The 57671-nt window shown below is 50.8% G+C and carries 47 protein-coding genes, 1 riboswitch and 1 other annotated feature (2 of these 49 cut by a window edge); of the genes, 8 read left to right on the plus strand and 39 right to left on the minus strand.

Annotation, left to right across the window (positions count from 1 at the left end):
- Together R70331_RS26875 and R70331_RS26880 are read right to left on the minus strand one after the other, a co-directional pair.
- Positions 1-1456, minus strand: partial view of a glutamine--tRNA ligase/YqeY domain fusion protein gene (locus tag R70331_RS26875; RefSeq protein WP_042180950.1) — the 5' portion only. Its footprint begins 257 nt before the window's first position; only the first 1456 of its 1713 coding nucleotides appear in the window; its start codon is at positions 1454-1456; its stop codon lies beyond the left edge, outside the window.
- 88 nt (positions 1457-1544) lie between these two features.
- Positions 1545-1815, minus strand: a binding site (T-box leader).
- A gap of 47 nt (positions 1816-1862) precedes the next feature.
- Positions 1863-3419, minus strand: a complete 1557-nt coding sequence (locus R70331_RS26880) for a tetratricopeptide repeat protein (protein WP_042180952.1) — start codon at positions 3417-3419, stop codon at positions 1863-1865.
- A gap of 197 nt (positions 3420-3616) precedes the next feature.
- On the opposite strand from R70331_RS26880, the gene R70331_RS26885 reads away from it, so the two are divergent.
- On the plus strand, positions 3617-4822 hold the full coding sequence (locus R70331_RS26885) for an oxalate decarboxylase family bicupin (RefSeq protein ID WP_042180954.1): 1206 nt from the start codon (positions 3617-3619) through the stop codon (positions 4820-4822).
- 83 nt (positions 4823-4905) lie between these two features.
- On the opposite strand, the gene R70331_RS26890 is transcribed toward R70331_RS26885, so the two are convergent.
- Positions 4906-6198: an arsenic transporter gene (locus R70331_RS26890; RefSeq protein ID WP_442950595.1), complete on the minus strand. Its 1293-nt coding sequence runs from the start codon at positions 6196-6198 to the stop codon at positions 4906-4908.
- A gap of 268 nt (positions 6199-6466) precedes the next feature.
- Here R70331_RS26890 and R70331_RS32390 point away from each other — a divergent pair, with 268 nt between their 5' ends.
- Positions 6467-6595 carry a hypothetical protein gene (locus R70331_RS32390; RefSeq protein ID WP_269322238.1) on the plus strand — a complete coding sequence of 43 codons (129 nt, stop codon included), beginning with the start codon at positions 6467-6469 and terminating at the stop codon, positions 6593-6595.
- 465 nt (positions 6596-7060) lie between these two features.
- Here R70331_RS32390 and R70331_RS26895 read toward each other — a convergent pair whose 3' ends face one another.
- Entirely contained in the window at positions 7061-8764 is a 1704-nt protein-coding gene (locus tag R70331_RS26895; RefSeq protein ID WP_052419237.1) for a peptidase G2 autoproteolytic cleavage domain-containing protein, read from the minus strand.
- 206 nt (positions 8765-8970) lie between these two features.
- Between R70331_RS26895 and R70331_RS26900 the strand changes: the two genes are divergently transcribed.
- On the plus strand, positions 8971-10011 hold the full coding sequence (locus R70331_RS26900; protein WP_042180959.1) for an LLM class flavin-dependent oxidoreductase: 1041 nt from the start codon (positions 8971-8973) through the stop codon (positions 10009-10011).
- 89 nt (positions 10012-10100) lie between these two features.
- Here R70331_RS26900 and R70331_RS26905 read toward each other — a convergent pair whose 3' ends face one another.
- On the minus strand, positions 10101-10541 hold the full coding sequence (locus tag R70331_RS26905) for a hypothetical protein (RefSeq protein WP_042180961.1): 441 nt from the start codon (positions 10539-10541) through the stop codon (positions 10101-10103).
- Positions 10542-10568: 27 nt separating this feature from the next.
- Positions 10569-11705: a copper amine oxidase N-terminal domain-containing protein gene (locus R70331_RS26910; protein WP_042180963.1), complete on the minus strand. Its 1137-nt coding sequence runs from the start codon at positions 11703-11705 to the stop codon at positions 10569-10571.
- Positions 11706-11863: 158 nt separating this feature from the next.
- On the opposite strand from R70331_RS26910, the gene R70331_RS26915 reads away from it, so the two are divergent.
- The gene (locus R70331_RS26915) at positions 11864-12970 is read left to right on the plus strand and encodes a hypothetical protein (protein WP_052419238.1); all 1107 of its coding nucleotides are present in this window, start codon (positions 11864-11866) and stop codon (positions 12968-12970) included.
- A 96-nt stretch (positions 12971-13066) separates the two neighbouring features.
- Here R70331_RS26915 and R70331_RS26920 read toward each other — a convergent pair whose 3' ends face one another.
- From R70331_RS26920 to R70331_RS26930, 3 genes are all read right to left on the minus strand, one after another.
- Positions 13067-13558: a cysteine hydrolase family protein gene (locus R70331_RS26920; protein WP_042180965.1), complete on the minus strand. Its 492-nt coding sequence runs from the start codon at positions 13556-13558 to the stop codon at positions 13067-13069.
- Positions 13559-13658: 100 nt separating this feature from the next.
- On the minus strand, positions 13659-14873 hold the full coding sequence (locus tag R70331_RS26925; RefSeq protein ID WP_081947763.1) for a mannitol-1-phosphate 5-dehydrogenase: 1215 nt from the start codon (positions 14871-14873) through the stop codon (positions 13659-13661).
- A 36-nt stretch (positions 14874-14909) separates the two neighbouring features.
- On the minus strand, positions 14910-15593 hold the full coding sequence (locus R70331_RS26930; protein ID WP_042180967.1) for an HAD family hydrolase: 684 nt from the start codon (positions 15591-15593) through the stop codon (positions 14910-14912).
- 411 nt (positions 15594-16004) lie between these two features.
- Positions 16005-16149, plus strand: a riboswitch (cyclic di-AMP (ydaO/yuaA leader).
- A gap of 144 nt (positions 16150-16293) precedes the next feature.
- Here R70331_RS26930 and R70331_RS26935 point away from each other — a divergent pair.
- Entirely contained in the window at positions 16294-17457 is a 1164-nt protein-coding gene (locus R70331_RS26935) for a KamA family radical SAM protein (protein ID WP_042180969.1), read from the plus strand.
- Positions 17458-17533: 76 nt separating this feature from the next.
- Here the strand turns inward: R70331_RS26935 and R70331_RS26940 are convergent, their stop codons facing one another.
- The 9 genes from R70331_RS26940 to R70331_RS26980 all read right to left on the minus strand — a co-directional run bounded on the left by R70331_RS26940 (position 17534) and on the right by R70331_RS26980 (position 30654).
- A complete protein-coding gene (locus R70331_RS26940) occupies positions 17534-18448 on the minus strand; it encodes a DUF6612 family protein (protein ID WP_042180971.1) in 915 nt (304 codons plus the stop codon).
- 221 nt (positions 18449-18669) lie between these two features.
- Positions 18670-21723, minus strand: coding sequence for a beta-galactosidase, LacZ type (locus R70331_RS26945; RefSeq protein WP_042180973.1), 3054 nt, complete (start codon positions 21721-21723; stop codon positions 18670-18672).
- Between the two features lie 33 nt (positions 21724-21756).
- Positions 21757-22581: a carbohydrate ABC transporter permease gene (locus R70331_RS26950; RefSeq protein WP_039877315.1), complete on the minus strand. Its 825-nt coding sequence runs from the start codon at positions 22579-22581 to the stop codon at positions 21757-21759.
- Entirely contained in the window at positions 22581-23468 is an 888-nt protein-coding gene (locus R70331_RS26955; RefSeq protein ID WP_042183316.1) for a carbohydrate ABC transporter permease, read from the minus strand. The genes R70331_RS26950 and R70331_RS26955 overlap by 1 nt, the downstream gene beginning before the upstream one ends.
- A 118-nt stretch (positions 23469-23586) precedes the next feature.
- Positions 23587-24897, minus strand: coding sequence for an ABC transporter substrate-binding protein (locus R70331_RS26960; protein ID WP_042180975.1), 1311 nt, complete (start codon positions 24895-24897; stop codon positions 23587-23589).
- Positions 24898-25174: 277 nt separating this feature from the next.
- Positions 25175-26932, minus strand: a complete 1758-nt coding sequence (locus tag R70331_RS26965) for a sensor histidine kinase (protein ID WP_156131273.1) — start codon at positions 26930-26932, stop codon at positions 25175-25177.
- A gap of 33 nt (positions 26933-26965) precedes the next feature.
- Positions 26966-28507: a response regulator transcription factor gene (locus R70331_RS26970; RefSeq protein WP_042180979.1), complete on the minus strand. Its 1542-nt coding sequence runs from the start codon at positions 28505-28507 to the stop codon at positions 26966-26968.
- A gap of 218 nt (positions 28508-28725) precedes the next feature.
- A complete protein-coding gene (locus R70331_RS26975; RefSeq protein WP_042180981.1) occupies positions 28726-29340 on the minus strand; it encodes a sugar O-acetyltransferase in 615 nt (204 codons plus the stop codon).
- A gap of 12 nt (positions 29341-29352) precedes the next feature.
- Positions 29353-30654 (minus strand): alpha-glucosidase/alpha-galactosidase, encoded by a 1302-nt coding sequence (locus tag R70331_RS26980; protein ID WP_042180984.1) that lies wholly within the window; start codon positions 30652-30654, stop codon positions 29353-29355.
- A 164-nt stretch (positions 30655-30818) separates the two neighbouring features.
- Here R70331_RS26980 and R70331_RS26985 point away from each other — a divergent pair, with 164 nt between their 5' ends.
- The gene (locus R70331_RS26985; protein WP_042180986.1) at positions 30819-31703 is read left to right on the plus strand and encodes an AraC family transcriptional regulator; all 885 of its coding nucleotides are present in this window, start codon (positions 30819-30821) and stop codon (positions 31701-31703) included.
- 82 nt (positions 31704-31785) lie between these two features.
- Here R70331_RS26985 and R70331_RS26990 read toward each other — a convergent pair whose 3' ends face one another.
- The 4 genes from R70331_RS26990 to R70331_RS27005 form a co-directional block, all read right to left on the minus strand.
- A complete protein-coding gene (locus R70331_RS26990) occupies positions 31786-32355 on the minus strand; it encodes a histidine phosphatase family protein (protein WP_042180987.1) in 570 nt (189 codons plus the stop codon).
- A gap of 306 nt (positions 32356-32661) precedes the next feature.
- Positions 32662-33726 carry a suppressor of fused domain protein gene (locus R70331_RS26995; protein WP_042180990.1) on the minus strand — a complete coding sequence of 355 codons (1065 nt, stop codon included), beginning with the start codon at positions 33724-33726 and terminating at the stop codon, positions 32662-32664.
- Between the two features lie 109 nt (positions 33727-33835).
- Positions 33836-34189: a hypothetical protein gene (locus R70331_RS27000; RefSeq protein ID WP_042180992.1), complete on the minus strand. Its 354-nt coding sequence runs from the start codon at positions 34187-34189 to the stop codon at positions 33836-33838.
- Entirely contained in the window at positions 34186-34695 is a 510-nt protein-coding gene (locus R70331_RS27005) for a DUF1572 family protein (RefSeq protein ID WP_042180995.1), read from the minus strand. The genes R70331_RS27000 and R70331_RS27005 overlap by 4 nt, the downstream gene beginning before the upstream one ends.
- A 102-nt stretch (positions 34696-34797) precedes the next feature.
- Here R70331_RS27005 and R70331_RS27010 point away from each other — a divergent pair, with 102 nt between their 5' ends.
- Entirely contained in the window at positions 34798-35622 is an 825-nt protein-coding gene (locus tag R70331_RS27010) for a DUF2785 domain-containing protein (protein ID WP_042180997.1), read from the plus strand.
- A 47-nt stretch (positions 35623-35669) separates the two neighbouring features.
- Here the strand turns inward: R70331_RS27010 and R70331_RS27015 are convergent, their stop codons facing one another.
- The 10 genes from R70331_RS27015 to R70331_RS27055 all read right to left on the minus strand — a co-directional run bounded on the left by R70331_RS27015 (position 35670) and on the right by R70331_RS27055 (position 45869).
- Positions 35670-38009, minus strand: a complete 2340-nt coding sequence (locus R70331_RS27015; protein WP_042180999.1) for a histidine kinase — start codon at positions 38007-38009, stop codon at positions 35670-35672.
- 4 nt (positions 38010-38013) lie between these two features.
- A complete protein-coding gene (gene kdpC, locus R70331_RS27020; protein WP_081947766.1) occupies positions 38014-38652 on the minus strand; it encodes a potassium-transporting ATPase subunit KdpC in 639 nt (212 codons plus the stop codon).
- A gap of 27 nt (positions 38653-38679) precedes the next feature.
- Entirely contained in the window at positions 38680-40713 is a 2034-nt protein-coding gene (kdpB, locus tag R70331_RS27025; protein WP_042181001.1) for a potassium-transporting ATPase subunit KdpB, read from the minus strand.
- A gap of 15 nt (positions 40714-40728) precedes the next feature.
- Entirely contained in the window at positions 40729-42405 is a 1677-nt protein-coding gene (gene kdpA, locus R70331_RS27030) for a potassium-transporting ATPase subunit KdpA (RefSeq protein WP_042181003.1), read from the minus strand.
- A 39-nt stretch (positions 42406-42444) separates the two neighbouring features.
- Entirely contained in the window at positions 42445-42522 is a 78-nt protein-coding gene (gene kdpF, locus R70331_RS32560) for a K(+)-transporting ATPase subunit F (RefSeq protein ID WP_081947897.1), read from the minus strand.
- A 298-nt stretch (positions 42523-42820) separates the two neighbouring features.
- Positions 42821-43135 (minus strand): DUF1048 domain-containing protein, encoded by a 315-nt coding sequence (locus R70331_RS27035; protein ID WP_042181004.1) that lies wholly within the window; start codon positions 43133-43135, stop codon positions 42821-42823.
- Between the two features lie 9 nt (positions 43136-43144).
- Complete coding sequence (locus R70331_RS27040) at positions 43145-43492, minus strand: DUF1048 domain-containing protein (protein WP_042181006.1); 348 nt, start codon at positions 43490-43492, stop codon at positions 43145-43147.
- The gene (locus R70331_RS27045) at positions 43489-43797 is read right to left on the minus strand and encodes a PadR family transcriptional regulator (protein ID WP_269322361.1); all 309 of its coding nucleotides are present in this window, start codon (positions 43795-43797) and stop codon (positions 43489-43491) included. Before R70331_RS27045 ends, R70331_RS27040 begins: the two co-directional genes overlap by 4 nt.
- A gap of 163 nt (positions 43798-43960) precedes the next feature.
- Positions 43961-44587 carry a lysozyme inhibitor LprI family protein gene (locus R70331_RS27050; RefSeq protein WP_042181008.1) on the minus strand — a complete coding sequence of 209 codons (627 nt, stop codon included), beginning with the start codon at positions 44585-44587 and terminating at the stop codon, positions 43961-43963.
- 127 nt (positions 44588-44714) lie between these two features.
- Positions 44715-45869 (minus strand): YARHG domain-containing protein, encoded by a 1155-nt coding sequence (locus R70331_RS27055; protein ID WP_231576365.1) that lies wholly within the window; start codon positions 45867-45869, stop codon positions 44715-44717.
- 170 nt (positions 45870-46039) lie between these two features.
- On the opposite strand from R70331_RS27055, the gene R70331_RS27060 reads away from it, so the two are divergent.
- Positions 46040-46492 (plus strand): AAA family ATPase, encoded by a 453-nt coding sequence (locus R70331_RS27060; RefSeq protein ID WP_197071371.1) that lies wholly within the window; start codon positions 46040-46042, stop codon positions 46490-46492.
- A gap of 299 nt (positions 46493-46791) precedes the next feature.
- On the opposite strand, the gene glmS is transcribed toward R70331_RS27060, so the two are convergent.
- From glmS to ppc, 7 genes are all read right to left on the minus strand, one after another.
- Positions 46792-48624 carry a glutamine--fructose-6-phosphate transaminase (isomerizing) gene (gene glmS / locus R70331_RS27065; RefSeq protein WP_042181011.1) on the minus strand — a complete coding sequence of 611 codons (1833 nt, stop codon included), beginning with the start codon at positions 48622-48624 and terminating at the stop codon, positions 46792-46794.
- Between the two features lie 607 nt (positions 48625-49231).
- Positions 49232-50572, minus strand: a complete 1341-nt coding sequence (gene glmM, locus R70331_RS27075) for a phosphoglucosamine mutase (protein ID WP_042181015.1) — start codon at positions 50570-50572, stop codon at positions 49232-49234.
- Positions 50573-50741: 169 nt separating this feature from the next.
- Positions 50742-52190: a CdaR family protein gene (locus R70331_RS27080; protein WP_042181017.1), complete on the minus strand. Its 1449-nt coding sequence runs from the start codon at positions 52188-52190 to the stop codon at positions 50742-50744.
- Positions 52183-53013: a diadenylate cyclase CdaA gene (gene cdaA, locus R70331_RS27085; protein WP_042181019.1), complete on the minus strand. Its 831-nt coding sequence runs from the start codon at positions 53011-53013 to the stop codon at positions 52183-52185. The genes R70331_RS27080 and cdaA overlap by 8 nt, the downstream gene beginning before the upstream one ends.
- A gap of 209 nt (positions 53014-53222) precedes the next feature.
- Complete coding sequence (locus tag R70331_RS27090; RefSeq protein WP_042181021.1) at positions 53223-53837, minus strand: zf-HC2 domain-containing protein; 615 nt, start codon at positions 53835-53837, stop codon at positions 53223-53225.
- Between the two features lie 120 nt (positions 53838-53957).
- Complete coding sequence (gene sigW, locus R70331_RS27095; protein ID WP_042181023.1) at positions 53958-54524, minus strand: RNA polymerase sigma factor SigW; 567 nt, start codon at positions 54522-54524, stop codon at positions 53958-53960.
- 695 nt (positions 54525-55219) lie between these two features.
- Positions 55220-57671: the 3' portion of a phosphoenolpyruvate carboxylase gene (ppc, locus tag R70331_RS27100; RefSeq protein WP_042181025.1), read on the minus strand. 341 nt of this gene lie beyond the right edge of the window; only the last 2452 of its 2793 coding nucleotides appear in the window; its start codon lies beyond the right edge, outside the window — the gene reads right to left on this strand; it ends in the stop codon at positions 55220-55222.

Consider the following 57671-nt stretch of genomic DNA (forward strand, 5'->3'; position numbering starts at 1 on the left):
AGTTCACTTCAGCAGGCACCGCATGGCTCGCGGATACCCAGTGGATCGTTCCTTTGACCTTCCGGCCGCTCATCGCGCTGCCGCTCCTCGTCTCCGGATCACAGGTGCAGCGCAGCTCGCTGATCTCCCCGGTTACCGGGTCCTTGATCACTTCATTGCATTTGATGATGTACGCACCCTTCAGGCGTACTTCACCGCCAGGAACCAGCCGCCTGAAGCCCGGTACCGGCTGCTCCATAAAGTCAGTGCGTTCAATGTAGAGAATGCTGCTGAAGGGAACCTCTCTTGTTCCCAGCTCTGTATTCTCACTATTGTTATCCAGACTCAGCAGCTCAGTCTCAGGTCCGGTATAGTTGGTGATCACTACCTTGAGCGGTTCAAGCACAGCCATCACGGCTGGCACACCGGCCTTCAGATCCTGTCTCAGCACGTGCTCCAGCAGCGAAAAGTCCACCATTGACTGGCTTCTCACCATCCCGATCTCTGTAACAAACCGCTTGATGCTCTCCGGGGTAAAGCCCCGTCTGCGCAGCCCGCGCAGGGTGGGCAGACGGGGATCATCCCAGCCGTCTACATGACCGCCGGCCACCAGCTGGCGGAGGTATCTTTTGCTGGTAACGACTCCGGTCAGGTTGACTCTGCCGAACTCCCTTTGCCGCGGCGGCTCGGGAATGTCCAGTTCATTCAGCACCCATTCGTACAGCGGCCGGTGGTCCTTGAACTCCAGCGAGCACAGCGAATGGGTTACTCCTTCGATTGCATCCTGGATTGGATGGGCAAAATCATACATCGGATAAATACACCAATCTTCTCCTGTCCGGTAATGCGGCGCATGAATAATTCTATAGAGAACCGGGTCGCGGAGATTGATGTTGGGTGAGCCCATATCGATTTTGGCCCGGAGCACCATTGCTCCATTAGGGTAATCGCCTTGCCGCATTCCGGTAAGCAAGGCCAGATTCTCCTCTACGGGACGGTCACGGTACGGGCTGTTCTTGCCCGGCTGCGTTAATGTGCCCCTGTAGGCGGTAACTTCCTCCGGTGCCAGCTCACAGACGTAGGCTTTTCCCTTGCCGATCAGGGTCACTGCACTTTCATAGATCTGCTCCGAATAATCGGAGCCATAATAAATATGCGCTCCCGGACTACAACCCAGCCACTCCAGATCCTCGGTAATTGCGTTTACGTACTCCATGTCCTCTTTTAACGGATTAGTATCGTCAAAACGCAGGTTAAACGTACCGCCGAATTTACGCGCAAGATCATAATTGGTATGGATGGCAAACGCGCTGCCGATATGAAGATAGCCGTTGGGCTCCGGCGGAAACCGGGTGCAGATTCCCCTGCTGAACACTCCGCTCTCCACGTCCTCCCTAATCAGCTTTTCCATAAAATTCTCGCCGGCAGCTGCCGTATCGTCTAAAGTTGTGCCGGTTGCTGCAGATAGCTCTTTCATTCAAATAACCTCCTGTGGATTGGTACAACTCCGCTTATTGAATTTCTCTGGTCAACAAAAAAGAACCCCACCCCCAAGACGGATTAGTCTTGGGGACGAGATTCTCGCGGTACCACCCCAGGTTCATTAATATGTCGCCATATTAATCTCATCAAGTACGGCATTGTCCGCAGCAGCTGCGGCAGCAAGGCTTATACTCTAGCTCTGTAACAGGAGCTCCTGTCGTACCATCCCGGCTGCTTAAGTTCCGGTACGCCGCTCAGAGGCTTGTTTCAATACAGCGTTCCCTGCCCCTTTTCACCGCCCGGGGCTCTCTGTGAAGGACTGCTCGTATCTACTCTTCTCGTCATCGCGTTTCATTATTGGCTCTAGGATAACAAATCAATCTGCCGCTGTAAAGCTGCTGTCAGCCCTGACTGAGCGCATTCAGCAGATCCAGCGCTTCCTCATGCTCAGGCTCAATAACTAGCGCCTGCCTGGTATATTCCAGCGCCCCCGCATCATCCTCCAGCTCATAGCAGCAGATCGCCAGACAGTACAGCACGGTTACAACCGGCTCCTCATCGCCCTCGGCCAGCGAAAGCTCCAGGTACCGTCGCGATTCCCCGTACTGGTCCATTTCGAATAGCAGCAGGCCGGTGTCCAGCGCCAGATCGTATTTTTGCGGCATCGGATAATATCCGTCCCACATCTTCTGTATTCCCAGCTGAAGGTCGAGCAGTTCTTCTTCATTGGCATCCGGCAGCAGGGCGGAGACCCGCTCCGCGCTCTGGATGAACAGCTCGGCATCATAGCCGCCCAGCCTCCAGAAGGCCAGCATCTGCTGCATGCCCATGGAATCATAGTTGTTATCAATCCATACCTTCATACTGAAAAAATCATCCGGCCCAAACCGCTCCACACTCCGCCGGTAAGCCAGCCGGGTCTGCACATGGGCATCCGGGTCCTTCAGCATCAGCATGCAGACTACGTTCAGATTCTTATAATGATGCGGAGTAGTCAGCGTCTGTGCACCCTTTTGCTCAAAATAATATTGCATGGCATGATAATTCGCTGTCAGTGAGATGCTCCCGTGATGCATCAGCTTCGGCGGCTCAAGGAATTCCCAGTTCACCAGCCGGTGGTCCCCTTTATCTGCAGTCAGCAGTATAAAGCCTTCTCTGGACAGCTTATTCAGCCGCTCCATACAGGACAGCGCCGCCGCAGGGAACAGAATATGCGAATCCTCCAGATGATGCTGATAGAACGAGACAACCTCCTGAAACGGATAGTCTGATTCTTCATAGGCAGCAGCACGGACATAATGATATTCCGGCACGATATCCCTAAGCACTTCAGAAGTAGTCATCGTGTCAGCCTGCTCCGGATACTTCAGGGACACCTCACAGTCGAAAATCTTGGCTTCATCCACATACAGCAGCTCCTGCTGAATGCTGTCAAAGAAATAATTCGCAATCACGAGCAGAGGCTGTGCAAGGTCCCCCGGCCGGATGACCGTTCCGCTGTGCACCAGCTTCAATTCTGTGTCCTCCACGGCATCGAAACGGGCAAAATCAAGAATCCCCTGCTCTACAAAAGGAATCAGCCGCGGATGCTGCTGCCAGCCGGTAATATTCAGGAGCGGGAGATCGCTCATCACATACTTGAACGGCGGAAGCGGTATTCCCGCGTACTCAATCAGCTCACTAAGCTTTTGGAGAGTCTGGAAAGCCAGCCGGCCGGCTCCCGCCCCCAGCTCCAGGATTATAACCGGTTCACTGGTTTCCCCGCGGGCCGCCCGGTCCTGAAGGAAGCCGAGAATCATCTCCGCATATGCCGTTCCGATCATCGGATTGCTGGTAATATATTGCGGAACCTGGTCATTGTTCCAAGCCTGCATGCCAAGCTGTTCATAATAAGAACGCTGCAGCTCCCAGATCGGGGCCTCGCTGAAGCGGTATCGTTGTTGTTCACCTGTTGTCATCTGGTTTCTCGAACCTGCTCTCTGATATTATTGCAGCCTGCTTGCTGCTGCACTATGTTGGTATGCGGGAATATAGCATCCTCCGCAGCCTGCTCCTCCCATCATACATCTCCCCGGCTGCCAATCACAATCATATTTGGTATTTACCGATCATATACAGTAAACATCCATGCCTCGTGATCCGGAAAGGAGCCGTTATGAATTCTGAACAATCTTCCCTGAGCAATACCGGTCCTGTCCCCCAGCCCATCAGAAACGACGGTGCCGGCAATATAGACCTTGGCCCGCGCGATGTGCTGCGTGACCGGGAGAATCCTGATATGTTCGTCCCGCCCGTCACCGATAACGGGCTTATTCCGAACCTGAAATTCTCTTTCTCGGATGCCCACATGCAGCTTAACTACGGCGGCTGGTCCAGAGAAGTTACTGTCCGCGAGCTTCCCGCTGCTACAACACTCGCCGGAGTCAATATGAGCCTGACGCCGGGCGGCGTCCGGGAGCTGCACTGGCATCAGCAGGCGGAATGGTCTTACATGCTGCTGGGAAGCGCTCGGATTACTGCCGTCGATCAGAACGGGCGCAATTTCATTGCCGATGTAGGTCCCGGAGACCTGTGGTATTTTCCCCCGGGCATCCCCCACTCTATCCAGGGCCTTGATAAGGGCTGCGAATTCCTGCTGGTCTTTGACGATGGCAGCTTCTCCGACCTGAACACCCTGTCCATCTCCGACTGGTTCGCCCATACGCCAAAGGAAGTGCTGTCGGCTAACTTCGGCGTTCCTGAGTCTGCTTTTGACTGTATACCGAAGGAACAGGTCTACATTTACCAGGATCAGGTACCCGGAACGCTTGAGCAGCAGCAGGTACAGTCTCCTTACGGCGAAATTCCGCTGAGCTTCAAGCACCGGCTGCTGGCCCAGCCCCCGCTGAAGACACCAGGCGGCAGCGTGCGGATTGTCGACTCGTCCAATTTCCCCGTCTCGCGGAACATTGCTGCGGCACTGGTTGAGATTGAGCCCGGCGCAATGCGCGAGCTGCACTGGCATCCGAACAACGACGAGTGGCAATACTACCTGAGCGGCCAGGGCCGGATGACCGTGTTCGGCGGCAACGGCGCAGCCCGCACCTTCAATTACAGGGCCGGGGATGTCGGCTATGTACCGTTCGCCATGGGGCATTACATCCAGAATACCGGCACAGAGACGCTATGGTTTCTGGAAATGTTCAAGAGTGACCGGTTCGCCGATGTCTCGCTGAACCAGTGGATGGCATTAACCCCGCATGAGCTGGTCAGCAGCAATCTGCATGCCGGAGCCGGGCTGATGGATGCCCTGCGCAAGGTCAAATGGCCTGTTGTGCAGTATCCCGGCTACGGCTACGGCCATGGAACAGGCAAAGACTGAAGCCCATATCAACAAGAGCGGTCCGGACATAGCCTGTCCGGACCGCTTATTTACATATGCACTTATCTTATAGACACCCGGAGCTAGAATAGCTTCAATGTCAGATACAGCCCCAATAAAGTAAGGAATAAGGTCGGTATGGTCAGGACAATCCCGGTTCGGAAATAGGTTCCCCAGGAAATCTTCACGCCCTTGGAGGATAGAACATGCAGCCACAGCAGTGTCGCGAGTGAACCGATCGGTGTAATCTTCGGTCCCAGATCGGAGCCGATGACATTGGCGTACACGAGCGCTTCCTTGATCAGTCCCGCAGTATTCGCCGTATCCACTGCCAAGGCGCCAATCAGCACAGTCGGCAGGTTATTCATAATGGAAGAAATAACGGCAGCCAGGAAGCCCATGCCCATCGTCGCCGTGAACAGCCCGTGCCCGGCCAGCCTGCTGATGATGTCGGCGAGAACGTCGGTCAGCCCGGCATTGCGCAGGCCGTAGACGACCACATACATTCCGATGGAGAAAAAGACAATTGCCCACGGTGCGCCTTTGACCACTTCCATGGTCTTAATCGCCGGACTCCTGCTGGACATCCACAGGAAGAGAAGTGCGATAACACCGGCAACCAGCGAAACCGGAATGCCCAGGAACTCGCTGACAAAATACCCGGCCAGCAGCATGGCCAGCACCGCCCAGGACAGCCGGAACATCCGATGATCCTTAATGGCTTCCCGGGGCTCCCTGACCTGTGTGGCGTCGTAGCGCTTTGGAATGCTTTTGCGGAAATACAGATACAGCACCCCGATGCTGGCTACCAGCGAGAACAGGGTCGGCAGCAGCATCCGTCCGGCGTACTGCATAAAGGTAATGCCGAAGAAATCGGCAGACACGATGTTGACCAGATTGCTGACAATCAGCGGCAGCGAGGTCGTATCGGCGATAAAACCGCTGGCGATGATGAACGGAAATACTTTTTTCTCATCAAAATCTAGCGCTCTCACCATCGCAAGCACAATCGGCGTCAGAATCAGCGCAGCCCCGTCATTGGCAAAAAAGGCCGAAACCACTGCCCCGAGCACAATGACGTAAATGAACATTAGTGTACCGTTGCCGCGGGCCGCCGCTGCCATATGCAGTGCCGCCCACTCAAAAAATCCGATCCTGTCCAGAATAAGTGAGATCAGAATAATGGCTACAAACGCCAGCGTCGCATTCCACACAATCAGCGTTACATCGCGCACATCCGTAAAGCTGACTACCCCGGCGACAAGCGCCAGCAATGAGCCCCCGCAGGCTGACCAGCCAATGGACAAGCCGCGCGGCTGCCAAATGACAAAAAATAATGTAACCACAAAAATAAGGCTGGCTAGAACAACCACAATCCAGCCTCCCGCCCGCTTCGGACAACCATGCTCCTCAACACTCCCTAAGTGAAATTAATCCCATGAATCATTGATATTTCCTTATATGCTATCCTGCGCGCAGGGATTAATCAAGAGGGCAGGGTGAGGATTTCTGCGATTAGATGTGCCGGGTCAGCGGGCTTACGTTTAGCTTGCGGTATTAATTATTTATGGAATGAAGTACTATCCTCGTTCAGCAGCCCATATGATGTATCAGGGAAACAAAAGCAGCTTCCTGGGAGGGGAGATGCCGGTCCGAGAGCCATTCTTCTGTTACAGATTGGAGGATCGGACCATGAGTACAGATCAGCTGATCGCCCTGCTTGCCCTCGTCATTATGATTGTACAGCTTGCCGTAAAGAAGGATAAATCCTGACCGCACGCCAAGAGGCCGGACCGCTCCCGATGTTAGATCTGGGAGCGGTCCGGCTTTGGTGTTGGGGCTGCCGGTGAAGGTTAACCTGTGTGTCTCATTGCAGTGTGCACCACTGGGGCCGGGCCGGGCCAACTCATCGCAGTCTATATTTAATTGGATTTTCGCAGCTTAATTCTATCAGCACACAGTATTTAGGGTCATTAGGTGGAAAATAGTCATTTAATTCGGGCTGCAGAGCTGCTGAGGCCATAAAATGTATAATTAGGTGGCATTCTTCCCGCTAATCCGCCCATACCGGCTGTCACTAGTGAAATAGGTTGCATTTTTCCACTTAAGCTACTCAAACGACTCGGTGGTGGGACAACGATTTCACCGCCAAGCGGATCATCCCCTCATAGCGCTAATTAGCTAATTATATGAATGCAGGAATATCCCTTCCTCAACCGCCTTATTCCAAGCTCCTGCCTATCGCACAAAAATTCGTACCTGGTCATCCCGTGTACGGTTCATGACCCGGTATCCGGCAGAAGCGTCTGTCGCAATGCCTTCGGCATTCGGCATACAATAGCCTCCCGGACGGCAGGTACCGTCATCACGGACAAGCAGCTTGCCGACTACCCCGACTGCCACCCACTCGTCTCTTTGCATTCGCGGTATATACTCTTCTGCGGCGTTCCAGTCCGGATTCAGGACCGGTTCTATTACGGAAGAGGCTGCGCGGACTACATTGCCCTCTGTATCCTTGACCTCCGGCACCTCAACCTCCCGGTACTGAATCCGGTCCCATTCATCTGTCACGAGCAGCTTATGCCAGCGCAAATCACTGGAATCCGCCAGAATAGCCGGTCTTCCGCTGACTACCCCAAGAATGTACGAATCCCCGGCATGGGCTCTGCGGATCTTCTCGCTTCCCCCGTCAAAGGTGACAAAATATCCGGGCTCCAGCGCCTGGCCGTCAGACGTCTCGAACATCTCCGCATAATCGGCTGCAGCCGGGGAAATAACAGTACCGTCCAGATAAAGATTCCCTGTAGCACCTTCAATTACTGCTGAATTAAGACTTGGCCCTACCGCCAGCCCGTTAGCCAGATGCCAGGAATAGGCGAACCGTGTTGAACCGTTCCGGCCCATAATATGCGAGCCGGTATGCCCGGGCATCACAGTCGTATTCTCGCCTTCAGCATGCGAATTCGCCCCGAAGGCCTGCGTCATGAAGCCCTCAGCATGCGAAGCCTGTCCGTCAGCTGTTGTATTGGCGCCTTCGGCATGGGCATAGGCGCCGCTGGCCAGTGTACTTACGCCTTCGGCATGGCTGAAGGGGCCGCTGGCTACTGAGTTAGCCCCCTCCGCATGAGCTGACGGGCCGCTGGCCGTCGTCTGGAAGCCTTCGGCATGAGAAGCCGTCCCGCTGGCCGTTGTGCTCTGACCCTCAGTGTGGGAACCGAGATTTCCGCTGGCAATTGTCCGGAAGCCTTCAGCATGGGCAGCCGTCCCGCTGGCCGTTGTACTCTGACCCTCGGCATGGGCGAAGTCAGCCTGTGCCACCGGCCCCGCCGCAGCCGTTATATCCGTGGTTCCGCCTTCCGCGTGGGAGGCAAAGCCCAGTGAGGTTGTACCCACTCCCTCCGCATGAGAGCCTGCACCACCCGCAAAGTTTGGTGCCGGATTGCCCTGCTGGTCGGCACCGCCGCCTTCAGCATGAGATGCCCTTCCGGCCGCCGAGTTCCCTTCTCCTTCGGCGTGGGCACTTGCTGCACCGGCTTGAGTCGATGTGCTGAAGCCTTCCGTATGCGAATAGTCTCCCCAAGCCTGTGTTGCATTGCCTTCGGCGTGGGCTTCCGCTCCTGCTGCCAGTGTCATGGAACCTTCCGTATGCGTGCTCTCTCCCAGTGCATGAGTCATATATCCCTCAGCATGCGAAGCCACTCCGCTGGCCGTTGTTGAGGTGCCTTCAGCATGGGCCGTATCATTCGTTGCCTGTGTAAGATAACCTTCAGCATGGGATGCACTGGCACTTGCGACTGTGGTGCTGCCCTCTGCGTGTGAGCTGTTTCCGCCGGCAACCGTGGAAAACCCTTCTGAGTGCGCAGCTGCGCCGCTCGCAGTCGTGTTCAATCCTTCAGCATGGGCGGCGAAGCCGCTCGCCGTATTTCCTATCCCTTCTCCCACTCCTGATCACCGCTTTCGTCCGTTATACAATAAACTATGTCCCACGATGGAGGCCAGTAACGGCAGAACGGTCCAGGTTATCCAAATTGGTGTATAACACGGCAGGTCAGAGCAGTATAAAATAAATCCAGGAATTTCACTTACTAAAGTTGAGAAACATTAAAAAGTATAGTAAGATAACGATATGAAAAGGGAGGCGGATTAAGATGGAAATAGGAATCAGTACTTTTTTGGAAACGACACCCGATCCGGTAACCGGCAAGGTAATCAGCCATGCTGAAAGACTGCGCGAGGCAGTAGAGGAAATCGTCCTTGCCGACCAGGCCGGACTGGATGTGTATGGAATCGGAGAGCATCACCGTGCCGACTATGCCGGAAGCGCGCCTGCGGTTGTACTGGCGGCGGCGGCAGCAATGACCAAGAGCATCCGGCTTACCAGCGCCGTATCTGTACTGTCGTCAGATGATCCGGTACGGGTCTATCAGCAATTCGCCACACTTGACGGCATTTCGAACGGAAGGGCGGAGATTATGGCAGGACGGGGATCTTTTATCGAGTCCTTCCCGCTGTTCGGCTACAGTCTGGATGATTATAATGAATTATTTGAAGAAAATCTCGAGCTGCTGCTTAAAATCCGCGCCTCCGAGAAGGTAACCTGGCGCGGCGGCCACCGTCCGGCAATCGACAATCTGCCGGTTTATCCGCGTGCGGTTCAGGACCCGCTGCCGGTGTGGATTGCAACAGGCGGCAACCCGGAATCAGCCATCCGGGCCGGCACACTCGGTCTCCCGGTAGCGTTCGCCATCATCGGCGGCATGCCGGAACGCTTTGCACCGCTGGTGAAGCTCTATAAGGAAGCGGCTGCACGGGCCGGACATAACCCCGACAAGCTGCAGATTGCTACTCATTCCCACGGCTTCGTCGGAGAAACTACAGAGCAGGCAGCCGCCTTGTTCTACCCGTCCACCCAGGCACAGATGAATGTTATCGGGCGTGAACGCGGCTGGGGCCAGACCTACAACCGGGCCACCTATGATGACGCCCGCAGCCTGCGCGGAGCACTGTATGTCGGTGACTCCGAGTACGTCGCCGAGAAGATTATTCTGCTGCACAAAAATCTGGGTGTAACCCGGTTCTTCCTCCACGTCAATGTCGGTACGATGCCGCACCGTGAGGTTATGCGCGCGATTGAGCTGCTCGGCACTAAGGTTGCGCCGATTGTACGGCAGGAGCTGGCCCGGAAATAATTGCTATTCAATATAAAAGAGATGCCCTGCAGACCGTCCCCCCGGTTGTAGCGCATCTCTTTTTTGATAATATTGTACCTGAGTTATATCTAACCGCCGATAGAATCGAATTTGCTCACGACTCCGTTTTTATACACTTGAATGGCATTGTAGTCCCGGCTGCTGTCGCCCAGCTCAAAGAACCTTATTTTCCCCAGCCGCTTATCGGTATACTCCATTGTTCCCAGCTCATTCACGTCTAATCTCAATAAATGGTCCTTTAACTCGCTCTTCAACGACTCCAGATACCGTGCCTCCTCATCCTGGCCGGTTACCAAATGATTAACGATAAGGTAGGCCTGCTCTCCGGCAGGAGAATAAAGATACAGTCCGCTCTCATCCTTGATCTGGTCTACAAAGCTCTTAGCTCCGCTGCTAAGCTGCTGCAACTCCACTTCTTTGGGCTCTCCGGAGGCAAAATTACTGCAGCCTGCTACAAGGGCAGCCATACAGATTGATAGACAGCGTGCTACAACCGTTATTTTTCCCATTACACTCCTCCTTGGCCGGCGCCAGCTTTATTTCGAATCCACTGTATACGTCACCGTTTTCACTTTCCCGTCAGGCAGCGTTGCATAGGTGAAGGTCATCACGTTGCCCTCCCGCTTCTTCAGCACCAGCATTTTAGTCAGATAGAAATCATCCGATCCGTCCGCCCGGTCCCACTCCTTACGGTCCCCGGCACTGATTAATTGTTCACTAAGATTGGTCACTGCACCGCTTGCCGTATTAATTGCATACAGCTGTGTATTGGTGATTAACCTTGCAAGAATTATATCTTGTGCCGCATATTCAATGGTGTATTGTCCCTGTGTGCCTGTGATGGCTTCAAGATTAAACAGCTTGCCCGGACTGCCGTCTGCATTAATGTACTGAACGCTTCCGCCATCTGTCATGTAGAGCTGAGAGGTTGTTAGCAGCGGAGCCTTTATGTATGACCTGATAATATAGTGATATTCCATCTGCTTCAAGATTTTTCCGTTCTGAATCAGAACCTGGTAGCTATTGCTGAAATCATTGAACATGGCATAGTGGTTATCCGTGAGCAGCAAAAGCTCCGTACCCTTACCTACATTCTTAACCTCAAGGCTATGGGTATAAACCAGGTCAGCAAACGGAAGCTCACCGATCAGTACCGGTTTGCCGGAAGCAGAGGTGCTATAAAAGACATCGCCGTTTTTTTGTGAAACCCAGTAGGTTCTGCCTTGGGACGAAGCAACAGAGTAGCGCAGCTCATCTACAATGTTCAAGCTGCCCGCGCTTTTGTCATACACCGTTTTGCCGCCCAGCAGACTGACTGCGGACACCAGCGGCACATAGATTTTACCTTTGAGAATACGCGGCGCCTTAGTCAGGCTTGATGCAGTACCATCTACAGTTGCCCTGACAGTACCGGCAGTCAGGGTAACTTCGCGGCCTGGGCGGATCAGCTTTGCCGACTTCGCAGTCTGGTTCCAGCTGAGGGAGTAGCCCATACTCAGTGCCAGCTGCTGCAGCGGAACAAGCGTAGTTCCTGCCGTAACCACTTGGCTGCTCCCCATTGATGTTTCTTTGTAATTCAACATAATAGTACTGTCTGCGGCCGCTGCTGCCGATCCCGGACTTAAAGCGATGGCCGCGGCCAGAATACCGGCTGCGAGCTTCCAATTTCTCATTATGTAACGCTCCCCTATAATAGAATAGCTTCTGTACTATTGGACGAGCGTATTTGGAAAAAGTTTCTATTAATCAATTTTTCATAATAAGGTCCGCTGTTATACTAGTTATAAACATTCACTTTTATAGTTGAATGCTTTAAGGAGGTTAATCTATCGTGTTTAAAGACGTTACTTTTCCCGTACTATTACCAGATCCCGGTAATATTATTGCCATGCACGCATTAAATGCAACAGGATTGTGTCCAATATCCTTACTGGCCTTAAATCAGGAGGCGGAGCTCTGGCGGCTTGATCTGCATTCCGGGATTGCAGTCAAACTGCTGCAAGTGGATATTCCCGGGTTCAATCCGGCACATCCGCAGCAGCTTGTACTTTCAAAAAATGAACGATATGCCGGGGTCTCCAACCGCTTTGGCCAGCATGCTGCACTCTATGATTTGCAGAGTCTTCAAGAGGTGATGAAGCTGTCGAGAGACGATTATCATCATAATACATGTACGTTCCCCTTGGCCTTCACAGAGCTGGATAACCGCACCGTTCTTATAAAGGGTTCACAATGGAACCGGTTGGATCTGGTCGATGTAGAAACCGGAAAGCTGCTGACTGAACGAGAATCACCAGTGAACGATCATGAAACCAGGATAACACCGGAACATTACCTGGATTATTTCTTTGGCAAGCTGCATCTTTCGCCTGACGGGGAATGGATTATCAATACGGGATGGATCTGGCATCCTATCGGCAGGATCCGCGCCTGGCATCTTCCCTCCTGGGCCTCCAACCGCTGGGAAGCAGAGGATGGCCCTACCTTGCATAACGTGTGGGATTATTTGGAGGATTGGGATTACCCTATAGCTTGGATAGATGATTATACGTTCGCAGTATGGGGCAAAATCGAAACCGATTTATACGATGAAGAGGACGGCGGGCTGGATATCTATGGAGATGGAAAAGATTCCATGATGCTGGCATTCTTTGATGTGCGGACCGGAGAACGGATGAAATTCTTCGTGCGGATGCCGGAATTCCGCGTCAGCTCAGATCTAGACGATGTTTTTGTTTATCCGCATGCCCAGCTGGCACAGGTCCATCGAAAACTTGTGTTATGGGGACAAGACATCGGTCTTTCCGTCTTAAATCCTGATACCGGTGATATAGAGTACACTGAGCGGACGTTGTGTCCTGATCTATACCATGAGTCGGCCGGGCTATTCATCCAGACTGATGAATACGGCCGTTTTACCGGTCTGAAATTGATGTAACAACCGCTATGCTGCAGGTAATCTTTATATACAAAAGCCACTCCGTCTTGTCTGCAGAAAAAAAAAACTGCGGCAGGACGGGGTGGCTTTAGCTCTCTATTGGCTAATCAAATAATGAATCACCGGATACGAGATCAGGTTACGGTCTCTATAGGCAGCAGTGATCACGTCGCTGTGTGCACTCAGAATACCATTTTGCAGCAGCACCGGCCGGAAGCCCCGCTCACTTGCCCCGTTATAGGTAAACTGCACGCAGTGCTCTGCCGAGAAGCCGGAAATAATCAGCAGCTCAACGCCGTGATTCTTCAACATCTGCTCCAGCTCCGTCTTCCAGAATGCATTCGAATACTCCTTGGTCACCTTCAGATCACTGTCTGCCACCTGAATTTCCGGCATGATATCGTAGCGCTCCTTAGCCGCTTCCTCCATCCCTTCAATATCCTGAATATGAATGACCAGCTGATCCTTCTCCCGGAGCATATCCGAAACATAGTTGATATATTCACAGGCGCGGTCCAGTGTCTTCTTGTCTACGTGATCCCGCACATGAATTTCCTGCATATCAATGATTAAATAGCCCAGCTTCATTAAGGCCCTCCTTGTTGTAAAAAGATATGCCGATATCGTACAACATAATGGAAGGGAAGCCAAATGAAACTATGCTAAGCTGCAGTCAAGAAAACCCTATTCAGCCGGACAATCCGGATAAATCATGCTTCATCGCCGCGAACCCGCTGCCGGACATATGCGGATAGCGCAGGCACAGCTTGTTGTATTCGGCCAGGATGAGGGCGTGCAGCGGATGTTCCTTGGGAATCTCCAGGTTGCCAGCAATGGCTTCACGGACACCCTGAGTCCGGATAATCTGTTGAAGCTGTTGGGCTTCCGGGTCTTTAGGAGCGTCGAAGAACAGCGCAGCAGCAATTGCGGAGAGCAGATGCGGTGTCTTCAGACCAAGCTTATGGGCTTGCATCGCCGGCAGCACCAGTCTGTCCTTGGATGCGAGCTTTCTTAGAGGAGAACGCCCCACCCGGGCAACGGAATCGCTAAGCCCCGGATTCATGAACCGCCGCATTATTTTCTCAATGTAATTCTGATGACCCTGGGGGTCCAACCCGTACAACTGCACCAGCACCTTACCTGTCTCCTCCAGCACCCCGCGGACAAGCGAGCGGATACCCGGCTCCTCCATGGCCTCCTGAATACTGGTATGTCCCTCCAGATAACCGAAGTAAGCCGCGCTGCAATGACCTGTATTGACAGTGAACAGCTTGCGTTTAAGGTAGGGGTCAAGAGAGTCCACATAATGTGCACCTTCGATTTCTATATGGTCCTCAAGCAGATCCTCACGGGGAATCACCCATTCGCTGAACGGTTCAACGAGGATTTCAAGCGGATCTTTATGCTGCTGGACAGGGACGATGCGGTCAATCATCACGTTGGGGAAGGCGATGGAGATATCGGCCATTTCTTGGAAAGATCGCTTCATATGCGCATACACGGAGTTTTTGAGCCGTCCGCTGCTGTTAATTCCGTTCTCACAGGCAATCACATGCAGCGGCTTAAGATTACTATTGCAGAGTCTTAATTCAATCCCCCGGGCAATTGTGCCCGAGATATCATCCAGCGCCGAAATTCCTACTGCAGTCGTTACAATTTCTGCTTCCGCGATCGCATGTGCCACTTCCTCCGTATGATCCAGATGTAGGGCGGTCACGTTATTGATCATATAGCTGTCACGGTTTTCATTGGCAAGCGTAAGCGGATACTGCCCCTGTTCCTGCAGCCTGGAGATCTTTTGTTTATTCCTTCCAACAAAACACACTCTGTACCCGGAGCGCGACAGCATTGGTCCAATGAAGCCCCGGCCAATATTGCCCGCCCCAAAATGAACGGCATTCAATATAAATCCCCCCTTGTTAGATGAACTTATAGTTGTTTATGAATTCACAGCTTCGAAGCAGCGACGGCTGATCATATGATCAAAATCCAGCAGACTCAGACTTTCCACAGTATGATACGGTGTGGGCGGAGTGTCGAATTCGAGGAAGCTGGTAATGTCATTCGGAATGACCACACAGTTCATCCCCGCCGCCGCAGCCGCCCTGAAGCCGTTCGGAGAATCTTCTATGGCGACTGCTTCCTCTGGCGAAAGGCCGAGACAGGACAGTGCCTGATTATATAGCTCGGGGTCCGGCTTCACGTTAGCAACATGATCCGAAGTCCGGATGCAGTCAAAATAATCACGGATGCCCAGCTGCTGCAGATACCGCTCCACCCATTCCATCGAAGAGCTTGAAGCGAGTCCCATGTGCAGCCCGGCTTCTTTGGCGGCGTCCAGATAATTCTGCACTCCGGGGCGGATTGCCTCCAGCTCCATGAGCTTGCTGTGCCGCTGCTGGACAGACGTTCTGAATTCCATTTTATCAATCGGAAGCTGAAGCTCGGTCATTAAATACTCGTACGGGTTGAAGCTGTTCAGGCTTGTTCCGATACAGGTAGAATACTGCTCAAGCGTCAGCTCTACCCCGTGCTCCTCATAAGCCTCGCTAAAGGCGGTGTACCAGGCAGTTTCGGTATCGATAATCGTTCCGTCAAAATCAAAGATAATCCCCTTGATCAAAATCAATCATCTCCCTCGGTCTTATGGTATTGGTTTGCCTGTCAAAACCTTAACAAACGATTTTTGCATCCGTCAAGCGCGATAGCTGACATGAAAAGCGTTGTTTCCGCTTACAAAAAGCGGTGGTAACCGCTTCATCTGCGGGAAAAAGAAGCGCCTGCAGAGAAGCTTTCCGCCTGCCCGTCCTGCCTGTTCAACCCCTTGACAACCGCGGGTTATCCCGTTCCCCCCCGGGAGATTACAAGGTTAAAAAGCCCCCGCTGTACAAGCAGACGGTAAACATGACATCAAAAAAAATTTTTCGCACCCCAAAAAATGCCCTGTATTCCGGCCTTGCGGCATGAAGCCAAGCCTAACGGTGCAAAATTAACTTTGGCAATACTTTTGACTTTAGGAAACTTAGTGGGTTATACTTTAACCACGCTTAATTTCCAGCATTTACTGTCTGGAAAGCGGGGGAACCAGTCAATTGGGGCGAATCATTGAGCTATGCAATGTAGGGTACCATCTTACCCGAGTCCGTCAGCTAACCTCGTCAGTAGTGGATGGGTCTGCTTTTTTATGTTTCCAATAACATGAGACCCTTGTGCTAAGGGTCTCTTTTTGTGCTTTTTAAGAGGCCCTGCTGGCTGCCAGTTTGGCTTTTTGACATCAAGGCTCCCTCTTGTCTCGTCATTATGAGAACAAAGGAGAGATTCATGTGCAAAAGGTACGATACATAACCGACATTAACAAAATGGAAATGCTGCCCGAAGCAGAAAGGTCACGATTGAAGGAGATCACAGACAAATTTGTGTTTCGGGCCAACGACTATTACTTGTCCCTGATCGATTGGGAAGACCCGAACGATCCTATCCGCAGGCTGGTCATCCCAGGGGAGGGAGAGCTTTTGGAGTATGGGGAGTGGGATGCCTCCGATGAGGGGGCTAACTATGTGGTTCCCGGCTGCCAGCACAAATACCGGACGACGGCGCTCCTGATCGTCTCCGAGGTCTGCGGAGCTTATTGCCGTTATTGCTTCCGGAAACGGCTGTTCCGCAACGATGTCAAGGAAGCCCCTTCCGATGTTACCGCCGGTATCGAGTATATCGCCGCCCATCCGGAAATTAACAATGTTCTGCTGACCGGAGGCGACAGCCTGATTCTTTCTACGTCCAGGCTGAGGTTCATTATTGAGAGCCTGCGGGCCATTCCCCATGTCAAAATCATCCGCCTCGGCTCCAAGCTGCCGGTATTTAATCCGATGCGCATCTATCAGGACCCCGAGCTGCTCGACCTGATCTGCACTCACTCCACTGTAGAGAAGCGGATCTACATCATGGCACATATTAATCATCCCCGGGAGCTTACCCCGGAGGCAAAGCGGGCCGTCCGGGCACTGCATGACGCAGGCGCAATCATCGTTAACCAGACACCGGTGCTGAAGGGGATCAATGATGATCCTGCTGTTCTGGGCGAGCTGCTCGACCGCCTCTCCTGGGCCGGAATTACGCCCTATTATTTCTTCATTAACCGGCCTATTGCCGGCAACCGTGAGTTCGTCCTGCCGCTTGAGCAGGTGTACCGGATCGTCGAGGAAGCCAAAGCCAGAACCTCAGGCCTCGGCAAAAGAGTCCGGCTCTCCATGAGCCACTCCTCCGGCAAAATCGAAATTCTGGCTATTGAGCAAGGTAAAGCCTATCTCAAATACCATCAGTCCCGGGATCAGGAGTATGGTAAATTCATGATTCTCGATTGTCCTGAGGACGCTGAATGGTTCGACGACCTGCCTGGAAACGAGCAGTACTGGAGCAGACCTCTGAAGAAAAATGCGGGTGTATTGCCGGCTAATGTATCGTTGCAGGAGACTGTTACTGCAAAGTAAGGTTGACTATTGAAACAACGGCAGCCCCGGAGAGCTGAATATCCCCCGGGGCTGTTCATTATATCCAGTATAAGCTCTACTCCAGCTCAGCCGGCTTAACAATCGTTGCGGTCTTATTATTCTTAGAGTATTTGGCTTCAATCTTGGTGGTGTATATATCCTTCGCTCCGTCAGCAGCCAGTACATAACTCAGGTCAACGGTCAGCTTCTCTGTCTGCCATGTCTTGGTGTTAACGAATACTTTCCAGGTTACACTCTTTGGCTGCAGGGTCTCCCCATCCCACAGATTCTCCTGGTCATATAAGGTAATGACCGCCTTAGCTGCAGCCGGATCAGTCAGTGTAAACTGCATAACAGTCTGTGCTCCGGCAATGCTTACCTTCATTGATTTTTTGTAGGCTTTGACGGAATCCAGCATAGCTGCAGGATCATACTGGCCTTTGGAGTAAAACGTATCCCACTCTTCCTTCTCCAGGTCAATCCAATACTGCGCGTCGGGATCGATCGGCTCTCCGTCACCGTCCGTTACAGCATCAGTATTGCTGAACTCTTCACTATCCTCATAGCTTCCTTCAGAATCTGCGATAAGCTCACTGCCGTCTACCAAATAGTAAGACTCCTTAGCATTAGCGTACAGCTCGTAAGAAGTCTCCAGCAGGCTGACTTTTACACTGCCCGCTGCAGCAAAGGCAGGCAGGCGGTTAATATCCAGATTGAGTGTGTTGGTATTGCTAATCTTCACGCCGCCGCTCTGTACATCCTGTTTCTTGATTACATCAATGTGGAAATTCTTCAATGTCTTCGCCGCTGCCGTTACGTTGCTGATCACCTGATCCGCAGTCGGCACCTTAGCGGCAGGGGCCTTAGCAGCAGGTGTTTTGGCCGCAGCAGCCGACACTGTATCAGAACCCGCCCCCCCTCCAGCCGCTCCCGACAGCAGCACAGCCCCCGCTACCAGACTTGTGCCGATTGTTTTTAGTACCCTTTTCATCCCGAATCTCCCTCTCGGATTGCAATTCCCGCCACAGCAAGCCTCTCCCAAGACTGCCCTTCCGGGTATCCGATCATAATATGTTTGCCATGGGCACTTGTCCCACCCATAATTTATCATGGTGATAATTTCCTGTAAACGGTCCCCTGACCTATACAGTGTACGCAAAAAACAGCCCCGCTCTGAATACCATCAGAACGGGGCCGGCTTCTTTTACAATATTATCTCTCTCCCAAACCCAAACTGGACAGGAAGAATTCATATTCCAGCGGCTGGTCTGCGGGAATTCTGTATTCCGGATGAACCGGTGCGCCCCAGCTGTCGTCACCGCCGACGCCCATTTGTCTGCCGGCAACAGTTACTACAGTGTAGTGAACCTGCGGAAGCTCAAACGGATGAGCGGCATGCTCCAGCTCGAATGCAGTGTATGGTGACAAGGTACACTCTACAGGCGCGCTTGCCGGAGCTGAAATCTGCAGCCCGACTCCCGCTTTATCGGTGATGTTCACACGGCGGACGCCGGTGCGGTTACCTGATTCCTGCGGTACAAGATAGCGGGACGGCAGGTCCTGCACCTTCCGGCTGAATACGCCGAGTCTGGCGCCGAACGCACGGTCAATGTAGTTCTCCTCAGGCCCCATCGCGTACCACTCGGACTGCTCATAGTCAGCGGACATCTTGAAGGACAAGGCTACGATCGGCACATCCGGAAGACCGGCAGCGCCGGAATAACGCGTACGTACTCTTACCGTTCCGTCGCCATACACAGTATAAGCTGTCTTGAACGCCAGCTCTTCATGAATGCTGAACCGGTAATCAAAGCTTACCGTTACCGCACCCTCTTGCTGCTCCAGGGTTACCTCTGCGCATTTGCGGGCCAGGCTTGCTGCATACCAGGCTCCGGCATGGTAACCGAGCTGGGTTCCCTTGTCGTTGTCGGTAGCTGCGCGCCAGAACAGCGGAGCCGGAGGAGCTTCTATCATCTCATGTCCGTGATAGTTCAGCGACACGAGCGATCCGACCTGCTTGGAGAAGATCACGGTGAAGCCTTCGCCAATTACGCCGATCTGCACATCCCCTTCTACCACTTTCAAGGCACCTGCCGGGAGTTCAGCGGGTTCGGCTTCCACATTGAAGATGTGCTCGCCAAAGGCAATTTCATAACCTGCTTCAGCCCACAGCTCTTCTTCCTTCAGCACCAGGGAAGCCTGGATGCTGTATTCACCCGGCGTTCCTTCTGTATGTGGAAGCTCAATCGGTACCAATACTTCGCTTTGCGGAGCTGCGCTGACATCTGTGGTCCATTTGCCAAGCAGTTCGCCCTCACAATACAGGCTGTATTCCAGTGCCAGATGATCCGTGCCTGCGAACAGGCTTTCATTAATCACACGGATACCACTCTGCTCCGGCGCAAGCTTATAGTTCTGATACAGGAATTTAACCTCCTGCATCTTCGGTGTCCATTTCCGGTCAGCAAAGACAATACCATTCCCGCAGAAGCTGTAATCCGTCGGACGGTCGCCGAAGTCACCGCCGTATGCGAAGAACTCGTTACCATAGCGGTCCTTCTTTAGAATCGACTGGTCAATGTAATCCCAGATGAAGCCGCCCTGATACATCGGGTACTTGTTCTCAAGCTCGGTATATTTGTGCATACCGCCGACAGAGTTGCCCATTGCATGCATGTATTCACAGCTGAGATACGGCTTGTCCGGATTAGCGTTCAAATATTCCTCAATATCGGCCGGCTTGGCATACATCCGGCTCTCCATATCGCTTGTATCATTATAATTGCGGTCATAGAACACGCCTTCATAGTGCACGAGACGACTGTTGTCCCGGCTGCGGAACCAGTTCGCCACATCCAGAATGACTTGCCCTGCATATGATTCGTTACCGCAGGACCAGATCAGAATGGACGGATGGTTCTTGTCCCGCTCCACCATATTGACCGCACGGTCCAGCACGATGTCATGCCATTTCGGATCATTGTGCGGAATATTCCAGGACGGCTCAACCGCGCCCATCTTTTGCCAGGAGCCGTGCGTTTCCAGGTTCATCTCGTCGATTACATAAACCCCGTATTCATCGCACAGCTCATACCATAACGTCTGGTTCGGATAATGCGAGGTACGTACAGCGTTGATGTTGCTTCTTTTCAATGTCTCAATATCCCACAGCATATCCTCGCGGGTAATGTTGCGGCCGGTGCGGCAGTTGAACTCATGGCGGTTGACGCCCTTGAAGACAATCCGCTTGCCGTTGATGCACATCAGCTTGTTCTTCATCTCGAACCGGCGGAAGCCGGCCTTCTGTACAATAGCTTCCACAACCGCTCCGTCTGCACCCGTCAAAGTAAGACAAACGGTATAGAGATATGGATTCTCTGCACTCCAGGTCAGAACATCGGCAACGTCTCCTGAGAGCGTAAGCTCCTGCCCGTTAAAGGTACCTTCAGTACTCAGGCGAATTTCCCCGTCCCGGTCCTTTAGCTCAAGCTTCGCGCTGACTGTATCCTGCGGTGTGTCCAGCAGGCGCATAGTTACGTTCAGGCTGCCTTGCGTATAAGTATCGTCCAGCTCAGCCCGTACTTCGAGATCACGGATGTGGACTTTTGGAACTGTATATAAGTAGACTTCACGGAAAATCCCTGAGAAGCGCCAGAAATCCTGATCCTCCAGCCAGCCGCCGGTGCTGCGTTGGTATACCTCAACAGCCAGCTTGTTTTTGCCTGCCCGCATAAACGGAGACAGGTCAAATTCCGATGGAGTGAAGCTGTCCTCGGCATAACCGACGAATTCACCGTTCAGCCAGACATAGAACGCTGATTCTACACCCTGGAAGGAAATAAACAGCGGCCCGTTCTCCATATTCTCCGGCAGGCGGAACTCCTTAACGTAGCTGCCGACCGGATTATGGTCCGGTGAGATGTGCGGCGGACGGAGATCAATCAGCCCATCCCAAGGATACATTGTATTTACATATTGCGGCCGGCCGTAGCCCTGCAGCTGAATATGTCCGGGAACCTGAATATTGTCCCAGCCTGTGCAATTGTATTCTTCCTTATAAAAAGCTTCCACACGGCTTGCCGGATTCGGCGCATAGCTGAATTTCCAGCTTCCGTTCAGGCTGAAGCGCATATCCATCGGCGCTCCGGCCTCCGCCTCAGCCATGTTTGTATAATATCGGTGATCCGAATGAGCTTCCACCCGGTTTACCTTAAAGGTTCCCGGATCTTCCAGCCAGCTCAAGCTTGGGGTAACTGCCAATTTCATTTCCTCCTCAGATAGAAAGTGAATTTTAAATGATTATTTCACTGATCCCACCATACCGGCAACGAACTGCTTCTGCATCAGGAAGAAGACGAGTGCTGTCGGAAGTGTAGAGATAACGACTGCGGCCATAATAACGCCGAAATCCGGGGAGTAGCTGGAGCCCAGGTTCGAGATCAGCAGCGGAATCGTCCGTTTTTCCGGAGTCTGCAGCACGATCAGCGGCCAGAGGTAGTTGTTCCAGCTGGACATGAACGTGATGATTGCAGCGGCGGAATAGGTCGTCTTCATCGTCGGCATGTAGATTTTGAAGAACAGGCCCAGCTCCGACAATCCGTCAATCCGTCCGGCCTCAAGCAGCTCCCGCGGGAACATCTTTGAGCTCTGCCGGAAGAAGAAGATCAGGAACGCCGTCGTAAAGGTCGGAAGAACCACAGCAGCGACTGTATTAACCCCGATTAGCGGAGCAGCAGCCGACAGCTTGGAGAACATCTGATACAGCGGAACCATCAGCGCGGCAAAAGGGATCATCATGGATAATAATAACAGATTGAAGACCATATCCTTCGCTTTGCTGCGGTAAATTTCAAATCCGTATCCGGCCAGGGAAGCAACCAGCAGGGCAAGAACGGTTGTTGTCAGGGCGATTTTGAGCGTATTCCAGAGCGCAGGCACCAGGTTGATCGATTCTGTCAGCTTTCTGATATTGTCGAACAGAGCTGTACCGGGCAGCATTCTGCCCTGCGTGACGTCAACCGAAAGGTTAGTGGCGCTGATAATCATCCACAGAAACGGGAAAATCGAAACGAAAGCTACAATCGACAGAAAAATATAAATGGGGGCACGGCGTAAGCTTCTCATTATTTATCATCACCTGCCAGTTTAATTTGAAGGAAGGCCAGTACAACAATCATGGCTACGATAGAATACGACACGGTAGCGGCATATCCGAAGTCAGGCGTGTACTTGAACGAAAGATTATAAATATATTGGGAAATGGAGAGCGTCGCGTTGCCGGGACCTCCCTTAGTTATATTCATAATTTCATCGAACAGCTGCAGGGTACCAATCGTCGAGGTAATCGACGTAAACAGAATGATTGGCTTGAGGAGCGGCACGGTAATCGCGAAAAATTGTCTCGGACCCGAGGCACCGTCAATTTTTGCAGCTTCATAAATGGAATTGTCGATGTTTTGCAGCGAGGAGAGAAAGAAAATCATATTGTATCCCGTCCAGCGCCAGGTAATGGCGATAATAATGGTAACCTTCGCCCAGAAGGGATCGGAGATCCACTGGATCGGTTCAGACAGGATGTGCATATTCATCAAAGCCAGGTTAATCAGGCCGTCATTGCCAAACAGATATTTGAAGACGACAGAGTATGCTACCAGCGAGGTAACGCAAGGCAGGAAGATCGCTGTACGGAAAAAGCCTTTGAAGCGGAGCTTGCTGTCATTCAGCAGTACCGAAATCATCATCGCAAACACGATCATCACCGGTACCTGTACAATCAGGAACAAGAAGGTATTCTTTACCGCAGTAAAAAAGGTTTTGTCGCTGAGCAGGCGTTTGTAGTTGGATAAACCATCAAAATGAAGATTAGCCCCTGCACCCGTTTTGAACGAAAGCAGCAAGGCCTGAATCATCGGATAAAAATAAAACAGACAGATCATGAGGACGGCTCCTGCAATAAACAGCCAGCCGGTAAGCTTCGCGCGGTTGCGCATGGTATGGTTCACAGCTCTCATTCCTTTCTCTATAACAGGCATAAATCGTTAAAATGGAGAAGCCGCTGTCCTCCGTCCTGGCTCTAGACGGCAGGTAGGGAGGACAGCGGATCATTCAGATATTTACAGGTACCGGATATTACTGGATTTGGGATTCAGCCTGGGATTGTGCATCGGCAAGCGCTTTGTCCAGATCCGTACCGTTCAGGAAGTTCTGCATTTCAACCTTGAGAATATCCTCAAGTGCATAAGTGTGCAGACCGTAGTTTACGTTAGGGATTTCAGCTGTCCATTTTGCAAAGTCAGCGATAACCTTTTGTCCGCCGAAGAATTCATCAGCCGCACCGTAAGCTTCGCCTTCAGCAGCAGGTTTGTAAGTACCTACAACGCCTACATCTGTTACAAGCTTCTGGTACAGGTCAACGTCGGAGCCAAGAGTTGCACCCAGGAATTCAATTGCTGCTTCTTTACCGTCATTGTTCAGCACATACCATGAGCTGCCCCCGAGGTTAGATGCGTGTACAGAGTTAGCTGCATTCTTGAGTTTCGGGAAAGGTACTACTGCCCATTTGCCGGACTGGTCAGCTGTTGCTTTTACAGAAGGTGTGATCCAGTTACCTGTAGGAACCGAAGCAACATCACCGCTGTTGAAGCCTGCCAGGAAGGAGCTCCAGTCGGAGTTGACTTTAACGATATTAGCAGTCATCAGCTCTTTGTAGCTTTCGAAGGCTTCCTTCAGAACCGCATTGTCTTTCAGGTCAGGTGTAGTACCGTCCTCCTTCAGATACCAGGAGCCTGCGGATTGGATCATCATGCGGATCAGCCCCAGATCGTTAGGGTCCTGAGTCAGCATATCTTTACCTGTTTTCTCTTTAATTGCTTTACCGATCTCAATATATTGCTGCCAGTCGATGTCCTGAAGATCATCAACCGTGTAGCCTGCTTCCTGCAGATAATCGGTACGTACGTACAGGCCTACTACACCGGAGTCGAATGGTACACCGTACTGTTTGCCGTCAAAGCTGGTTGGCCCGAGCTTGTATTCAGCGAAATCAGCAGTGTTAATGGCATCGCCCAGCTCCTGAAAAGCATCTGGATACGTTTGCAAGAAGCTTTGTGCACGGTAATCTTCAATCAGAACGATGTTTGGCAGACCGGAAGCAGATCCCGAGTTAAGCCCTGTGTTCAGCTTCTGGATGATGTCATCCTGTGCATATTCAACAACATCGATTTGAGCATCTGCATTTTTTGCCACATAAGCGTCCTTAGCCAGGTTCATTGCAGCGATATTGAAGTTTTTGTCCCAGGCCCAAACGGTGATTTTTTGGTTTCCGCCGGCTGCATTTCCTTCGGATCCTGTATTGGCTTGGTTATTCGTATTTGCGTTACTCGAGCATGCTGTCAGAAGTGTAAATCCGGCGAGCAGAAGCGCGGTAGCTTTTTTCTTCATGATGTAAATCCCCCTAACATGTATTTGAAAGTGCTTTCTTTATCAAGAATATCATCCCGGATGATCATTTCGTTAGAAATGATTTTAGTTAAAATAGTGATAATATTGTGTTCTGTATCCGCTTCCACGGTCCACGGATTAGCATTACTTTTCTCCTTTCGCACTTTTTTTAGGTAAAACAGGCCGCACAGATGCAAGAAGCCGACGCCGTTATGCGGCGCCGGCTTGCGGCGTAGCTGTTATAGTATGCTGCAAAGGCAGCGGTTCAATGCGCTTTTCAGCAAGGAATTCTGATAGAGACCTTCGTCCCCTGGCCCGGAGTACTGGTGATGGTAACGCCATACGGCTCACCGTACAGCAGCAGCAGACGGTCATGGACATTACGGATGCCGATACCGCTGAACAGCTGGCGGCTGCTCGTGGACGCGGGGATCGCCTCTTTGTTGTCCAGATCCATCCCGTCGCCTGTATCGACAACCTCACAGTGCAGCATATCCCGGTCCTTCATGATGGTAACATAGATATAACCCGAGGTTTTGATATTGAAGGCGTGGAAGAAGGCATTCTCAATAAACGGCTGCAGAATCAGCTTTGGCACTTTAGCGCTCATACAGTCCGGTGAGACAAACGTCTCTACCTTGACCCGGCTGCCGTTGCGCACCTGATTAATAAAGACGTAATGCTTCAGGTTAATCAGCTCGTCCTCTACGGTAATCGTCTCTTTCACATTGCTGATCGTATTCTGCAGCAGCGAGATCAGGGCATGGATTGTCTCGGTCGCCTGCTCCTTGCTGCCCCGCTGCACCAGAATATTCACTGAAGCCAGTGTATTGTACAGAAAATGCGGATTGATCTGCTGCTGCAGTGCAGCCAGCTCAGCATTCCGCTGCTCCTTTTGCGTCTCCACCAGCTGGGCGACATAGTCATTCAGCTCTTTAAGCATATAGTTGAAGGCCGTGCTCAGCTGCCTTGTTTCATAGCTGCCGGTGACGGACATATAGTTATGAAAATTCTTTTTGGTCACATTGGACATTTTTTTGACCAGCGTACGCAGGGACAGTGTCAGCCGCTTGGTGAGGAAGTAGATGACGAGTACCGCTACTGCAGCGATGGCTGTACCGATCAGAAAAAGCGTTTTTCTATCGAACAGCGTACCGATGGTCTCATTTTTATCAATCAGGTTCACAATATAAAAGTTGTAGGACGGCAGATAATCAGCCAGAACGATAACTTCGCGCCCGTCAATCGTCAGCTCCTGGCTGGCAAGGCCCGCCTCGGCAATCTGCTTGGCACTGTTCAGAAGATCAGGCGAATAGCTTCCGATCTGCTCCGTACGGTTGCTCGACACAATCCGGGACGACGTATCAAGGAACATGACATCATTCCCCTGGCTGGTAAAGCTGGCATAATTTTTGCGAAAATCACTCTCACGCGTGAACATGTACAGCGTCCCGTAAGGCTCTGCAAGTCCCGGTGCAGTCAGCGCCTTGGCCGCAACCAGCATCCGGTTCTGTGAATTCAGCGGACTTGCATCCATATAGCTGTATACAAGCCGGCCCCCCTGCTCCTGAACCGCCGCTGAAACCGGATTGGCCTTCAGTTCACCGGCAGATCCGGACCAATAGGTGACATCACTGGTATAGCTTCTGCCGTTCCCTCCAAGAATAGACAGGCCTATATTGGCAGCCCCGATTCCGGACTGAATCCGGTCCATCTGGTCGCGCATACTGTAATACCGCCGGAAATTGGCCAGTGAGCTTCCGTCCTGCTCCGTCATAAAGCTGCGGATGACCCCGCTTTGCCCAACGTTGATTGCAGTATTGACTGTAGTGTAGTGAGAGTTATCGAGTGCGCTTTTAATCTGGTTAATGATTTTGGAATTGGTGATACTGAAGGTCTGTACAAACAGCGTCTGCGACATTTGTGCCGTCACTGTGGTAATCAGTACGGTTACGAGCACAATGCTGATGACCATAACGACGAATATTTTGCTGAACAGGCTCTGGTTCTTGAGCTTGCTGAGCCATTTCTCCATTAGTCCCATTGCGGACTCCTTCCTGCTGCTGCATTATCCCTTCCGGTACTGGCTTGGCGATACCGCCATCAGCTTGCGGAATACTCTGGTGAAATAGCTGTGGTCAGAGTAGCCGACAAGGCTGCTGATTTCGGAAATGGACAGGTCCGGACTCTCCTTTAGCAGCAGACAGGCCTTTTCGATCCGTGCCCGGTTCAAATATTCATTGAAGCCCTCTTTGTTATGCAGTGCAAAGTAATTAGATAAATAAGACGGATTAAAATGAAACTCCTTAGCCACCTCGGTCAAGGTAATCTGGCGTGAATAATTCTCGTCGATGTACAGCAGAATCTTCTGCATGGCCGGTGTTCCGCCGCGGTTCTTCATGAAGCATTCTGTTGCATCCTGCAGGAACTGTATCAGCCGCGCCTCTGTCTCACCGATATGCCGGGCTTCGTGAATGGAGCGGAAATACTCATACTTGCTCTCATCCAGCGCCTTGGCTTCATAATGAAAATGCAGCAGCATCCCGATGACCTGAAAAATGCTGTGGCACAGGAAGGACTTGAACTCGGACACTCCCGTATCGCGGCGGCCGGACATTGAGGATACATAGGCACTCAGCCGGGCAAACGCCTGGTCGAATTCCTGCCGGTTAAGCTCTGCTGCAAAGGCCTCCTGGTCAAATGCCGCCCCCTGCTGCACCTCTCCGCCGCTATCAACCAGGAGCGAACGCTCCGGCAGGAAGAACCGGTGGTCCAGCAGCTTCATCAGCTCCTGCGAGTAGACCGTATGCAGCTCCTCAAGGTCCGTAAGGCTGCGGCTTACCGCCAGACTCTGAAACATATGGGCTCTGATACCGGCAGCAAAAACCTGCTCTGCCATACGAATCAGCGCTTCCCGCCCATCATCATTCAGATTAAACAGCAGCCGCACATGCCCCTCTACTGTGGACAGCCTCCGGAAGACCAGCGGCATTCCGCCGCTCTGCAGCAGCGAACGGATACTATTCTCCAGCCATTCTTCCTTACGGCCTACGGATGCCGGCTCCTCTCCGGTTTCGGCAATGACCAGCGCAAAGTCCGCATACGGAAAGATGCCCTGAAGCACCGCAGCCTCATACTCCACCGGATAGCCGGATATCAGCTTGTCCAGAATATAGTCGGCAGACTGCCGCTTGTCATTCCTCCAATCCACCTGCTGCAGCACGGGAATCCGCTGCGCGGTTTTCTTGAGCACTGCAAGCAGCGATGCCGCGTCCAGTCTCGGCTTCAGAATATAATCGGCCACCCCGCTCTGGAATGTCGAGCGCACATATTCGAACTCGCTGAAGCTGCTCAGCACAATGACTTCAATCTCCGGGTACATGCCCTTGACTAGCCGGATCAGCTCCTCCCCGTCCATCACCGGCATCACAATATCTGTCAGGATAATATGCGGCCGCTGCGACTCAATCAGCTCAAACGCCTCACGGCCGTTGGATGCCTCCCCGACGATATGAAAGCCTTCCCCCTCCCAGTCCAGCAGGTGAATAATCCCCTGCCGCACCAGCATCTCATCGTCCACCACTACGATTTTGCAGAACGTTGTTTCCATGGCTTCTCCTTTTTGGAACAAAAGTGCGACAAAAAACAAAATGAAACCCGCTTAGATAAAGGGGTTCCATCTTACATAAATAGGTTAGCTATCGGAATGTGAAACAGCTTTCATAATATGCTTTAAATTATAGGGATACGGTGGGGGAGATGTCAATTGAGCTTAATAGCAAAAAGACCGCGCCTCCGCACGGTCCCCGGCTTCACACGATCCTGTTCCTACACCAAATCCTCCCTAACAATCCGCCGCCCCTGAAAATAAAACTGCTCATCCTGTTCATTAATCTCATGCAGCACCTTGCACGGATTACCGACTGCCACGACGTTGGACGGAATATCCTTGGTTACGATACTGCCTGCACCAATCACCGTATTATCGCCGATTGTAATACCCGGGAGAATGATGACGCCGGCACCAATCCAGCAGTTTGTCCCAATCGTAACGGATGCATTATATTGATATGCCTGTTCACGCAGTTCAGGAAGGATGGGATGTCCGGCTGTGGCTACAGTCACGTTCGGGCCGAACATCGTGTAATCCCCGACGTATATATGGGTATCATCCACCATCGTCAGATTGAAGTTCGCATATATATTTTTGCCAAAATGGACATGTCTCCCGCCCCAGTTCGCATGAAACGGAGGTTCGATGTAGCAGTTCTCGCCGATCTCCGCAAACATTCCCTTCAGCATCGCCATTCTTTTAGCATATTCACTTGGCCGGGTGCGGTTGAAATCATACAGCTGTTCGAGGCAATGCGTCTGTGCTTTCATCAGCTCTTCATCTCCGGGCAGGTACAGGCTTACATCATGAAGCTTGTCTTCCATACTCATGTCACAATCCCCTTAGTTGAATTTAGGCAGCCAGCTGCCGTGGGCCTCAATTAGATCATCACATAGCGCCACAATATCATCCAACGACAGCTCGGCAGCCGTGTGCGGATCAAGCATCGCCGCATGGTAGATTTGCTCTTTTTTGCCGGTTCTGGCGGCCTCTATTGTTAATAGCTGGGTGTTGATATTCGTTCTGTTCAGTGCAGCCAGCTGCGGCGGAAGGTCACCGACATAGGTAGGGCTAATCCCATTCCGGTTAACAAGACATGGAACCTCGACGCAGGCCTCATCCGGAAGATTCGTGATTAACCCGGTATTCAGCACATTCCCGCCGATCGTGTAAGGGACATCCGTCTCAATGGCTTCAAGGATATAGGATGCGTATTCATGCGACCGCTGATGCTCCAGGTTAACATCTCCCACAAGCTCATCTCTCATCTTCGTCCAGTTACTGATCTGCTCGCGGCAGCGGCGCGGATATTCATCCAGCGGAATGTTCAACTGGTCAATCAGCTCCGGGTAATTTCTCTTGATAAAATAAGGATGATACTCCGCACTGTGCTCAGAAGATTCAGTAACATAGTAGCCGAATTTATTCATCAGCTCGAACCGGACCATGTCGGAGTGCTTGCCTGCCTTCTGTTTCTCTTGGGCTCTACTCTTGATCTCAGGATACAGATCGACCCCGTCACGCGAAACCTCCAGCAGCCAGGCCATGTGGTTAATGCCGGCAATCCTTGATTTAACTCCCGTATCATCCATCCCCAGCGATTTGAAAAGCTCCGGCACACACACCTGCACGCTATGGCATAACCCGACCGTCTGCACTCCGGCATACCGGCTCATATAGTTGGTCAGCACAGCCATCGGATTGGTGTAATTCAGGAACAGCACATCCGGGCATACCTCGCGGATATCCGCTGCGAACTCGTCCAGCACAGGAATGGTCCGCAGATTCCGGAAAATTCCGCCGATCCCGATCGTATCCGCAATAGTCTGACGCAGCCCGTATTTCTTGGGGATTTCAAAATCGGTAATGGTACACGGATCGTACCCGCCGACCTGAATGGCATTGATGGCATACTTGGCTCCGCGCAGTGCTTCTTTCCGGTCTGAATATGCCTTTATGTTGCATCTGCTTCCAGAAGTCTTGCGGATGTTGTTAAGCATAATTTCCGAGTCGCGCAGCCGCTCGGGATTAATATCGAACAGGGCAATCTCAAAATCCTGCAGTGCCGGCGTGAGCAGACAGTCACCCAGGACATTTTTAGCGAAAACAGTGCTTCCAGCTCCTAAAAATACAATTTTACTCATCAAGTATACGCTCCTTTTGTTCATTACCCTTTGAGTTGATAATGATTTGTATATCCCTTACTATAAAATCACAGCGGCAAAATAGGCATGGAACATTGCCACCTCTACATGGAGATTTGTAGTATCATATATTTTCATACTTTTCAATAACCAGGAGCGCTATAATGGAAAACCCGGAACATTATGAGTACAGGATACAGATTAATCCCTACTTATTGAATGCGGATCTGAATATAACCTTTGCCGGTGCTGCCAGGCCCGAGCCAGGTCATAAAATCGGCCCAGCCGTCCATCCTTACATCCTGATTCATACAGTAGAAAGCGGGTACGGCACCTTTGTCTGGCAAGGGAAGAGCTACCGACTTGGTCAGGGCGATACCTTTGTTATTTTTCCCGGTGTATTATTTAGCTACCAGGCAGATCATGCCGAGCCCTGGAGCTACTGCTGGGTAGCTGTTCAAGGCCCGCAGGCTTTAGAATTGCTAAAAAAAACCGGGGTTAGCACTACAGACCCCATTGTCAGAGGCGCTGATACGGAACATCTGGTGAGCCTCTATGAAACCATCGAGCGGGTGCTGGAGCAGCAGTTAGGTGAAGCTGTAACGGCCTTGACTACGGACGGCTGGTTCCGCATCCTTCTGGCCGAATTCGCCCGTCTGAATGCCTATAAGCTGCGTTACTCCTCAGCTGAAGCCTTAACCGACTCTGAACGTGTAGTGGAGCAGGCAATCCGCTGGTTCCAGACCCAGTACATGCTGCCGGTCTCAATTGAACAATTAGCAGCCTCCTTCGGCTATCACCGGACCCATTTCACCAAAGTATTCAAGCAGCTGACCAGCCTCTCCCCCAAGCAATATATTAATCAGGTGCGCATGGAACGGGCCAAGGAGCTATTAAGGACAAACCTAAGCATCGAACAGGTGGGTAACTCCTGCGGCTTCACCGATCCCCTGTATTTCTCCAAGCAGTTTAAGCACTGGACCGGAGAGTCGCCAAGCCGGTTTCGGGAGGGATTACGGCGGGGAGTAGACGGGGAAAATACGAAATAAGCCTGATTAGACCGCTACAGGTTCTAATCAGGCTTGGATCAGGCATTTGCGGATTGTGGGGCAGTAGCTGGTTAGAGTAATACTAATAACTCTGTTCACTCCACTCTCTCGTTATCCTATTTAACTGCAGAATGGTGAACTCCGCCTTATAAATATCTGGCATAGATGCAGACTGCCAGAAGTCAAAACCATAAAACGGATCGAAATCATTCAGGAGAAGTGTCATTATATCTCCGTGCGTTCCGATTACGATGCTGTCTCCGGCATGTTGGTTGAGCAGCTGCTCTACTACCCGGACAGCACGTTTCTGTGCCGCTGCAGAAGACTCTCCCCCCGGAAAAGAAAATGTGAAGTCCTGATAGACTGCGCGTTTAGCTTCATAAAAGCCGGTACCGGATATATCCCCGATTGTCCTCTCCCTAAGGTCATCGATAAGCTGTATAGTCTGTTTTCGTTCCTCCGCCAGCGGCCTAATCGTCGAGATTGCCCGTGCGTACGGGCTGGAGTAAAAATGATCACATTTTTCATTATGCAGAATTAGCTTTACTCTTTCCGCATCCTGCTGCCCTTTAGGCGAAAGGCCTCTTTCTAGCTCCTTCCCCGCCATATATGGAGATTCAGCATGACGGATAAGATAAAGAATGGTGTTCAAGGTTACTCCTCCCGGTGCCTTGGCAGAATTCGTTAATGTTTGATCGTGCCAGCCAGTTTAGCTGCAGTTTGTGCAATTAAAGCCAGTGTAAAATTGAATTTTCACCGTTTAAGTGTATTTCGTGCAACTATAATGAGGCAAACGGCGGCATTCAGCGCTTTTTCTTAAAAATAAGTGTACAAAATACATTTAAATGCTATTTATACAAAAAAACAGGTGTTTGAGTTGTACAAAGTACACTTAAAACACCTTCTAGCTATTGAGCACCTGCGGTATTCTGCCCAATCTGTTCTTTCAGACTAGTTCTCAGCCGATCGTTTCCACAACCTGACCATCCTGATCCTTAATGTACGTTTTATTTACTCTTACAATCAGCCCTTTGTCAGAGGATAGCTTATACTCACCCTCTACAGGCAGAAGTATCGCTGACAGCTCCCGGACAGCAGCCTCGCTTAGACCAATCCGTATAGACTGTTCCCCTTGCTCGAAGACGGTCTCCGGCGCAGGCTCAAGTATGACCCGCAGCTTCTGGCTGATTAAGGCCAGCTCCTTGCCCTTCGACAGGCGGGCGCTCAGGAGTCTGGCTACCATCTCGGCCTGCTTTGCGCCCATAGTGAGGATAGCCGGCGCTTTCCCGAATAACCGGCTCTTGCCGGGCTCCCATTCCAGCTGGTCCACATAGAAAAAGCCTGTGCTGGACCCGTCACGCTCAATCCCTTGCCGCAGCAGATCCCTTATAGCGGGAACCAGCAGCAGCGAATCACGCAAGAGATCAGTAATATAGCAGGGAAGCTCTTCCTCTGCCGCATGCAGAAAAGCGTTCGTATTCCACGTAGTCATAGCCTCCAGCTCATCCGCTGTAATTCCCACCATTTGCAGAAACTCCACACGTCCGTTAGGCGTATCAATGGCCGGAAGCTCCGGATCATCCGTAAAGGCTAGCGCCGTCAGCTTAGTGTCTGCCTCCAGACAGATTGGGCCGTTCGCGTCCAGATAGTGGCCGGATGCAAAGATATTGCCGCTTGAAAATACATACCTCGCCATATTTTGCAGGAGATTCAGCGCCCAGGCTGGGGGCTCCTCCTCATCCGCAGTGCGTACCAGCCGGAACGTCAGCTCAAAGCCGTAGCCGCTGTATTCCGGATCACTGGACTCTTTGGCATACAGCTCCGAGAAACCATACGTTACAAAATGCCAATGGGGATAAGGCTTCTCCGTCTTATACGCACTAATCCCCCGAAGTGGGTCCTTGCCTCCCAGGCCATATGGGATGAGGGTACCGTAATGCTTGGGCTCCTGCTCTCCATACAATCTGTTCATCTGAACATCAATGGCATCCCAGCCGCTTGCTTCAACTTCTTCCTGGCTCATGCTGCTTCCTCCCGAAAATCAAAAGTTATGTATTTCCAACATTACCCTTATAGCACTTTTATTAAGCAGTAGCTCCGGCCTTATCGTGTGGGTGTCACTCCTTCAGATATCATTCAAGGTCCAGCTTTGCTAAATCCAAGGCTACGGCTACCTTTATCTGATTAATTTTGCTGAGCCTACTATGTAGTCTCTCTATTGGATAAACATCAACTATCGGAGCTATCGAGTAATCGTAGCAGTCTAGCTCAATCGTAGTGACAGCGTCTATATCGACAAGAAAAGTAATAATATCTTCCCCTTGTTCAGGTATCCAGTATAAGATATAAGCTGTTTGCATATCTGGGAAGGTCTCTCTTAAAACATTCAAAAATCTCAGCATGGATTTGTCATTGAATAGACTGTTCTTTGAGGCCTGCAATTCTTTTCTAAAAGCCTGCTCAGTCAGGGTCCCTCTAAGTTTCATGTGTAATCCCACACCAGCTGGCCTTTTCTAATTTTGGCGGCATAAATAATCTGCCCTGTGTGAAAATGAATCTCCCGGAACATCGCCATCATAAGATTCAAGGCTGTCGTCTCGTTATCCACCTGACTGTATGTAAGAGGCGGTCGATGAAGGAAGGGCTGTGACATCAGCAGCTCAGGAGTAGCTTTTAGAAGCTCAAGATACTGTATAAGAATATCAAAGGCGTCTCTTGTTTTGACAAGCGCTTGCTCTTTAGTCATCTGCAGCCCTTTTTCAAATTCCTTATCCCGGTCCCTCGTATCTGAAATATCTAGCAGAATAGTTTCAATACGTGAGTGCACCGCACCGCTGATGTGAGCAACCAGATTGGCAATGCTGTTACTTTCAGGTGATGGCCTACAAACAATGTCTTCTTCATTCAGCTGTTCGATTGCCTGGAGCGTCCATTTCCTCTCTGCCCTAAACTTAATTAACATACTTTCAACAAGCTCTAAAGCGATTTCCATTTCACACCTCCAGTACATATTGTATCAGCTTATCCCAGTATCTTATAGTAGAGGAAGAAGATATCTGCCATAGCAGAATAAACTTTAGCAGGAGTATGTACTATGCAATTAAAGCAACGATTAATTTCGATAAAAGAGAACGGCTACCAGGCACCTCCCGATGCTTACGGACTGGTACAGGAAATGATACATCACATCGGCTCGGTGGATGCAGAGCTGCGGGATGAGCTGATCTATGAAACCTTGTCACAATGGATTCCCGGAAACGTCCTGACTGTAGGAGAACTGAATCAGCTCCTCCCTATTCTTTTAGATGAAGAGCATCTGATGTTTAAGCTGGGGGAGGCCGGCACAGACTCTGTCTTCACCCGTTCTTTCTCTATGCTTGTAATCCCGCTGGTCTTTACCCGGCACAAGGAATCCCCGTTTCTCTTACAAGAGCAAATTCATCAGATCAAAGAGAGTGTATGTAACAGCCTGCGCAAGGAACGGGATTACCGCGGATATGACGAGTCAAAGGGCTGGGCTCATGCCATCGCGCATGGAGCAGATGCATTAGACGAGCTGGCTCAATGCTCCGGGCTGGATGGGAGCGATCTTTCAACAATCCTTAGCCTCGTCCACGAAAAGATAACTATAACAGACCGGATATACGCCGATGGGGAGGATGAACGGTTAGTACGGCCTATTGTTAGTGTGCTGAACCGTAACCTGCTCAGCCGGGCAGCTGTGGAGCAATGGATTCGCAGCTTCGCTGATGTGGAGAAAAGCCCCGAGTTCCTGCCTGCCTTCAGGCAAAGAGTTAATATCAAGAATTTTCTGAAAAGCTTATATTTTCGCGTTAAATACTACAAGCTGCATGATGATCTCTGCCCCGCTATTGAGCAGACCTTGTATACAGTGGAACCGGTCTACTATACACGATAAGTAACCCCTGGTCCGGCAGCAGCAATAGGGCTTCCTCATGGAAACCCTTATTGCACTTTATCCACATCCACCATGTCCGGGTCAAAATCAGCGACTATCAGCATATCCATATGACGGGCGTTCCGTAGCAGATAGTGTACGGCACTTTCTTTAAAAAGCCTGTACCAGAGCGGCTTGCGCGAGTATCCGACGATAAGCTGTGTGGTCTGAACCTCATTCATTCTTGTGAGCAAACCGCGATGGACTCTGCGCCGGCCGTTCGTTTCAGCAGCCTCCATCCTGCCGCCGAGCCGTTCAGTCAGATGGCGCAGCGCATCCAGCCGCTTCTGCTCCTGCTGCGTCTTCTGCGCACCGCAATGCACATAATGCACGAACCATTCCGCCTTCAGGCGGTAGGCAATACGGAAGCCCCGGCGGATCAGCCTCTCTGAACGGGGGCCGAGGTCCACACAGACAAAGATCACCTCACGCCTGCCCCACGACCCCCGCAAGGAACCGTCACGGTCCCATGCCTCCAGCCTTTCATCCACATCATCGGCAAGCTCACGGAGTGCCAGCTCTCTTAAGGCGATCAGATTGCCTATTTTGAAAAAAGAGGCCAGTGCCTGATTCACCTTTTCCAGCGCATATATCTTCCCTGCCCGCATCCGTTCCTGCAGCATTGTGGGCGTTACGTCAATGAGCTCAACTTCATCCGCCATCTGCAGAACAGCATCGGGAACAGTCTCCCTCACCCGGACGCCTGTCAGCTGCTCCACCGAGTCGTTCAGGCTTTCAAGATGCTGGACATTTACAGTCGTAATGACAGAAATACCGCTGTCCAGTAACCGGAGCACATCCTCAAACCGCTTCTTTGTCCGGCTTCCCGGCACGTTCGTATGGGCCAGCTCATCCACTAATACAACCTCAGGATGACGTTCGATAATAGCATCGGTGTCCATTTCCTCCAGCCCAGTACTCTGATAACTGATCCTGGCCCGGGGAAGAACAGACAGCTCACCCACCTGCCGGATCGTTTCCTTCCTGCCATGTGTCTCCAGAAGGCCGATTACAACATCTATCCCTTTTTTAAGCAAAATATTGCCCTCTTGCAGCATTTTATAGGTCTTTCCCACACCCGGTGCAGCTCCAATGTATACCTTGAACGTGCCCCGGCGGATGGTTTCAATTCTTTGCTTAATTTCTGTACTGCTCAGCCGGTGAAAAGATTCTTCTGCTCCTTTGGGCTTAGCTTTAACGGGAAGAATGCGTTCTCCCTCCTGCTCGGCACGGTCAGCCATTAGAAATACATCGATATTCCTTGTTCTTCCCAGCACTCTATTTCCGATAGAGCCCTGCCAGAATTCCTGCCAGCGGTTTTTATTGGAGTGGCCCATGATGATCCTTGTCACCTTATTTTGGGTCGCATAACGAACTAACATGGAGGGCAGCTTGCGCCGATGCGGCAGCAGGATCTCCTCAAACCTGGCATCCACTTTCTTCACCAGCTTTTGAATCGAGCGTCTGAACACCTGCTGATCCTTCGTCAGCTTCTGATTGGACACAATAAAGGTTACCACCTGCAGATCACCGTTCAGCCGCTTGGCAATCTGCTGGCCTCTGCGGACATAGAGCGAGCCGTTCCAATGATACTGTGCCGATACCAGAATCCGCTCGGTCGCACCGGAAGGGCCGATAAGCCCTTGCTCCGCCCGGTATTTTTCAAGGGAATCGTTGACTCCTTCTGCCACCAGTCTAAGGGATATTTCACGGAGCACTCCAAGATTGCCGTGGTGTGACAGGGCAGGATGCAGCTGGTCGCCCAGTATCCCTTCACTGATCCGGTTCAGAATCGTTTCCGGCGACACGTCAATCAATCTGACCTCATCCGCCAGCTCCAGCGTGTGGAGTGGTACGGTCTCCTCAGCACGCAGACCTGTTTTCTCATAGATAATCATGGCGACTCCAGCCAGCTCATACACATTGATCGTTGTAATGATGCTGATCCCCTGCTCCATTAAATAACGGATATCCTCCAGCCTGGTCGGAAAACGTGCCCCGCTGCGGTTACGGTGAGCCAATCCGTCTACCAGCACCACCTCAGGGTTCCGTTCGATTAATGCCGTAAGGGGCAGGTCCTTCTGCTCCTTGCCGTCCTTCTGCCAGCGGATGCTGGGCACCCGTTCCAGGTCAAGCGACTGCTCTATCGTATCCGCCCGCTGCATGGTCGAGACTGCACTGATGACTACATCGATCCCCTGCTGCTTCAGAAGCTTTCCTTCATGCAGCATCTGATACGTTTTACCCGAGCCGCTGACAGAGCCGATTATGATCTTAAGCCTTCCGGCGTGCAGGCGCGAGATCGAGTCCAGGATTTCCTCCGGTGTTTTGCGTTTGTACGGCGCCATATTTTCACTTTTCCAGTACAGCCATATTCAGCTTCAGGACATTAACACGCTTCTCACCGAACAATCCAAGATCGCGATCCTCCGTATACTCTGCGACCAGTGCCTCAAGCTGCTCCGCCGGGATGCCCGTCAGGTTACTGATCCGGGGAATCTGCACGGCTGCTGCCGCCGGAGAGATATGCGGGTCCAGACCCGAGCCTGAATTGGTGATCAGATCTGCCGGAAGCTCAGCAATAGGCACCTCCGGGTTATCCGCCTTCCATTGATTAATAGAGTCGCTCGTACGCTGCAGCATATCCGGATTGGACGGTCCGTAGTTATTCGAGCCGGAACCTGCGGCGTTATATTCAATGCTGGACACACGGCCATGGAACAATGCCGGATTTGTAAAGCTCTGTCCGATCAGCTCGGAGCCGACCACCTGGCCTGCACTGTTCTTCAGCAGGCTCCCGTTTGCCTGGGACGGCATAAACGTCTGCGCAATAGCTGTGGAAGCCAGCGGATACGCAATTCCGCAGATAATAATAAAGATGGCGCTTAGCCGGATTACACTGAAAATAAAGGAAGCTTTTGATACATGCCCATCTCCATGCTCATAATCCTCTTCTTGTACATTTATATGTTCACTGCCCACTTTTCTCATCCTCTCTGTCACCCGAGTGCATGTAAATTAGATCCAGATGCTGACCACCATATCAATCAGCTTAATACCGAGAAACGGTACAACAACTCCCCCGAGGCCATAGATAAAAATATTTTGCCGCAGCAGCTTAATCGAGCTCATCGGTTTATACGATACACCCTTCATCGCCAGCGGAATGAGCAGCGGAATAATAACCGCATTAAAGACCAGCGCCGAGAGGATTGCCGAGCTTGGAGAGCCCAGGCCCATGATGTTCAGTACATTCATCTCCGGAATAGCCAGTGTAAACATCGCAGGAATGATGGCAAAATATTTGGCAATATCATTCGCAATACTGAAGGTTGTCAGGGCTCCGCGTGTCATCAGCAGCTGTTTGCCGATGGATACAACCTCAATGATCTTGGACGGATCTGAATCCAGATCGACCATATTAGCCGCTTCTTTAGCCGCAGAAGTCCCGCTATTCATGGCAAGCCCTACATCCGCCTGCGCCAGGGCCGGCGCATCATTGGTACCGTCTCCGGTCATCGCAACCAGCTTGCCCTCTCTCTGTTCACGGCGGATGACTTCAATTTTATCCTCTGTTGTGCTTTCAGCGATGAAGCCGTCCACTCCCGCCTCGGCGGCAATGGTTGCAGCGGTGAGCGGGTTATCCCCGGTGCACATGATGGTCTTGATACCCATTTTGCGCAGCTCATCAAAGCGCTCCTTCATCCCCGGCTTAACGGTATCCTTAAGATAAATAAGCCCATAGATCCGGTTGTCCACCGCTACAGCAAGCGGAGTCCCGCCCTTACCGGCAATACTACTCGAGCCCTGCTCCAGATTATCCGGTATAGATCCGCCCTGTGAAGCAACCCAGCGTTTAATGGAATCTACCGCTCCCTTGCGGACCTTCCGGCCATCCTTCAGATCCATCCCGCTCATCCGTGTCTCGGCACGGAATTCGATGAATTCTCCGCCTGCTTCCAGACCGGGATCATAGCTGTAGCCTAGCCTTTTGACCAGCTCAATGACAGAGCGTCCCTCCGGCGTTTCATCCTTGACCGAGCTGATTGCCGCCCAGACGGCCAGCTCCTCTGACGTCTCCCTGCCTGCGGGAATCAGTTCACTGGCCATCCGGTTACCGAAGGTAATTGTACCTGTCTTATCGAGAATCATCGTATTGATGTCCCCGGCGGCCTCGACCGCTTTTCCCGACATGGCAAGGACGTTGAACTGGGTGACCCGGTCCATCCCCGCAATCCCGATCGCAGACAGCAGGCCGCCGATGGTTGTTGGAATCAGACAGACCAGCAGGGCGATCAGCACCGGAATATCAAGCTCAATCTCCAGGTAGGCCGCGATAGGACGCAGTGTCACTACCACAATCAGAAAGATAATCGTAAGGCTGATCAGGAGCGTATTCAGGGCAATTTCATTCGGTGTTTTCTGGCGCCTCGCTCCCTCCACCAGGGAGATCATCCGGTCAAGAAAGGATTCCCCGGGATCACTTGTAATGCGCACCTTAATTTCATCGCTGACTACTCTAGTTCCTCCAGTGACGGAGTTGAAGTCCCCGCCCGCTTCTTTAATGACCGGAGCCGATTCTCCTGTTATAGCTGATTCGTCAACAGAAGCCAGCCCTTCAATAACTTCACCATCGCCGGGAATCAGCTCGCCTTGGCTGACTATCACAACATCCCCTTTTTTAAGCTCAGAGGAAGGCACGATCTTGACCGCCCCGGCTGTCAGCTTATTGGCGGAGATCTCCTGCTTGGTTTTTTTGAGCGTATCCGCCTGCGCCTTCCCGCGTCCTTCTGCCAGCGCTTCTGCGAAGTTCGCGAACAATACGGTAAACAGCAGGATGAAGAACACTGTAATATTGAATCCTACCGTATCCCGGGCATTGAAATAGCCGGGGGCCAGGATCATCAGCAGGACGATAAACGTTCCGAGCTCTACAACGAACATGACCGGATTTTTAATCAGGGTCACGGGATTTAATTTCATGAAGCTTTCCTTAAGCGCATTTTGCAGGATCGGTCCTGTCAGCAGCTTCTTTTTTGGCACAGTACTCATTCTATTCTCGCTCCTCTACCGTAGAGTCAAATATTCTGCAACCGGACCAAGCACAATGACCGGAAGGAAGGTCAACGCGCCGATAATCAGTACCGTACCGATCAGGATACCTGTAAACAAACCGTTATCGGTACGGAACGTGCCGATGGTTTCGGGCACTGCCTTTTTACGTATCATGGAGCCGGCAACCGCCAGCATTGCAATAATCGATACATAGCGTCCAAGCAGCATAACAACCCCGGTTGTCATGTTCCAGAAGGAGGTATTATCAGCCAAGCCTTCAAAGCCTGAGCCGTTATTGGCAGCCGAGGAGGTGTACTCATACAAGACCTGGGTTAGCCCGTGGAAGCCCGGATTTGAAATTGAGCCATGTCCCAAGGCTGTAAGAAATGCCCCTGCAGTCGGCACAAGAATAATCAGCGGATGAATCAGGATGGCGATGGCAATCAGCTTCATCTCCCTGGCTTCGATCTTCCGTCCAAGAAACTCCGGTGTTCTGCCGACCATCAGCCCGCATAAGAACACGCCCAGAATCGCATACATCAGCATGTTAATCAGCCCGACACCCTTGCCGCCGAATACGTTGTTCAGCATCATCAGCGCAAGCGGAGTTATCCCTCCCAGCGGGGTTAGCGTATCATGCATATTGTTAACACTGCCTGTGGTAGCAGCGGTTGTTACCGTAGTGAACAGTGCAGACTGGGCGATGCCGAAGCGGACCTCCTTACCTTCCATGCTGCCCTGTGAGGCATCAATCCCCATGGCATTAATGGCCAGATTCCCCTGCGATTCCGCATAATAGTTCAGACTGAGCAGCAGTACGAATAAGGTCATCATGGCGCTGAAGATCATCCAGCCCTGGCGTTTATTGCGGGCGAATCTGCCGTACATGTAAGGAAGTGAAGCCGGCAGAAGCCACATCGACAGAATTTCGATAACATTGGTCAGCGGACTTGGATTCTCAAAAGGATGGGCCGAATTTGCCCCGAAGAAGCCGCCGCCGTTCGTACCGATATGCTTGATGGATTCCAGCGAAGCAACCGGGCCGACAGCAATCTGCTGGGTTTGCCCTTCAAGCGTTGTGACCTCTAGTGTCGGCTTCAAGGTTTGCGGCACCTGCAGCCCAATCAGAAGCAGGGTTACCAGCAAGGCCAGCGGAATAAAGACCCGGGTATGTGCTTTGACAAAATCCTCAAAGAAGTTCCCCAGCGACTTGCGGCCGGTTATCCCTCTGACAAAAGCAACCGCTACAGAAAACCCGCCCGCCGCCGAGGTGAACATCAGCATGGTCATGACTGCCATCTGCGAGAAGTAGGAGACTCCAGTTTCCCCGCTGTAATGCTGCAGGTTGGTATTGGTTATAAAGCTGATTACCGTGTTAAAAGCCAGCGTCTGCTCCATCTTGCCGATCCCGCCAGGATTAAGCGGCAGTGCCCCCTGGAGACGCAGGATCAGATAGCCGAAGGCCACCAGTACGATATTGGTGGTCAAAAAGCTGACCGCGTATCTTTTCCATGACATACCTTCGCGCTTACTGAGTCCGCCGAGCCTGAAAATCCCCCGTTCCATCCCTCCGAATATCCGGTCTGTGCGGTTCGGCTCATTAGAGAATACATGATACAGATAGGTTCCTGCCGGTTTTACCAGCAGCACCAGTATGGCGATAACAATGACGATTTGCAGAATACCCACGAATGCCCCTCCTTAAAATGAATTGCTCTCTCGTAACACTTAAAACTTTTCCGGGTGAATCAGGGCATATATCAGATAGAGAAACAGCAGTACAGTTGCCGCTATAACAACGTTCATCGCTTCGTCCCTCCTTGATCATCAACAACCTGTCCGCACCATTGTACGAATGCATACATCAGCGTGAACAATATAGCGAGTGCTGCCACCATATACACATCTGTCATTGCCTTTACCGCCTCTCTCCTCTTTTGTAATCAGATTAACATCCCGGCCATTAGATCAGGATTAGAGTATCAGCAGGTCAGTTAAGATTGCGTTAAGAAGCTTATGCACAACAAAAAAGCCGTCAAGGTTACCCTTGCGGCCGTGTGGACTGATTATTTAGGGAGATAGCGTTCCTTGGGAAGTCACCCCTTCACTTTTTTTGATCCAGAAATTCCTGATAAAGATCAGCATACGTTTTGGAATCCTTGATCAGCTCGTCGCAGAAGGCCGCTACATCCCGTCCGGTCACATCAAGCACATATTTTCCACCAGCCGCTCCCTCTTCAAAAAGGTCCACAATACCAGACAGCAATTCCGTCCCTTCGCTCAGCTCCACCGGGCCAACCTTAATGAGATATCTTTGGATCTCCTTATACACAATCTGATAATCCTGCGGCATCGCTTTGACACGTGCCATGTGTGCCCGCCACTCTTTTCTGCCTTCGATCATATCCTGGATTCTCATTTTAGCCTCCTATTTGCCCAATTTTCGGGCAATATTATTGTTGAGCTGCGCCCGCCATTTATCACGGTAGGTCGGTGTGCCTTCATCACCGGCAACTGCCAGACAGAAGCCTTTAATATCCCCGCCCAATGCCTCCCCGACACTCTGGCCTTCTGCCGCCGTCTCTTCAAGCAGTCCAAGCACCCCGTCAAAAACAGGCATCAGATTACGGCCGGTAAAGTCCGAATGCGCCCAAAGATTCGTATTAATCTGCTCCCAGGCCGCCTGGTAATCCGCCGGGAGCTTTTGGACCCGCTGCTCAAAGGCTTGAAACTCTTTTTTCATATCGCTGCCGGTAACTTTTTTCCAAAAGTTCATATTCTCTGCTCCTTTAACTCGTTAATTTTTGAGGATACGAACGCCCACTTTGCCCAGATCCGCTGCAGCTCTTCCCGCCCTGCATCGTTAATCGCAAAAAATTTCCGCGGCGGCCCCATATCAGAGGGCTTCTTGGTCGTCTCCACCAGCTTGTTTTTCTCAAGCCGTACCAAGATCGTATACACTGTTCCTTCCACAACATCTGAGAAGCCGAGGGCATTCAGCTGCCGGGTAATTTCATATCCGTACGTTTCTTTACGGCTTATAATCTCCAGAACACAGCCCTCCAGCACGCCTTTGAGCATTTCCGTCAAGTTCTCCAATATATTCACCTCTTACTATTCTGTATGACTGGTATGCAGTGTCACTTACTACATCTATAAAGTATCACAGAGTAGTGGGGTTCGTCAAGGGCACAACGAGCAAAAACCCGCATACGCTGCGGGTTCCATCACTATGAATTCAAGTCTATTTTTTGCTTTGGTATACAAACTCAACTTCACCGTCTAGCAAATGACGATATTCCAATAATTGCATTGTTCTTTCCCTAATTCTACCCATTATAACCGTCTCCAGGCTTACTAAGCCTTGTGATCCAAGGTAACTATTATCAATAAAGGCCTTCTCTACAAATTCTGTTTCACTTAAGTGATGCTTTAACCATTCTTTCTGCGATTTAATCAGTGCTTCTTTGGGTTCTTGATCCAGCTTAGAAAGAAGCTTTTTATATACTTGATTCAACTCTTTATCCCATTCCTCTGTATATTTGCTTACCAGTGCCCTCCATCCAAACGTGGAAAACTCTTTGGAATTCTGAAATTCATTAAATTCCACTTCATAATCATGATCTATAGGATTTCGAAGCATCTCATCATAAAATTCCCCGGTCAGATCATAGTATCCAATACTCATCGATAACATTTCATTTTGCTCATTTTGATCAGTATCTGCTTGCCCCTCAGTTATTTCTTTCGATTCTGTTCCATTATCTGTACTCCTTACATCAGGAGTCAGCTCAGCAGTCGACTGATTAGTATTTTGACATGCTGATAACACCATCGTCAAAAAAAATAATAAGAGTATCTTACCTTTCATAAACGATCTCCTTTAATATTTTCTTGTATTATATAGCTAAATTGCGCATATCTGTCTTGTTCGTGAACTTCGCGTGCTATCGTCCATATCTACTCTTAGCAACATGTCCCATACCCGCATTCACCGTCTAATCATATAAAATCAGCCCGTCAAAAAAACTACTATAGTCAACATACTCATCGCCCGTGGTGTACCAGACTTCCTTACCCATACTAGTCTGAAGCTTGATATGGCCAAGCTTGTCGTCCCCAAGGAATTTCACGTTGTCTCCGGGTTCCAGCAAAAAGGCATCGTTGGTGTCATCTTTATTAAACTGCACGGCAATCTCTTTTTTGATCGTTAAAGGTGTTGACGGTTCCATCGGATAAAAATCCTGTTGCTCTTCATGGAGGGAATGTTCCGCATCCAGAGAGAATACCAAATCTCGGAACCAGGTTTGAAAGTTGTTACTTTCTTCTGCACTCACCACTCGTCCTTGGCCGTCAAACATCGAGCTGTGTGCCGAGAAACCGGGAAGCTCGGCTATTTGCCTGAGTGTTTCGCCGTCATAGGCAAAGAAAGATGTAGAACGTAAAAATACCATCTGCGAATCCATTTGAAGCGCAATCTCAAAATATGGATCGTCTATATCCAGATCGACAATATCAAGATAAGGGAGCAACTCACTGCCCACCTCCATCGTGATATTATTCACCTTCAGCTTGAAGTTCCCTAATTCCGTTTCTGGCGGTATTAACTGGATCCCTTCTTCACAACCATCCCCGTTTAGATCCACGTTCATCTTCTTCTGTTTAAAGCTGGAATCACCTTTGTAACCCCGTAAATGGACATCGTCTGTATGAGAAGGTTCGAGCTTATAGTCAGCGTATTTAGCTTCGTAGTTACGAAGTAGCGCAACGTTCTGTTTCTCCGTCGGGCTAAGATGCTCCTTGTAGGCAGAGTCTGCATGATACCAAGGCTTAGCGGCAAAGTAGTCCTGCAAATCCTTTTGCTTAAATATATACCCATGCCTTGCAAATATCTCGTTGCGTGCAAGCATCAGAATACGGTTGTCCAAACTACCGATCTTTTCCGGGGACAGCACCGTATTCGAGCTGTCTTTCAAAATATACTCCCGTGTTGCAACTGCAACAGTAGAAGGAGCAGCAGTTGTCCCTCTAGCCGTAACTAGATTACCGGCCACTCTTTCAGCGGCTTTCTCTTTTCCTGCATAAGCACAGCCAGAAACGATTAATGACAGGGCAAGTCCCCCATATATAAGCCGATACTTCTGTAAATCCATTTTGTTTACACCCACTTTATCGTATGAATTCAAATTGATAATTGCACATAAACATACCATAAAGTGGAATATTGCGTATATAAAAAAAATCCTCCACTTGTTCGATGGAAATAAGGTATTAGACTGCCGCTGTTTTCGTTAAACTAACGTTTTGTGTTGGGAGTGAAAATATGACAAATACTTCGAATTCAATATCAAAAAAGAAGGAGATAATTCTGGTGACAGGGATGTCGGGTACAGATAAATCAACAGCTCTGGACGATCTTGCTCATAGGGGGCATAGAATTATCGACACCGATTATGAAGGTTGGAGTGAGAACGTGGATGGTTCTGGGTGGTTCTTGCACGAGAATCGAATCAATGAGCTGCTCACTGAACATAGCGAAGGTACTTTATTCATTTCGGGTTGTGTATCAAATCAGGGCAAGTTTTACCAGATGTATGATGCAGTAGTGTTGTTAAGTGCCCTCCTCGAAGTAATCCTTGAACGTGTAGCTTTCCGTAAAACGAATAATTATGGGAAAACTGTCGAACAACGTGAAGAAATTATACAATACGTCGCTAGTGTTGAGCCTCTCTTACGCGCTGGGGCTACTGTTGAGATCGACCAGGAAGCCGCTTGATGAAGTTGTAGCCGAGCTTGAGCTCATTGCCAACTCTACTAGCTAATCACTTCTTCGCACTGTACAATACCGCCTAGTTCGACCAATCTAAGTACCTTGTTAAACTTTCCTGCCCTTTCGTATTATGAGATTAAAATCGAACTTAGTTTAGATTAAATATAAAGCCGTCCTCATATTCCAGGACGGCTCATAATGTCTATATTGTTGTCCAGTTCTTACATTCAGACAACTTTTCAACTTCAATATTTACTTTAAAACTTTAATGTATCTGGACAGCTCTGCAAAAAGCAGCCTGCCTCTTACTCCACAGTAACACTCTTAGCCAGGTTTCTTGGCTTATCAACATCATGACCCAGGGCCAGGGAAGCATAGTAAGCCAGCAGCTGAGTTACAACTACCGACAGAGCAGAAGTCAGCAGCGGCAGGGTCTTCGGAATGACGAAGGCCTGGTCAACGGATCTCAGCAGATCAGTTACGTGCTCCTGGTGAGTGATGGCCAGCACGTCTGCGCCGCGGGCTTTCACTTCCTTGATGTTGCTCACAGTCTTTTCGAGTACGGATTCCTGAGTCGCCAGAGCGATAACCGGAACGCCTTCTTCGATCAGCGCCAGTGTACCGTGCTTCAGCTCACCTGCAGCATAAGCTTCAGAGTGAATGTAAGAGATCTCTTTCAGCTTCAGCGAGCCTTCCTGAGCTACTGCGTAATCTACGCCGCGGCCGATGAAGAACAGGTGCTTGTGGCTGGAGATTTGCTCTGCGTATGCCTTGATAGCATCCTTCTGCGCCAGAATTTCTTCTACCTGCTCAGGCAGGGTGTTCATAGCCGCAAGAATTTCAGCAACCTGTGCATCCGTCTGGGTTCCGCGCACTTCAGCCATGTACAGACCAAGCAGAGTGAACGCAATGATCTGCGAAGTGTAAGCTTTAGTAGATGCTACTGCAATTTCCGGACCAGCCAGAGTAACCAGTACGTCATTAGCTTCACGGGCAATAGAGCTGCCTACAACATTAGTGATAGCCAGAACGTGCGCACCGTTAGCCTGACCTTCACGCAGGGCAGCCAGGGTATCCGCCGTTTCACCGGATTGGCTAACTACGATAACCAGTGTTTCCGGCGTTACGATCGGTGCACGGTAACGGTATTCGGAAGCAATATCGTTCTCAACCGGAATACGAACCAGCGATTCGATCAGATTACGTCCTACAAGACCGGCGTTGTATGCCGTACCGCAGGCAACGATCTGGATGTTGCGGATGTTCTTAATCTGTTCTACAGTCAGCTTCAGCTCAGGCAGAATTACCTTGGTGCCTTCAGCGTTGATGCGGCCGCGCATAGTATCGCGGTAAGCTTTAGGCTGCTCGTGGATTTCCTTCAGCATGAAATGCTCATATCCGGCTTTTTCTGCGGTAACAGCGTCCCAATCGACAGTAATCATTTCCCGAGAAATAAAGTTGCCTTCAATCGTCATCAGTTCGACAGCATCTCTTGTCAATACAGCCATTTCGCCGTCGTTCAAAATATATACGTTACGGGTATATTCCAGCAGTGCCGGAATATCCGACCCGATAAAGTTTTCACCTTCGCCAAGACCGATAATCAGCGGGCTCGCCTGACGTACAGCTACCAGTTTATCCGGCTCATGCTCAGTCAGAACGCCCAGGGCAAATGCACCGCGCATATGGGTAATTGCCTTCTGTACAGCCTTAACGATGTCTCCTTCGTATTCACGGGCAATCAGGTGGGAAATAACCTCTGTATCCGTCTCCGAAGTAAAGTGGCATCCGCCGGCAATCAGCTCTTCCTTGAGATCCAGGTAGTTTTCGACAATCCCGTTGTGTACAACCGAGAATTTCTGGCTGTCATCTGTGTGCGGATGGGAGTTCTCGTCAGAAGGCTTACCATGAGTAGCCCAGCGCGTGTGCCCGATTCCTGCACTACCGGTCAGCGGAGTGGTTTCAAGTCTGGACTCCAGATTAGCCATACGGCCCTGTGCCTTAACAACCTGCAGTCCGTCCTTCGTGAATACGGCAATACCTGCCGAGTCATAACCGCGATACTCCAGCTTCTTAAGTCCTTCTACCAGGATCCCCTGCGAATTCTGATTACCAATATATCCTACAATACCACACATTATAAAATTCCTCCGTCCAATGATTGTAATATGGGCGGCATAAGGAAACAGACGTGCCGTGCGGCAAGTGTAGAGAAAAAGCATTATTCTGTTGTCAAGCCTGTCACCTGTAAAATGACATGCACAGTCTTCTTCTCTGCCGCAGCAGGACGTACGTATCTTCCGTTAGCGCATACCCATGAATAATTAAATACTTCGTACACCCATACAAGCGTTGTGTGAAAGGTCGCCCTGACATTTTCCGCTTATATTTACGGCTCTGGTGTATCACCGGGAGGTCCCCGCCGAACATTTCGAACACCTCCACCTCGTCAGCTTACATCTGCCGTGATCCGTTCCAGCCTGCCGCCAATCCGGCATTTACTGTCCCTTCTCCCCCGCGCAAGATCAAGCTCTGGCGCTTGCTATTGCTGTTAACCTCACGATCCCCGCTTTCCTTCTTGAATGACACTTCATCATTATATGCACCTTACATCACTTTTGGCAATGAAATAATGTTTGAAAGCTTTGGAATTTGCTTGAAAATGATGTCACATTAGCTGAAAAGCCGGCAATCGAAGCTAAAACTCCAATCACCGGCTCCATCCGCTAATGATTTTATAATATATTAAACCAGTTCGCGCTGAACAACCTCAACAATCTGCCCTACGAACAGATCCAGCTCCGCCTTATCCGGGCCTTCTGCCATTACACGGATCAAAGGCTCCGTACCGGAAGGACGTACCAGCACACGGCCGTTATCGCCAAGCTTGCCTTCTACCTCTTGAATAGCAGCTTCAATTGCCGGATTGTTCGGGTAGTTTGTTTTGTCCTGCACCCGTACATTTACAAGTACCTGAGGGTATTTAGTCATCATGGACTTCAGTACACTCAGCTTCTTGCCTTCGGCTTTCAAAGTATCCACAAGCTGAATGGCGGTCAGAATACCGTCACCGGTTGTGTTATAATCCAGGAAAATAACATGGCCGGACTGCTCTCCGCCCAGGTTGTAGCCGCCGCGGCGCATTTCTTCCATTACATAACGGTCACCGACAGCCGTCTTGGCTGTATTCAGCGCTAATTTCTCGGTTGCTTTGTAAAAGCCGATGTTGCTCATTACGGTAGAAACGATTGTCGCATCCTTCAGCTTGCCTGCACGGTTCATCGCATCCCCGCAGATGCAGAGGATAAAGTCACCGTCTACTTCTTCGCCTGTTTCATCGATAGCAATCAGGCGGTCAGCATCCCCGTCAAAAGCAAGTCCCAGATCCGCACCGTGACGCAGCACCTCTTCGCGCAGCTTCTCCGGATGTGTCGAGCCATACCCGTCATTGATGTTAAGACCGTCAGGCTCCGAACCAATAGCAATGACTTCGGCTCCCAGCTCTCTGAACAGGCGCGGCGCCAGCTCATAGGCTGAACCGTGCGCACAGTCCAGAACGATCTTGATTCCTTCAAAACGGTTAGTAATCGTAGTCTTCAGATACTCCAGATACAGATATTTTGCATCGTTATCAACGGTAAGCTTGCCGAGTCCGGCACCAACAGGGCGGGGAAGCTCATCCTGCTCCGCATCCATCAGCTCTTCAATACGCAGCTCGGTCTCATCAGTCAGCTTAAAGCCGTCTCCGCCAAAAAACTTAATGCCGTTGTCTTCAACAGGATTATGGGAAGCGGAGATCATTACGCCCGCATCCGCCTTAAGCAATCTGGTGATATACGCTACAGCAGGTGTGCTGACAACACCAATGCGGATAACCTCTGCCCCAATAGACAGCAGCCCTGCCACAAGTGCCGATTCCAGCAGCGGTCCGGATATCCGGGTATCCATACCGATAACCACTTTTGGCTTCTCTACATTTCCAGCCAGTACATATCCGCCGCAACGGCCAATGCTGTAGGCCATCTCTGCTGTTAATTCCCGGTTCGCGACCCCGCGCACACCGTCAGTTCCAAAATACTTACCCATCTCTTTTCTCCTTTAAATACGCTACATGTAGAATATGAACTTACGAATAGTGTATATAATGCTCCATTCTTAGGCCCATCTTATATAGCTTAATGAATTATTGTATGAATGAATTCTGATTCCTGTAACTAAACCTGCTCTACACATAGACGCTTACCGGCACAAAAAGTTACGTTCCGCCAGTACTGCCAGAATTAGTATCATTCCCGCTGCCTTCAGGCGTACTGCTGTTCTCAGCAGTGCCTTCTGTAGGATCCGGTGTAGCCGTAACTGCTGGCTCAGCGCTATGAGTCGGCTCTACACTGTTCTCCCCGCCGGAAACAGCCTCAGAGCTCGGCTCAGGAGTCGGACCTATACCGGTATCCGGGCTGGCCGTTGCCACTGGCGTTGCCGGTGTCTGCAGGTCAATGGTAACGGTATGCGGCTGTGAGGAATTGACCAGAGAGATGAACCTCGGCATCGAGATCTGCAACGGGACCTGATGTACACCCGCTGCCAGACCTCCAACATCCGCTACCACACTAATGTTATCCTGATCAAGCTGATCGAGCAGGGTTGGCGCTCCTGATAAAGTCAGTGTAATAACTCTGGCGGGCGGATCTGTGACTACAGCTGTAAGCCCGCTGCCAACGCCTTCAAGCTTGATCGGGATATTCTCCATCGTCCGTTCGGCTACTTCAGCGGCAGAGACCGTAACATTCACCTCAGCCGGTTCAATCTTGGACGTCCCCTCAGGCGGCTTCAGCTCGAGCTTCACCTGCTGAGTTCCTGCAGACTGAACCGTGCTGAGATCAAGGGTTGCTTCATAGGAGGATAAGCTGGCGAGCATCTCCTCACTTCCGTACACCGTAACTGTATCCATCTCCGGTGTAACTCTGGATAATGAGAGGGAACCGGGCAGCTGTCCGGTGAATCCGACATCCAGCGGCAGCGTTTTGTTCGGAAGTGAAATGGACATTTGAACAGAAACAGTAGACGGCTCAATAACGGCGCCGCTTATTTCATTACCGTCGCTGTCGTAGGCTGTTAACCTCACTCTCTTCTCCGTAAAGGTTTCCTTCTCCCCTTCAAGCTCAACGGTGCCCTGAACAGTTGCCACTTTGCTCAACTCACTGGCAGGCAGGGTTACCTCTACCTCTGCAGGATCAATTACTGCAACAGCAGCCTGATACCCGTCTGCCGGTGCTCCCGCAATGTTCACATTAACCGGAAAAGTCTTCGTATTGCGCAGTTCAACATGCACATTTACTTCAGATGGTTCCATCGATTCAAACTCTACTCCCTTGGGTAGAGTATAATTCAGCGGAAGTGTTGTATCCCCCGGCCCGACATCGCTTAAATCCAGGGTCACTTTATAGGCATCGGAGAACTTGAAGTTGAGATCGGAATTTTTGCCTGATACTTCAAGCCTTACACTATCGGCATCAACGGTGTATACATACTTTTCTTCATCCAGACCGGTCTGCTCTATTTTTACATTTTCAATAATTTTCGGCTGCGTACTGACTATTGTCTGATTCGTAGGCTCGGTATCCACATGAACAATCGTCCACAGGATAATACCGAAGACAAGGGCAAGAATCTTGTTGAAGTTGTTATTCTTCATCCACTTATCCATTGTTTTTGCCTCCTCTCCGTTTCCAGAAAGCAGAGCTCTTCTCCTTCAACGGCGAAGATGCGCTCAGTTCCTGATGAAGCTTCGAGATCAGCGATTCTTCCTTAATATCACGCACGATCTGCCCGTTGATGGCCAGCGAGATCTGACCCGTCTCCTCTGAGACTACAACAGATACGGAGTCAGCAACCTCACTGATCCCTATAGCCGCACGATGGCGGGTCCCCAGTTCCTTACTGATGAACGGATTCTCGGACAGCGGGAGATAACAGGCTGCGGCAGCAATCTGCCCGTCCTGCATAATCAGCGCTCCGTCATGAAGCGGCGTATTCGGAATAAAAATATTTATCAGCAGCTCCGAGCTGACGACAGAACGCATAGGTATACCCGATTCTGTGTATTCGTTGAGGCCGGTTGCCCGCTCAAAGACAATGAGCGCCCCTATTTTGCGCTTGGATAAATAATTCACAGCTTTAATGATTTCGCCGATCAGCCGGCTGATCTCCTCATCATTCTCCGAGGCCCGTCCAAAAAACTTGCCGCGCCCAAGCTGTTCCAGCCCCCTGCGAAGCTCCGGCTGAAAAATAATAAAGATTGCAAACACCCCGAAGGTGTAGATCTGGTTCATCAGCCATTTCAGCGTGTACAGGTCCAGAACCGTGCTCAGCGCCCAGATAATAACCAGCACCAGAATCCCCTTAAGGAGCTGGACTGCCCGTGTGCCGCGTACCATATTGAGCACTTTGTAGATAATGTAGCTGACGATCAGGATATCGATTATATCTTTAATGGATTCTTTCCATGTTAAGTCGGTAAAATAGCTCATTGCCCAAAACCCCCGTCATTTCATATTAGCTGGGTTTATGTAAATTGTCTGTTAGTTCTGTATCATATCTAGGTTATAACGTTCACGCCCAGGTTGCAAGTTTCACTAGCTGGGGAATTTTGATAATCCGGTTTCAGGCAACAAAAAAGCGCCATCTTTCCGGAAAAAGAGGCGCAAATACTATTTCTGCATAAAGGGCCATTAGCGGATTACCGGTAGGCAACTTCAGAGAACATGTTCGTCACTTTATACCAGAGCCAGCTTACCGCTTGGTCTATGCTTTTGACTTGCCCGGAGATATGGGCTGTAGAAGCCTGATACAGATGGCCGTCAATCACTGTTACGTTACCGTTAACATCTCCGTACACCTGTGTTGTGCCATTCTCCACTGTAAGGTTGCCTGCAATTGTTTTGCCGGACGGTACAATGACGGTGTTGCCCTGAATTACGACCTGATCCAAATTACTGCCTCTGACTACAAGCTGCTGATCCTGCTTCCAGAAGGTTACAGAGCTCATCAGCATGACCAGCAGGAATATAGATGCTGCCGTAAGTGCAGGATGTCTTTTAATCCAGGTAACAAAAGCTCTTTCTCTCTTCGGCTGCGGCAAAGCGTCCATTATCCGGCTTACCATATCGTCCGGGGCCACCGCGTTCTGATGCATCATGGAGAACATCAGCATATCAGTTTGTTCTAGTTCTTTGAACTTTGCACGGCAATCCGGACAGGATAGAAGATGCTCCTTCAATTCCCTCTGCTGCAGCTCGGGCAAGTCGTCATCCAGGTAATCATGCATCAAAGAGACGGCCAGTTTGCATTCCATAGGAGCCAATCCTTTCATGTGTGCTATTTAATTATTTCAAGGCAAAGGGACAGTGCATAAGACTTGCTTAACTTACATACGGCACTGCCGGACAGACGTTTCACAAAAAAACATCTATTTTTACATTTTCGGGCCTAATTTTTTACGTAAAAACTCACGTCCGCGATGTACCCGGGTCTTGATCGTCGTCACCGGCATATCCAGCACGTCACTGATCTCCTGCAGCGACAGATCCTGCAAATAACGCAGTATCATTACAGACCGGTATTTCACGGGCAGACTGTCAATGGCCTCATAGATCAGCCTCTGCGTCTCTGAGAGGAGCAGTTCCGTCTCCGGGGTCACATTATCGCTTGGAATCATCGAATATCCGTCAATGCCTTCCTGGTCGTTCATTTCGGCATCCAGTGAATAGGTCGGCTTACGTTTGCGCAGCCTGTCGATACACAGGTTCGTTCCAATCCTGTAAATCCACGTCGAAAATTTCTGTTTGTCATCATATCGGTCCAAATTCCGGTACACACGCAAAAAAGTCTCCTGAACAATATCCTCCGCCTCATGACGGTTGTTCAGCATCCGGTATGCCAGATGATATATTTTGTCTTTATATAGTTCCACAAGCTCGGCAAATGCTCTTTGGTCGCCCTTCAAGGCGAGCTTTGTCAATCTGCCTTCCAAATTCTCCACCTGTTAACTCCCCCAGACTTGCCGCCCCTGGTCTTCCATCACTTTGAATGTCCACGGTACAAGCATATAAATCGTAAATCAAGTTTGGTCAAAAATCAAGGATTGTATTGTTACCTTATGTGGAATGTGTGCGGGATTACTTCGCGCAGCAAAGCGCGGTGATTACGGCGGCACTCCAAAGAATGTTTGGACTTCCGGCCGCTGTTATTGTCAGATTTCTATATTATAGGTTTGTTCACAGTTGAAATCTGACAATAAAGGCGGACGCTAACGCTCCTGCAGTCCCAAAATTCTTCTCCGCACCTTCTTCATCACCTGTATCTTATGCACTGTTGCCCGCCCGAATTCCCCCAGGTAACATTGGGCGGGGAAGGGCCGGCAGCCTCTTGGCTGGAAGGTTAAGCGGCTGCTAGAGCTTCTGCCAGCTGCTGAGATGACCCGGTAGCTCCATCGGATACAGCTTCCTTACAGCTCATTTACTGAAGCTGAGGCATGGCGGGAAACTGCAAGGCTGCTCGGAAACATCACCTGTTGTAACTGCACTCGGTATATCTATCCGGCACTTTCATGGACATAGCCGTTTAGCTGTATTAGTGCCTTAAAAGCATAACGAAAAAAAAACGGAGATCTGCTGCACAAAGTGCAACAAATCTCCGTTTGCGCTAACCTTCATAAACCAGGCGAGTCTCCGGGCATCAGCCCGTATTCCGCAGGCCTGCAGCAATGCCGTTAATAGTAAGCAGTACCTCACGCAGCAGTTCGGCGTCATCGCCCTCAGCATCACGCAATACTCTGAGCTCTGACAGAAGCTGTACCTGCAGATAGCTGAGCGGATCAACGTAAGGGTTGCGCAGACGAATCGATTCCTGAATAACTGGGACATTATCCAGAATTTCATGCTGGCCGGTGATCTTGAGAATCAGCTCAGAGGTCAGCTTGAATTCCGCCTGAATCTGGCCGAAGATCCGCTGGCGGGCTTCGTCGTTTTTGCCCATGGAGGCATACTCCTTGGCAATAACCAGATCTGCCTTCGCAATCGCCATCTGCAGTGTATCAATCAGCGTCGTAAAGAACGAGAAGTCGGCATACATGGTCTGCATGATCTTCATATTCTCTTCCTTGCCTTCATAGAAGCTCTGCAGTCCTGTTCCGGCAGCATACCAGGCCGGCAGCAGATATCGGCTCTGCGTCCAAGCGAATACCCATGGAATCGCACGCAGATCCTCAAAGCGGTCGCTGTTCTTCCGCTTGGATGGACGTGAGCCGATGTTCAGCTCGCCCACCTCAGGCAGCGGGGTTGATTCTTTGAAGAAGGACAGGAAGTCCGGATCACGGAAGATCAGGTCCTGATATTTGGTTAAGGACACCTCGGAAATACGGGCTACTATTTCATCCCATTTTGCTTCATACAGGTCAGCCTGAGGCGTTCTCGCATGAATAGCCGCTGTCACCAGCGCAGAGGTAGCCTGCTCCAGACTGCGGTATGCGATTCCCTGCATCGAATACCGGGAGGAGATAACCTCGCCCTGCTCGGTAATCTTGATTCCGCCGCCGATGGTCGAAGCCGGCTGGGCCAGAATGCTGCGGTTCAGCGGCATACCGCCGCGTCCAAGCGCTCCGCCGCGTCCGTGGAAGAACTTAAGCTTGATGCCGAATTCATCGGCAGTAGCTGTAATCTGCTTAAGGGCAACACGCAGCTCCCAGTTCGCAGTCACCACGCCGCCGTCTTTGTTGCTGTCGGAATAGCCGAGCATAATTTCCTGCAGATCGTTCATTGCCCGTACCGCCTCACGGTAGATCGGCATGCTGAGCAGTGTCTTCATAATCTGCGGAGCGTTATGCAGGTCATCAATGGTTTCAAACAGCGGGACCGCCTGCAAGGTGCAGACTACTGTTCCATCATTATCCTTACGGAACAAGCCTACTTCTTTGGAGAATACCATAACTTCAAGAATGTCACTCGCCGCTTCCGCCATACTGATCAGATAGCTGGTGATACACTGCTTGCCGTATTCCTCCTGTGCCAGATACACCGTACGGTATACCGCAAGGCATTCCTCAGTACTCTCACTGTAGGACTGGTACGGGGAAGTCAGCGGCCGCGGATCGTTCAGAATGGACTCAAGAAGCGTTACCTTCTGATCTTCCGGCATTTTAGCGTAATCCTGAGTGATGTTCATCTTAGCCAAAATCTCAGCCATTGCGTTCTCATGCTCCTGGCTGTGCTGACGGACATCCAGCGCAGCTGTATGGAAGCCGAACAGCTCTACCTGACGGATCAGCTTCTTAATGTAGGTATCTGCCACGTAGTCGGCAAAGTGATGCCGCAGGCTGCGGTCAATTACGTTCAGATCATCTATGAATTGCTGCGGAGTCGCGTAGCGCTCCGGCGTTCCTTTTCGCTCATCGTCCAGCACGTTCTGTGTCTTGGAAATCATGTAGCTCAGCTTAATCCGGTAAGGCTCATTGTCATTACGCCAGGCGTCAACACGGTTCAGCTTAATGATCCCTCGGTCCTGCTCGATCGAATCCAGCAGCTCATCCGTAACACTAACGATGCTTGTACTAAAGCTCAGATACTGCATCAGTTCACGCATAATGCGCTGATATTCACGAATAGCGAGCTTACGCTGAAGGCGCAGTGTCTGCATAGTCACAGCCGCGGTTACAGACGGATTACCGTCACGGTCGCCGCCGATCCATGATCCAAAACGCAGATAAGTCGGCACGTGCCAATTCTGCCCCGGATAGTATTTACTTAGACATCGTTCAAGCTCTTGATACACATCCGGCAGTACCTGGAAAATCGTCTCATGGAAGTAATACATCCCGTTGCGTACTTCATCAAGCACTGTCGGCTTGCGGTCACGCAATTCATCCGTCTGCCAAAGGGTAATCACTTCGTTCAGCAGCTTCTCGCGGAGCTGTTCACGTTCGCGGAAGGTCAGCGTCGGATTGTCGAGACCCATCACATCATCGGAGATCCGTTTGTGAATATCAAGAATGGCCCTCCGCATTGCTTCCGTAGGATGAGCGGTCATGACCAGCTCCAAGGACAGGTTATTCATAATATCATGAACATCCTCTTGGGAGAAATCCCGTTCACGGAGCTCCTGAATCGCACTTTCGATAGATCCCGGCTGTACT

This window comes from Paenibacillus sp. FSL R7-0331 (genome assembly GCF_000758645.1).
Taxonomy (GTDB): Bacteria; Bacillota; Bacilli; order Paenibacillales; family Paenibacillaceae; genus Paenibacillus_AQ; species Paenibacillus_AQ camerounensis.

Bases quoted from the DNA above. Each gene is read 5' to 3' on its own strand.
- R70331_RS26880 (WP_042180952.1), bottom strand. From the start codon at position 3,419: ATGACAACAGGTGAACAACAACGATACCGCTTCAGCGAGGCCCCGATC.
- R70331_RS26885 (WP_042180954.1), top strand. From the start codon at position 3,617: ATGAATTCTGAACAATCTTCCCTGAGCAATACCGGTCCTGTCCCCCAG.
- R70331_RS32390 (WP_269322238.1), top strand. From the start codon at position 6,467: ATGCCGGTCCGAGAGCCATTCTTCTGTTACAGATTGGAGGATCGGACC.
- R70331_RS26900 (WP_042180959.1), top strand. From the start codon at position 8,971: ATGGAAATAGGAATCAGTACTTTTTTGGAAACGACACCCGATCCGGTA.
- R70331_RS26905 (WP_042180961.1), bottom strand. From the start codon at position 10,541: ATGGGAAAAATAACGGTTGTAGCACGCTGTCTATCAATCTGTATGGCT.
- R70331_RS26910 (WP_042180963.1), bottom strand. From the start codon at position 11,705: ATGAGAAATTGGAAGCTCGCAGCCGGTATTCTGGCCGCGGCCATCGCT.
- R70331_RS26920 (WP_042180965.1), bottom strand. From the start codon at position 13,558: ATGAAGCTGGGCTATTTAATCATTGATATGCAGGAAATTCATGTGCGG.
- R70331_RS26940 (WP_042180971.1), bottom strand. From the start codon at position 18,448: ATGAAAAGGGTACTAAAAACAATCGGCACAAGTCTGGTAGCGGGGGCT.
- R70331_RS26945 (WP_042180973.1), bottom strand. From the start codon at position 21,723: ATGAAATTGGCAGTTACCCCAAGCTTGAGCTGGCTGGAAGATCCGGGA.
- R70331_RS26950 (WP_039877315.1), bottom strand. From the start codon at position 22,581: ATGAGAAGCTTACGCCGTGCCCCCATTTATATTTTTCTGTCGATTGTA.
- R70331_RS26955 (WP_042183316.1), bottom strand. From the start codon at position 23,468: ATGAGAGCTGTGAACCATACCATGCGCAACCGCGCGAAGCTTACCGGC.
- R70331_RS26960 (WP_042180975.1), bottom strand. From the start codon at position 24,897: ATGAAGAAAAAAGCTACCGCGCTTCTGCTCGCCGGATTTACACTTCTG.
- R70331_RS26965 (WP_156131273.1), bottom strand. From the start codon at position 26,932: ATGGAGAAATGGCTCAGCAAGCTCAAGAACCAGAGCCTGTTCAGCAAA.
- R70331_RS26970 (WP_042180979.1), bottom strand. From the start codon at position 28,507: ATGGAAACAACGTTCTGCAAAATCGTAGTGGTGGACGATGAGATGCTG.
- R70331_RS26975 (WP_042180981.1), bottom strand. From the start codon at position 29,340: ATGAGTATGGAAGACAAGCTTCATGATGTAAGCCTGTACCTGCCCGGA.
- R70331_RS26980 (WP_042180984.1), bottom strand. From the start codon at position 30,654: ATGAGTAAAATTGTATTTTTAGGAGCTGGAAGCACTGTTTTCGCTAAA.
- R70331_RS26985 (WP_042180986.1), top strand. From the start codon at position 30,819: ATGGAAAACCCGGAACATTATGAGTACAGGATACAGATTAATCCCTAC.
- R70331_RS26995 (WP_042180990.1), bottom strand. From the start codon at position 33,726: ATGAGCCAGGAAGAAGTTGAAGCAAGCGGCTGGGATGCCATTGATGTT.
- R70331_RS27000 (WP_042180992.1), bottom strand. From the start codon at position 34,189: ATGAAACTTAGAGGGACCCTGACTGAGCAGGCTTTTAGAAAAGAATTG.
- R70331_RS27005 (WP_042180995.1), bottom strand. From the start codon at position 34,695: ATGGAAATCGCTTTAGAGCTTGTTGAAAGTATGTTAATTAAGTTTAGG.
- R70331_RS27010 (WP_042180997.1), top strand. From the start codon at position 34,798: ATGCAATTAAAGCAACGATTAATTTCGATAAAAGAGAACGGCTACCAG.
- R70331_RS27015 (WP_042180999.1), bottom strand. From the start codon at position 38,009: ATGGCGCCGTACAAACGCAAAACACCGGAGGAAATCCTGGACTCGATC.
- kdpC (WP_081947766.1), bottom strand. From the start codon at position 38,652: ATGAGAAAAGTGGGCAGTGAACATATAAATGTACAAGAAGAGGATTAT.
- kdpB (WP_042181001.1), bottom strand. From the start codon at position 40,713: ATGAGTACTGTGCCAAAAAAGAAGCTGCTGACAGGACCGATCCTGCAA.
- kdpF (WP_081947897.1), bottom strand. From the start codon at position 42,522: ATGAACGTTGTTATAGCGGCAACTGTACTGCTGTTTCTCTATCTGATA.
- R70331_RS27035 (WP_042181004.1), bottom strand. From the start codon at position 43,135: ATGAGAATCCAGGATATGATCGAAGGCAGAAAAGAGTGGCGGGCACAC.
- R70331_RS27040 (WP_042181006.1), bottom strand. From the start codon at position 43,492: ATGAACTTTTGGAAAAAAGTTACCGGCAGCGATATGAAAAAAGAGTTT.
- R70331_RS27045 (WP_269322361.1), bottom strand. From the start codon at position 43,797: ATGCTCAAAGGCGTGCTGGAGGGCTGTGTTCTGGAGATTATAAGCCGT.
- R70331_RS27050 (WP_042181008.1), bottom strand. From the start codon at position 44,587: ATGAAAGGTAAGATACTCTTATTATTTTTTTTGACGATGGTGTTATCA.
- R70331_RS27055 (WP_231576365.1), bottom strand. From the start codon at position 45,869: ATGGATTTACAGAAGTATCGGCTTATATATGGGGGACTTGCCCTGTCA.
- R70331_RS27060 (WP_197071371.1), top strand. From the start codon at position 46,040: ATGACAAATACTTCGAATTCAATATCAAAAAAGAAGGAGATAATTCTG.
- glmS (WP_042181011.1), bottom strand. From the start codon at position 48,624: ATGTGTGGTATTGTAGGATATATTGGTAATCAGAATTCGCAGGGGATC.
- glmM (WP_042181015.1), bottom strand. From the start codon at position 50,572: ATGGGTAAGTATTTTGGAACTGACGGTGTGCGCGGGGTCGCGAACCGG.
- R70331_RS27080 (WP_042181017.1), bottom strand. From the start codon at position 52,190: ATGGATAAGTGGATGAAGAATAACAACTTCAACAAGATTCTTGCCCTT.
- cdaA (WP_042181019.1), bottom strand. From the start codon at position 53,013: ATGAGCTATTTTACCGACTTAACATGGAAAGAATCCATTAAAGATATA.
- R70331_RS27090 (WP_042181021.1), bottom strand. From the start codon at position 53,837: ATGGAATGCAAACTGGCCGTCTCTTTGATGCATGATTACCTGGATGAC.